This is a genomic window from Gallibacterium genomosp. 2, assembly GCF_000771895.1.
Lineage (GTDB): Bacteria > Pseudomonadota > Gammaproteobacteria > Enterobacterales > Pasteurellaceae > Gallibacterium.
On the sequence record NZ_JPXY01000025.1, the window covers coordinates 1 to 40,491 of the forward strand.

The 40,491-nt window shown below is 38.9% G+C and carries 44 protein-coding genes, 2 tRNA genes and 1 pseudogene; 35 read left to right on the forward strand and 12 right to left on the reverse strand.

The window, feature by feature from the left end; translation table 11 throughout:
* Positions 1–268: 268 nt before the first annotated feature.
* The 3 genes from P375_RS06095 to secG form a co-directional block, all read right to left on the reverse strand.
* Complete coding sequence (locus P375_RS06095; protein WP_156962333.1) at positions 269–565, reverse strand: hypothetical protein; 297 nt, start codon at positions 563–565, stop codon at positions 269–271.
* 178 nt (positions 566–743) lie between these two features.
* A tRNA-Leu gene (locus P375_RS06100) sits at positions 744–829 on the reverse strand.
* Positions 830–836: 7 nt separating this feature from the next.
* Positions 837–1,193 carry a preprotein translocase subunit SecG gene (gene secG / locus P375_RS06105; protein WP_039135523.1) on the reverse strand — a complete coding sequence of 119 codons (357 nt, stop codon included), beginning with the start codon at positions 1,191–1,193 and terminating at the stop codon, positions 837–839.
* A gap of 247 nt (positions 1,194–1,440) precedes the next feature.
* On the opposite strand from secG, the gene P375_RS06110 reads away from it, so the two are divergent.
* A complete protein-coding gene (locus tag P375_RS06110; protein WP_039135525.1) occupies positions 1,441–2,499 on the forward strand; it encodes a 3-deoxy-7-phosphoheptulonate synthase in 1,059 nt (352 codons plus the stop codon).
* 19 nt (positions 2,500–2,518) lie between these two features.
* Positions 2,519–3,646 (forward strand): bifunctional chorismate mutase/prephenate dehydrogenase, encoded by a 1,128-nt coding sequence (gene tyrA, locus P375_RS06115; protein WP_039135527.1) that lies wholly within the window; start codon positions 2,519–2,521, stop codon positions 3,644–3,646.
* Between the two features lie 51 nt (positions 3,647–3,697).
* Here the strand turns inward: tyrA and P375_RS06120 are convergent, their stop codons facing one another.
* Positions 3,698–4,258, reverse strand: coding sequence for an NAD(P)H nitroreductase (locus P375_RS06120; RefSeq protein ID WP_039135529.1), 561 nt, complete (start codon positions 4,256–4,258; stop codon positions 3,698–3,700).
* Between the two features lie 131 nt (positions 4,259–4,389).
* Here P375_RS06120 and sppA point away from each other — a divergent pair, with 131 nt between their 5' ends.
* From sppA to P375_RS06135, 3 genes are read left to right on the forward strand one after another with little or no spacing between them, the layout of a single operon-like run.
* On the forward strand, positions 4,390–6,249 hold the full coding sequence (gene sppA / locus P375_RS06125; RefSeq protein ID WP_039135531.1) for a signal peptide peptidase SppA: 1,860 nt from the start codon (positions 4,390–4,392) through the stop codon (positions 6,247–6,249).
* A gap of 14 nt (positions 6,250–6,263) precedes the next feature.
* Positions 6,264–7,304: an outer membrane-stress sensor serine endopeptidase DegS gene (gene degS / locus P375_RS06130; protein ID WP_039135532.1), complete on the forward strand. Its 1,041-nt coding sequence runs from the start codon at positions 6,264–6,266 to the stop codon at positions 7,302–7,304.
* A gap of 13 nt (positions 7,305–7,317) precedes the next feature.
* A complete protein-coding gene (locus P375_RS06135) occupies positions 7,318–8,673 on the forward strand; it encodes an anti-phage deoxyguanosine triphosphatase (RefSeq protein ID WP_039135533.1) in 1,356 nt (451 codons plus the stop codon).
* 39 nt (positions 8,674–8,712) lie between these two features.
* On the opposite strand, the gene P375_RS06140 is transcribed toward P375_RS06135, so the two are convergent.
* Positions 8,713–9,576, reverse strand: coding sequence for a membrane protein (locus P375_RS06140; RefSeq protein WP_039135535.1), 864 nt, complete (start codon positions 9,574–9,576; stop codon positions 8,713–8,715).
* A gap of 85 nt (positions 9,577–9,661) precedes the next feature.
* Between P375_RS06140 and folC the strand changes: the two genes are divergently transcribed.
* Complete coding sequence (folC, locus tag P375_RS06145) at positions 9,662–10,990, forward strand: bifunctional tetrahydrofolate synthase/dihydrofolate synthase (protein ID WP_039135537.1); 1,329 nt, start codon at positions 9,662–9,664, stop codon at positions 10,988–10,990.
* Positions 10,991–11,316: 326 nt separating this feature from the next.
* Here the strand turns inward: folC and P375_RS12725 are convergent.
* Positions 11,317–11,483, reverse strand: a pseudogene (locus P375_RS12725) (CRISPR-associated endonuclease Cas2); the annotation flags it as partial.
* A 269-nt stretch (positions 11,484–11,752) separates the two neighbouring features.
* On the opposite strand from P375_RS12725, the gene P375_RS06150 reads away from it, so the two are divergent.
* On the forward strand, positions 11,753–14,260 hold the full coding sequence (locus P375_RS06150; protein WP_039135540.1) for a glycogen/starch/alpha-glucan phosphorylase: 2,508 nt from the start codon (positions 11,753–11,755) through the stop codon (positions 14,258–14,260).
* 217 nt (positions 14,261–14,477) lie between these two features.
* On the opposite strand, the gene xthA is transcribed toward P375_RS06150, so the two are convergent.
* Together xthA and hldE are read right to left on the reverse strand one after the other, a co-directional pair.
* Entirely contained in the window at positions 14,478–15,281 is an 804-nt protein-coding gene (gene xthA / locus P375_RS06155; RefSeq protein ID WP_039135543.1) for an exodeoxyribonuclease III, read from the reverse strand.
* 15 nt (positions 15,282–15,296) lie between these two features.
* On the reverse strand, positions 15,297–16,724 hold the full coding sequence (gene hldE / locus P375_RS06160) for a bifunctional D-glycero-beta-D-manno-heptose-7-phosphate kinase/D-glycero-beta-D-manno-heptose 1-phosphate adenylyltransferase HldE (RefSeq protein WP_039135545.1): 1,428 nt from the start codon (positions 16,722–16,724) through the stop codon (positions 15,297–15,299).
* A gap of 120 nt (positions 16,725–16,844) precedes the next feature.
* Here hldE and P375_RS06165 point away from each other — a divergent pair, with 120 nt between their 5' ends.
* The 23 genes from P375_RS06165 to P375_RS06270 all read left to right on the forward strand — a co-directional run bounded on the left by P375_RS06165 (position 16,845) and on the right by P375_RS06270 (position 32,988).
* Positions 16,845–17,771 carry a Kdo(2)-lipid IV(A) acyltransferase gene (locus tag P375_RS06165; protein ID WP_039135548.1) on the forward strand — a complete coding sequence of 309 codons (927 nt, stop codon included), beginning with the start codon at positions 16,845–16,847 and terminating at the stop codon, positions 17,769–17,771.
* A gap of 770 nt (positions 17,772–18,541) precedes the next feature.
* Positions 18,542–18,934: a phage tail terminator protein gene (gene gpU, locus P375_RS06170; RefSeq protein ID WP_039135551.1), complete on the forward strand. Its 393-nt coding sequence runs from the start codon at positions 18,542–18,544 to the stop codon at positions 18,932–18,934.
* A gap of 14 nt (positions 18,935–18,948) precedes the next feature.
* Positions 18,949–20,136 (forward strand): phage major capsid protein, encoded by a 1,188-nt coding sequence (locus P375_RS06175; protein WP_039135553.1) that lies wholly within the window; start codon positions 18,949–18,951, stop codon positions 20,134–20,136.
* A 45-nt stretch (positions 20,137–20,181) separates the two neighbouring features.
* Positions 20,182–20,742: an HK97 family phage prohead protease gene (locus P375_RS06180; protein ID WP_039135555.1), complete on the forward strand. Its 561-nt coding sequence runs from the start codon at positions 20,182–20,184 to the stop codon at positions 20,740–20,742.
* A 1-nt stretch (position 20,743) separates the two neighbouring features.
* Positions 20,744–21,958, forward strand: a complete 1,215-nt coding sequence (locus P375_RS06185; RefSeq protein ID WP_039135558.1) for a phage portal protein — start codon at positions 20,744–20,746, stop codon at positions 21,956–21,958.
* Positions 21,942–22,298, forward strand: coding sequence for a phage head closure protein (locus P375_RS06190; RefSeq protein ID WP_039135559.1), 357 nt, complete (start codon positions 21,942–21,944; stop codon positions 22,296–22,298). The genes P375_RS06185 and P375_RS06190 overlap by 17 nt, the downstream gene beginning before the upstream one ends.
* Positions 22,285–22,608, forward strand: coding sequence for a head-tail connector protein (locus tag P375_RS06195; protein ID WP_039135561.1), 324 nt, complete (start codon positions 22,285–22,287; stop codon positions 22,606–22,608). Before P375_RS06190 ends, P375_RS06195 begins: the two co-directional genes overlap by 14 nt.
* Positions 22,609–22,617: 9 nt before the next feature.
* Complete coding sequence (locus P375_RS06200) at positions 22,618–22,980, forward strand: HNH endonuclease (RefSeq protein WP_039135563.1); 363 nt, start codon at positions 22,618–22,620, stop codon at positions 22,978–22,980.
* 376 nt (positions 22,981–23,356) lie between these two features.
* Positions 23,357–23,725 carry a phage terminase small subunit P27 family gene (locus tag P375_RS06205; RefSeq protein WP_039083359.1) on the forward strand — a complete coding sequence of 123 codons (369 nt, stop codon included), beginning with the start codon at positions 23,357–23,359 and terminating at the stop codon, positions 23,723–23,725.
* The gene (locus P375_RS06210) at positions 23,726–25,390 is read left to right on the forward strand and encodes a terminase large subunit (protein WP_039135565.1); all 1,665 of its coding nucleotides are present in this window, start codon (positions 23,726–23,728) and stop codon (positions 25,388–25,390) included.
* Between the two features lie 67 nt (positions 25,391–25,457).
* Positions 25,458–25,979, forward strand: coding sequence for an HK97-gp10 family putative phage morphogenesis protein (locus P375_RS06215; RefSeq protein WP_245176431.1), 522 nt, complete (start codon positions 25,458–25,460; stop codon positions 25,977–25,979).
* A gap of 61 nt (positions 25,980–26,040) precedes the next feature.
* Entirely contained in the window at positions 26,041–26,694 is a 654-nt protein-coding gene (locus tag P375_RS06220) for a hypothetical protein (protein WP_039084490.1), read from the forward strand.
* Position 26,695: 1 nt separating this feature from the next.
* A complete protein-coding gene (locus P375_RS12385; protein WP_155274608.1) occupies positions 26,696–26,860 on the forward strand; it encodes a hypothetical protein in 165 nt (54 codons plus the stop codon).
* 96 nt (positions 26,861–26,956) lie between these two features.
* On the forward strand, positions 26,957–27,598 hold the full coding sequence (locus P375_RS06225; protein ID WP_039135571.1) for a hypothetical protein: 642 nt from the start codon (positions 26,957–26,959) through the stop codon (positions 27,596–27,598).
* A gap of 147 nt (positions 27,599–27,745) precedes the next feature.
* Positions 27,746–27,952, forward strand: a complete 207-nt coding sequence (locus P375_RS06230; RefSeq protein WP_039135572.1) for a helix-turn-helix transcriptional regulator — start codon at positions 27,746–27,748, stop codon at positions 27,950–27,952.
* Positions 27,952–28,734, forward strand: coding sequence for an antA/AntB antirepressor family protein (locus P375_RS06235; protein WP_084598494.1), 783 nt, complete (start codon positions 27,952–27,954; stop codon positions 28,732–28,734). Before P375_RS06230 ends, P375_RS06235 begins: the two co-directional genes overlap by 1 nt.
* A gap of 211 nt (positions 28,735–28,945) precedes the next feature.
* Complete coding sequence (locus P375_RS06240; RefSeq protein WP_052121805.1) at positions 28,946–29,479, forward strand: ash family protein; 534 nt, start codon at positions 28,946–28,948, stop codon at positions 29,477–29,479.
* A complete protein-coding gene (locus P375_RS06245; protein ID WP_039135574.1) occupies positions 29,472–29,855 on the forward strand; it encodes a hypothetical protein in 384 nt (127 codons plus the stop codon). Before P375_RS06240 ends, P375_RS06245 begins: the two co-directional genes overlap by 8 nt.
* On the forward strand, positions 29,845–30,069 hold the full coding sequence (locus P375_RS06250) for a hypothetical protein (RefSeq protein ID WP_039135577.1): 225 nt from the start codon (positions 29,845–29,847) through the stop codon (positions 30,067–30,069). The genes P375_RS06245 and P375_RS06250 overlap by 11 nt, the downstream gene beginning before the upstream one ends.
* Before the next feature lies 1 nt (position 30,070).
* Complete coding sequence (locus P375_RS06255) at positions 30,071–30,406, forward strand: hypothetical protein (RefSeq protein ID WP_039135579.1); 336 nt, start codon at positions 30,071–30,073, stop codon at positions 30,404–30,406.
* On the forward strand, positions 30,399–30,749 hold the full coding sequence (locus P375_RS06260; protein ID WP_052121806.1) for a hypothetical protein: 351 nt from the start codon (positions 30,399–30,401) through the stop codon (positions 30,747–30,749). The genes P375_RS06255 and P375_RS06260 overlap by 8 nt, the downstream gene beginning before the upstream one ends.
* On the forward strand, positions 30,746–31,168 hold the full coding sequence (locus tag P375_RS06265; protein WP_039135581.1) for a hypothetical protein: 423 nt from the start codon (positions 30,746–30,748) through the stop codon (positions 31,166–31,168). Before P375_RS06260 ends, P375_RS06265 begins: the two co-directional genes overlap by 4 nt.
* A 44-nt stretch (positions 31,169–31,212) precedes the next feature.
* A complete protein-coding gene (locus P375_RS06270; protein WP_039135584.1) occupies positions 31,213–32,988 on the forward strand; it encodes a DNA primase family protein in 1,776 nt (591 codons plus the stop codon).
* 181 nt (positions 32,989–33,169) lie between these two features.
* On the opposite strand, the gene P375_RS06275 is transcribed toward P375_RS06270, so the two are convergent.
* The 3 genes from P375_RS06275 to P375_RS06285 form a co-directional block, all read right to left on the reverse strand.
* Positions 33,170–34,372: a tyrosine-type recombinase/integrase gene (locus tag P375_RS06275; RefSeq protein WP_039135586.1), complete on the reverse strand. Its 1,203-nt coding sequence runs from the start codon at positions 34,370–34,372 to the stop codon at positions 33,170–33,172.
* A 191-nt stretch (positions 34,373–34,563) separates the two neighbouring features.
* A tRNA-Ile gene (locus tag P375_RS06280) sits at positions 34,564–34,640 on the reverse strand.
* Between the two features lie 352 nt (positions 34,641–34,992).
* A complete protein-coding gene (locus tag P375_RS06285; RefSeq protein WP_039135589.1) occupies positions 34,993–35,898 on the reverse strand; it encodes a LysR family transcriptional regulator in 906 nt (301 codons plus the stop codon).
* Positions 35,899–36,088: 190 nt separating this feature from the next.
* On the opposite strand from P375_RS06285, the gene dkgB reads away from it, so the two are divergent.
* Both dkgB and P375_RS06295 read left to right on the forward strand, forming a co-directional pair.
* The gene (dkgB, locus tag P375_RS06290) at positions 36,089–36,895 is read left to right on the forward strand and encodes a 2,5-didehydrogluconate reductase DkgB (protein WP_039135591.1); all 807 of its coding nucleotides are present in this window, start codon (positions 36,089–36,091) and stop codon (positions 36,893–36,895) included.
* 87 nt (positions 36,896–36,982) lie between these two features.
* Complete coding sequence (locus P375_RS06295) at positions 36,983–38,164, forward strand: MFS transporter (RefSeq protein ID WP_039135593.1); 1,182 nt, start codon at positions 36,983–36,985, stop codon at positions 38,162–38,164.
* 44 nt (positions 38,165–38,208) lie between these two features.
* On the opposite strand, the gene P375_RS06300 is transcribed toward P375_RS06295, so the two are convergent.
* Positions 38,209–39,102, reverse strand: a complete 894-nt coding sequence (locus P375_RS06300) for a LysR family transcriptional regulator (protein ID WP_039135595.1) — start codon at positions 39,100–39,102, stop codon at positions 38,209–38,211.
* A gap of 200 nt (positions 39,103–39,302) precedes the next feature.
* On the opposite strand from P375_RS06300, the gene P375_RS12730 reads away from it, so the two are divergent.
* The 3 genes from P375_RS12730 to P375_RS06310 are packed head-to-tail and all read left to right on the forward strand — an operon-like array spanning position 39,303 to position 40,159.
* The gene (locus P375_RS12730; protein WP_245176432.1) at positions 39,303–39,644 is read left to right on the forward strand and encodes an NAD(P)H-dependent oxidoreductase; all 342 of its coding nucleotides are present in this window, start codon (positions 39,303–39,305) and stop codon (positions 39,642–39,644) included.
* 18 nt (positions 39,645–39,662) lie between these two features.
* Positions 39,663–39,857, forward strand: coding sequence for a hypothetical protein (locus tag P375_RS12735; protein ID WP_245176433.1), 195 nt, complete (start codon positions 39,663–39,665; stop codon positions 39,855–39,857).
* A 53-nt stretch (positions 39,858–39,910) separates the two neighbouring features.
* On the forward strand, positions 39,911–40,159 hold the full coding sequence (locus P375_RS06310) for a YciI family protein (protein WP_245176434.1): 249 nt from the start codon (positions 39,911–39,913) through the stop codon (positions 40,157–40,159).
* Positions 40,160–40,491 lie beyond the last annotated feature (332 nt).

Below are 40,491 nucleotides of genomic sequence, written 5' to 3' on the forward strand. Positions count from 1 at the left end.
TACTTCTGAATTGAGGTGTTATGGCAGAAAGGGCAGTTTTTTATTCATATTTCAAAAAGAGGGCTTAAAGCCTTGTACTATAAGGCTTTAAGCCTATTTTTATCAACTATTTTGTCCTATATGCCTTTAATAAGAGTATCAACATAAAAGGAAAAGATGTCCGAATATTAGATCCACAGTATTAACTCAAGATGATAGATTTTGGTTTGAAGCTGCAATCACTAGGAAGATATAAGCTTTTAGTCGTCGTCAATTCTCAAAATCTCGCCTAATCCTTGATATATAAATTAGTAATAGGATGTTTTAATAGTCTATTTAACCTAATTCGTTCAGATAGCACCTCTTTTTTCCTTGTCACCTCTTCTTGATACTTTTTGATTAAAGCTGAAAATAAAATATCCTCTGGTATACCGTTTTTATAATTTTCTAGTTTTCGTTCTTCATCAACAACCCAAACGTTAGCTTCTGCCTTAGTTTTAAACGATTTTGACTTTCTAACGCCTAACTTAAAAATCTCGGCGCGCCACTTAACACCATTTTTTTCTAATAGAACCCATATCAACAATCTTTTTTACTAGTAATTTTATGCGTGATTAAATCACGTTATGTGACAACAGATAACGTAAAAAACTCAATATGAAGGATTTATTTAGATTTTTATATATAAGTTATTGAAACAACAATAGATAACGGCTAATAACAAATAAAAAACAGTAGGCATAAAGCCTACCGTTTTGGTGTCGTGGTGCTCTGGGCGAGACTTGAACTCGCACGTCCTACAGACACTACCCCCTCAAGATAGCGTGTCTACCAATTCCACCACCAGAGCGAAATTCTTATTTTGGAATATCCTGATTTACATCAGGTTTTGCAGGTAATTCAGTTACAGGTTTAACAGCTTCTTCTTTTTTAATCTGTTGAGCAACACCTGAAAGATCATCAAAATTGCCTTTTGGTTTGCTTGAATGTGCAGTTAAATTACCAAGTAATAAACTAATTGCAAAAAATATAATTGCTAAAATTGTTGTTGTGCGAGTTAAAAAATTACCTGCACCACTTGCACCAAATACAGTTCCAGACGCACCAGCTCCGAATGATGCTCCCATATCCGCACCTTTACCTTGTTGTACAAGGATAAAAGCTATTAATGCAATGGCGACTATAGGATAAATGATTAATAAGATTTGATACATTGTATAATTACACGCTTTAGTTAAACTTTTTTATTTGAGCATTTTGCCAAAATTAACGGGCTGCATATTATAAGATTGGCTTGGGTTGTGCAAGTCTTTTTCCATTACTAAGAGTTGATTGGCAAAAAAATGAGCGATAGAGATAAAAAATGAAAAAGTTATTGAAATAGTACTTGTTTATTATCAAAAAGAAGTGTAATTTTATCGTTACATTTTTTGTAATAAAAAATTTACAGGATAATTTAAGATGAAAAAAGATAGTATTCACAATGTTCATATTGTGGATGAAAGAGTATTAATTACGCCAGATGAGTTGAAGGCGAAACTTCCTTTGGAACAACCATTACGTCAAAAAATTGAACGTTTTCGGAAAGAAATTGCTGATATTGTACATCGCCGAGATAAACGTTTATTAGTGGTTTGTGGACCTTGTTCTATTCACGATATCCCTGCTGCAATTGAATATGCAAAAAAATTGCAAATATTGTCGGAGGAATTGAAAGATCAATTATATATTGTGATGCGTGTTTATTTTGAAAAACCACGTACAACAGTGGGGTGGAAAGGGTTGATTAATGATCCGAATTTGGACGGAACGTTTGATGTCGAAAAGGGGTTGCATTTAGCCAGAAAATTATTACTGGATTTGGGGCATATGGGGTTACCTTTAGCGACAGAAGCGTTAGATCCGATAACGCCGCAATATTTAGCAGATCTTTTTAGTTGGTCAGCAATCGGAGCAAGAACTACAGAATCACAAACTCACCGTGAATTAGCATCTGGTCTTTCGATGGCTGTTGGTTTTAAAAATGGTACTGATGGTAATTTAGCAACAGCTATTAATGCGCTTAAAGCGGCTTCTCAAGAACACAGTTTTATCGGTATTAATCAGCAAGGTCAAGTAAATTTGTTACATACTAGTGGCAATCCAGATGGGCATATTATTTTACGTGGTGGCAAAAAAACGAATTATCAGGCAGAATTTGTGAAACAGAGTGAAGAAGAGTTGGAAAAATCAGGCTTGGAAGCGTCAATTATGGTGGATTGTAGCCACGGCAACTCCAATAAAGATTATCGTCGCCAGCCAATTGTTGCGGAAGATGTGTTGCAACAAATTGTAGATGGAAACCGTTCTATTACTGGAATTATGTTAGAAAGTAACTTAAATGCTGGAAATCAAAGTGCAGAACAACCAAGAGAAGAGATGAAATATGGTGTATCTATTACCGACGCTTGCATTGATTGGCAGACAACAGAAACACTATTGCGTAAAATACACGATACTTTAGCTAAATTGGATCGTTAATTTATTGTGGAGAGAGTGTGTGGAAGTGTTACAAGAGTTACGTAAGCAAATTGATGAAACTGATCAGGCGTTGTTGGCATTGCTCGTCAAAAGGTTACAACTAGTAACTGAAGTAGGTAGAGTGAAACATCAGCACGGTTTGCCGATTTATGTACCCGAGCGTGAAGCTGCGATGTTATTAGAACGTCGTCAGGAAGCGGAAAAAATGGGACTCTCTCCTGATTTAATTGAAGATGTGTTAAGGCGTGTGATGAGAGAGTCTTACCATAGTGAAAACCAGTATGGTTTTAAGACAACTAACCCAAATATTAAAAAGATCGTAGTTGTTGGTGGGCGTGGTAAACTCGGTGGGTTATTTGCCCGTTATTTAATTAATTCTGGTTATAATGTAGAAATTTTAGATTGTGATGATTGGCAACAAGCAAAACAAATCATTGAGGGAGCAGATATGGTGCTGATTTCTGTGCCTATTACAGCGACAGAATCAGTGATTGAGAAATTACAACCTTATTTACATCCAGAAATGTTATTGGCGGATTTAACTTCTGTAAAAACGGCACCAGTGTCAAAAATGATGGAAATTCATCAAGGTGCAGTAGTTGGTTTACATCCTATGTTTGGTCCGGATATTGAGAGTATGGCTAAGCAAGTGATAGCTGTTTGTGAAGGACGTTATCCTGAATGCTATAAATGGTTGTTAGATCAATTTTATATTTGGGGAGCGAGATTGTATCAAGTTACGCCACAAGAACACGATCATAGTATGACTTACATTCAAGCATTACGTCATTTTTCAACTTTTGCCAATGGATTACATCTTTCGCGGCAGCCAGTGCAGTTGAAAAATTTATTGGCACTTTCTTCACCTATTTATCGTTTAGAATTGGCAATGATTGGGCGATTATTTGCACAAGATCCGGAGCTTTATGCCGATATTATTATGGATAAACCAGAAAATCTTGAAGTGATTAAAACCTTGCAAAAAAGTTATCAACAAGCATTACAGTTTTTTGAAACTGGCGATAAGCAAGGTTTTATCAATGCCTTTCAACAGGTTCATCATTGGTTCGGAGATTATTCAGAACAGTTTATGCAGGAGAGCCGACAGTTGTTACAACAGGCATATGATCATCGAAAACACGATTAAATAACGTTATCGGATAACACAATGGCGGGATTTTATTTCCCGCCAAATTTTTTAGAGGTAAGACACAAAGTTTTCTTTATCTTTATTGTATTTTTTCGTTGGACGGCTATTTGGGTTTTCAGCTGTTCCCACCATCACCAACGCCACAATTTTATCTTGCGGACGACAACCGAAAGCATTTCTTAATGCAGTGCCGTCAATCCAAGGACCGGTCACCCAAACATTGTCATAACCTAAAGCGTTAGCTGCTAGTTGAAAGGCGTAGGTTGCACAACCGGCACTTAACATTTGCTCCCAAGCAGGAACTTTTTTGATTTCTTTATTAATTTCTGCGATAACAGCGACAAACATTGGAGCACGCTGAGGAAATTTCTCTGCTTTTGCTAATCTTTCTTCCCCGAGATCAAATTCAATAGCGGCCTCTTTTAAAAGATTACCCAACTTTTGTAAACCTTCATTTTCAATAATAACAAAACGATAAGGTGTTAATTTACCGTGATCGGGAACGTGGCGGGCAGCTTGCAATAACGTTTCCAATTCTTGTTTATTTGGTGCCGGTGCGACTAAATTTTTTTCGGAATGTCTATTTAATAACAAATCTAATGCTTGCATAGTTTCTTCTCCTTAAAGAATTTGAAAAGGTATTGTAGCACGCAACAAGATTGTTCTGCGAAAAAGATCGTTTATTGATGAGCATTTTATGTTATTTTAATTGCTATAAAAAATTAATAATTAAGGTATAAATGGTGTTTAAAATTCTTCGTTTTTTTTGGAATTGTTTAAATGTTTTACGTCGAGTATTAATGAACCTAGTTTTTCTTTTTGTTGCAGGAATATTGTTATTTAGTAGTACTTTATTTGTGGAAGAGCAAAGAAAACAACCAGTACCTCAGGGTGCGTTACGTTTAAATTTAGATGGTTTTTTGGCGGATAATCGCGATCAAAATAGTAGCTTAAAAGCATTACTCAATAATGTCCAGAAACAAGTAATATCAGAAAAAATATCAGTATTTGATGTGGTTTTTGCTATTACCCAAGCAGAAAAAGACGAGCGTATTAAAGGTATTGTGCTAGATCTTAATCATTTTAAAGGCGGTGATTTTCCCTCTCTAACTTTTATTGGGGAAGCATTAAATGAGTTTAAACAGAGTGGTAAGCCGGTTATTGCTGTGTCGGATAACTATTCACAAAAACAATATATCTTGGCCAGTTATGCCGATAAAATTTACTTACATCGTCAAGGTCAAGTAGAGTTAACTGGCTTAGATAGTGAACAATTCTATTATAAATCGCTGATAGATAAGATTGATGCTCAACCACATATTTTTCGAGTTGGAACTTATAAATCCGCAGTTGAGCCTTTGTTGAGAGATGATATGTCGGAAGTGGCTCGTCAAAATGCAAGCCAATGGTTGAATGCAATGTGGAATAATATTAAGACAACAGTGAGTAATAACCGTCATCTTAAACAAGAACAAATTTTCCCCTCAACAAATGACTTTTTGCAACAAGTGAAAAATTTGAAAGGTGATCTGACACAATATGCATTAACTAATAAGTTAGTGACAGAAGTGGCGACACGCTATCAGATAAGTGCAGCATTAAAACAACAGTTTGGTGCAGATCGAGAAAATAATACTTATCAATATATTGATTTTTCAAATTATTTATATAGTTTACCGGATTATGAAACAGCTAATGCTACTAGTAATAATATAGCTGTTCTTCGTGTAGAAGGTGCAATTATTGATGGTGAGAGCGATGATGAAAATGTTGGTGGGGACACTATTGCTCGTTTACTTCGACAAGCAGCTGAGAATACAGCAGTAAAAGCAGTAGTGTTACGTATTAATAGTCCGGGAGGAAGTGCATTTGCATCTGAAGTTATTCGTGAAGAAGTTGAACACTTACAACAGATTGGTAAGCCTGTTGTTGTTTCAATGGGGGGAATGGCAGCATCAGGCGGTTATTGGATTGCTAGCACTGCAGATTATATTATTGCAGATAAAAATACCATCACAGGTTCAATCGGTATTTTTGCTGCATTCGTTACATTAGAGAAAAGTTTGGCTAATCTAGGTATTCATTCTGACGGAGTGAAGACTTCACCTTTAGCTTCAATGTCGCCGTTTACGGCATTAAGTCAAGAATACAGTGATGTTATTCAGATGTCGATTGAGCACGGCTATGATCAATTCATCAGTTTAGTAGCTAAAGGGCGTAAATTGGATAAATCACAAGTGGATAAGATAGCTCAAGGGCGTGTTTGGCTTGGTGAAGATGCATTAAAATATAAGTTAGTAGATGAGTTGGGTGATTTTAATACGGCGATTGCAGTAGCTTCAGAAAAAATCAGAGAAAAAGAGAAAGGATTAACCGATGATCAAATTGGTTTTTTATGGCTTTCTGAAGATCAAAGTAAAGGATTGTTATCATTATTGGGACAAAAAAAGAGCAGTATGCTGCAAGATTTGTTGCGTTCAATTGGTATTGTCGATTTTACTCAAATCAAACAAATGCACCAACAATTAGGATTGCTAACGCAATTCACCGATCCTAAGGGTCAATATTTATACTGTTTGAATTGTCAATCTACTTATTAATATAAAGGCATAAAATGATTAAAAAATTATTGCAGGCGATTGTTATCGGTTTAGCAGCGGCAATGTTGATAGTATTAATCTTATCTGGTACTGGTAGCAATCACTTTTTAAGCAAATTTTTCAGTCCACAAGTTGCATCTTATAATGATGCGGTTCGTATTGCAGCACCTGCAGTAGTGAATGTTTATACAAGATCATTACAAGATTCGAACCGCAATGATTTCGGTGTTAATAATTTAGGTTCCGGTGTGATTATGCGTAGTAACGGTTATATTCTAACCAATAAACACGTTATTCAAAATGCTGATCAAATTATTGTGGCACTACAATCAGGTAAGATTTATCAGGCAACTATTATTGGTAGTGATTGGTTAACGGATTTAGCAGTATTAAAGATTAATGCCAATGATTTACCGACAATTCCGCAAAACCCAGAACGAGCCGTGAAGGTCGGTGATGTTGCTTTAGCTATCGGTAATCCCTATAACTTAGGGCAGAGTGTTTCTCAAGGCATTATTAGCGCCACCGGACGCAATACTATAAGTGAGTTTAAACAACAGGACTTTATCCAGACCGATGCTTCCATCAATCAAGGTAATTCCGGTGGCGCGTTAATCAATTCGTTAGGTGAGTTAATCGGCATTAATACTTTAAGTATCGGGCGTTCAGAAAATGAAGTGGTGGCTGAAGGTTTAGGGTTTGCGATACCGATTAAGTTGGCAAACACCGTGATGAGTAAGATTATTCAGGATGGACGGGTTATTCGCGGTTTCTTTGGGGTGGAAAGTCAAATGTTTTCCAGTGCGCCGATAGAAGACAACTCACAAAAAGGAGTGTTAGTAACCAATCTTAGTCAGAATGGACCGGCACAGCGCGCCGGTATTGAAATTGGCGATATCATTGTAAAATTTGGCAATACGGAAGTGCAATCACCTTCACAAATGGTCAATATGGTTGGAAATATGAAACCCGGCGCTGTAGTTACCGTACAAGTGTTGCGGAAAAATAAACTTTATAATATTCCGGTTGAGATAGGGGAGTATCCGATCAATTAAATAGGAGCAGGAGATGATGTTTGAAATTGCAAAATGTTGGACGGAAAGGCAACAAAATGATCCTCGCAGAGAACACGATCACCGTTCACCCTATCAACGCGATCGTGGACGAATCCTGCATTCTGCCGCATTTCGCTGTTTACAAGCGAAAAAACAGATTCATTCTATTGGTGAAAATGATTTTTATCGCACACGTTTAACGCACTCGTTAGAGGTTGCTCAAATCGGTGGCAGTTTGACTTCACAACTAAAATTGGAAGATGCTTTTATTCATTTACGTCAACAGAAAGGCAATGATTATGTTGAGCAAATCAAGCCGTCATTGATTAAAAAATTGCTGCCTGCAAATAGTTTAATTGAAACGCTTTGTTTGGCTCACGATATTGGTCATCCGCCTTTTGGTCACGGTGGTGAAGTCGCGCTGAATTATATGATGAGCGATTGCGGTGGTTTTGAAGGAAACGGGCAGTCGTTTCGGATTTTAACTAAATTGGAGCCTTATACGCCACAATGGGGAATGAATTTAACTCGCCGTACTTTACTTGGAATTTTGAAATATCCTGTCATTCTGGATCAGGTATCCCCACAATATCAACAGCTAGATTTGCCACGTAGTGAAGATCCTCGCTATGTTAAAATGGAAAATTGGCGACCGGGTAAAGGAATTTTTCGTGATGATTTAAGTGTATTTAACTGGGTATTATCGCCACTTTCTTCCGAAGATTATGAGCTGTTTACCTCACTTCCTCAACGTATTTCAGCAGAACAAACGTTAAAAAGTCTTTATAAATCATTAGATTGTAGCATTATGGAGTTGGCAGATGATATTGCCTATGCGGTACACGATTTTGAAGATGCGATTGTGGTTGGCTTGGTTCATCGAGAGCAGTGGCAGTCAACATTGCAACAGTTGCAGCAGTGTCGAGCGGATTGGATCAGAGGTAATATTGTCGACTTAACTGATGCACTATTTTCCGATCAACATTATTTGCGTAAAAATGCGATAGGTTCATTGGTCAATTATTTTATTACTCATATTCGCTGGCGTGAAAATGAACAATTTAATGAGCCTTTACTGCGTTTTAATGCAGAATTACCACTCGAAATAATTGAAGTATTGAACCTATTTAAACAGTTCGTCAGTCAATTTGTGATTCACGAGGTGAAAACACAACGCATAGAATATCGGGGACAACGCATTTTGACAGAAATGTTCCAAATTTTTGTTACCGATCCGACCAGATTATTGCCGCCAAACACGGTGAAGCGTTGGCAGCAAGCAGAAGAAGCACACTGTAAACGCGTTATTTGTGATTATATTGCCGGAATGTCGGATGCTTATGCCTTGCGCTTGTATCAGCAGCTATAGATAAAAGATTCGCCTGCCCTCATCAGCAGGCGAAAGCCATTATTTAAAACTCAGCAACAAAATAATGGCGATAATACCTAAGCCGATACCCATAAAATTGATTTTATTAAGTTTTTCTTTAAATACAAATAGCCCGATTAGTGCGCCTAAAATGATTACTCCAATATTCATTCCGGCAAAAACCAACGAAGGATTTTGGCTAAGTTGTTGATGTGCTTTGATATAAAAGAGAATGTTTAGAAAATTCAGTACGCCAAGCAATAAACCGGCAAGCATACTTTTTGCTTGCCAACGTATTTTGGCGAAAATTAAATAAGCAAAAATAAAACAACCGGCAACGATAAATGAGGTGAAAAGCGCAAATGGAAAAGCGACACCGAATTTAGCAATCTGTTTAAATAAAATATCAATCACGCCGTAACCGAACCACACTAACAGCAATAGCACAAAACCCACTATGCCACCAGAAGTGCCGTCCGCTTTATGTTTGAAAATCAAAGCAAATAAGGCTAAGAATGCTAACAGAATAGCGATGGCTTTCTGTGAAGTCAGTGGCTCGCCAAAAAGTAAAAACGCGGCGAGAATCGGTAAAAAGAGCGATAAACGTTGCGCCGCATCAGCACGAGCGATGCCGTTATGTTCTATCGCTTTCGCCATTACCAAAAAAATAGAAGGCAATAACAAACCAAGTAAGAGAAAAATCCAGCTGTGTTCATTTTGGCGTAAAGCATCACTAAACGATAACCCTTGAAAATCGGGCTGTAACACGAAATAAGTTAAGGAACTTGCCATAATATAATTGCAGGCAATGGCTTGTGAAATAACGATCTGTTGTGAACGTGCGATTTTGAGAAAAACGCTCACAGCGACGCTACAGAAAATAGCGATAAATAGTGACAACATAATTATTCCTTGCAAAAAAATAAGATTGCTGGCGATTTTAGGCAATATTCACTATGATACGCAAGCACAAACTAAGGATAAGATAATGATGCAGCAAAAATTAGATCAGAATTCACCACTTGATGCGTGGTTAGCATATTTGGAGCATTTGCACAGTAAAAATATAGATATGGGGTTGGAACGGGTTAAATCCGTGGCACAACAATTAAATTTATTAAATCCGTCCGCATTTGTCATTACGGTCGCAGGTACAAATGGTAAAGGCACAACTTGTCGATTGCTGGAAACATTGTTGCTCAATGCCGGTTATCGTGTCGGCGTGTATTCTTCACCACATATTTTGCGCTATAACGAACGAGTTCGCATTCAAGGGGCGGAGTTGCCGGATCAGATGCACAGCCGAGCATTTTCAATTATTGAACAGCAAAGAAACCAATCCTTAACCTATTTTGAATTTAGCACTTTAGCGGCTTTATTATTGTTTCAACAAGCAGATTTAGATGTCATTATTCTTGAGGTTGGCTTAGGTGGGCGTTTGGATGCGACCAATATTATCGACACTGATTTAGCCATTATTACCTCTATTGATATTGATCATATTGCATTTCTCGGCGATAACCGTGAGCAAATTGGTTTTGAAAAAGCGGGAATTTGTCGTGAAAATACACCATTGGTTGTCGGCGAGCCGGATTGCCCAATCTCAATTAAACAGGTGGCAGAAAAATTGCACTGTCCGAGCTTGTATCGTGAAAAGGATTTTTCAGTGCAACAGACCGATCAGGATTGGGCTTTTCAAATAGGAACGGAGCAGTGGCAACATTTACCATTTTGTCACATTCCATTGCAAAATGCCGCAACTGCGTTGGCAGCACTAAAGTTTCTACCATTCAAGATTACCTTGTCACAAATTAAACAGAGTTTGCAAAATGTTGAATTGGCTGGGCGCTTCCAATTTTTAAGTCAAGAACAGTACCAAAACTTGGCTCAACGATTTAATGTAGAAAGCAAAAATTTACCGCAAATTGTACTGGATGTTGGACACAATCCACACGCAGCACGTTATTTAGCAACACAATTAGCACAGAAGAAAGCAAATTACCGTCATATTTATGCTATTTGTGGTATTTTGCAGGATAAAGATGCCGCAGGTGTATTAGCACCATTGTTACCTTTTATTACCGCGTGGATTTGTGTTCCTTTGACTGGCGAAAGAGGACAAAGTGCGACAGAATTACAACACAAATTACAGTTAGTAGCGAAAAATAGTAATTATTTATTGAAAAGTCAATCAGTTAACTCAATGCCACAGGCAGTGGATATTGCTTTAAATAAGGCACAAAAAGAGGATTTGTTGTTGATTTTTGGTTCATTTCATACAGTAGCGGATTTTTTGAATGTGTTAGGTAATTATTAATGAAGACATTTTTAGTGGATCTTAATTGTTTAAAAGAGATGTATGCCAAATAAGATGACTTAGTATTGGCTTAAATCAAGAACGGTTAGCCTATGAGCAGATGTTTCAATTCACTGTCGCACATAAGGCGACCGACCATATGATAAAAAATCAGCAAAAATAAAGACTTATGTTATCTATTTCGCCAATCTTTTTATTTATATGCGGTGGACGCATATATCATAAAATAAAAATGGGATATTTTAAGTTATTAACTTATTGATTTTTAAAGAATAATAATGAATTGCTAATCTTACACTATTTTAGTGGGAACTATAGGTTGGCGATCATAAAATAATCGTATCTTGGAAAATATCAAATGCTGGTTTAGCGCTATGATGTTCAACTTTTTTCGTCATTTACTACCTAGATGGTAAAAGCGTAAACTGTCACATTCCGGTTGATAAATATCTAATAATTTTGTTTTTAGTTTAACCCATTGATCTGGAATAATTACCAAGAATCAATGGAATCAATATACAAAAAAACCTTTATAAATTAATGATAACTTTGATCAAAAACAGAAAAGATATTCAAAATAGCAGTAATTTTTTGTGATAGATTAATTATTTCAAATTTAAGTTATTTAGTTTTTTTGCAGTGATTATCAAAGTAAGTGTTTTTTAAACGGTTTTAGTGTAAAGAATAAGCATAAATCATTGAAAAAATCGACAAAATGACATAGGATAGCCGCCGCAAAAATTTGCGTATCGGAGATAAAAAATGTCATCAAACACAATAAAATTTTCTTATCATGCACCAGCAAGAGATGTTGAATCTCTTAAAGCAACTATCGTTTCAAAATTAATTTATAACCTCTGCTGTGAGCCTTCTGAAGCAAAATTGACAAACTGGTTGAATGCTGCACTTTATACTGTTCGAGACTTAAGCGCACAATCTCGTTTACATACTCGTCGTGCTATTAAACACGAGAAATCACGCCGTGTTTACTATCTTTCAATGGAATTTCTAATGGGTCGTGCATTTAGCAATGCAATGATTGCAGAAGATGTGTACGAAGCGATGAAACAAGCCTTTAAAGAATTAGGTTTGGATTTAGAAGATATCTTGAATCAGGAAGAAGATCCTGGTTTAGGTAATGGTGGTTTAGGACGTTTAGCCGCTTGTTTCTTGGATAGTTTGGCGACATTGCGTATTCCTGCTACCGGCTATGGTATTCGGTATGATTATGGAATGTTTAAACAGGAAATTGAAAATGGTCGTCAAGTGGAAAAGCCGGATGGTTGGTTGGCACAGAATATTGCTTGGGAATTTAATCGTCCAAGTAAAAAAATTCCTATCCGTTTTGGAGGCCAAATTTATTATGAAAACAACAAATGTATTTGGAAACCTTCTGATGAAGTAATTGCTCTTGGTTATGACCAATTAGTTCCGGGGTATGACAACGATGTTGCCAACACATTGCGTTTGTGGTCGGCACAATCCAGTGATGCGTTTAGCCTAAACGATTTTAATCGTGGTGATTATTTCGCAGCAATGGAAAAACAGAACTTTTCTGAAAATGTATCACGTGTACTATATCCTGATGACTCCACTACAGCGGGTCGTGAATTACGTTTAAGACAAGAACATTTCTTAACGTCTGCTTCTGTACAAGATATTTTACGTCGTCATTTAGATATTTTTGATAGTTTGGATAATTTGGCAGAAAAAGTAGCAATTCACCTAAATGATACCCATCCAGTATTGGCAATTCCTGAATTAATGCGTCTGTTAATTGATGAGCACGGTTATGAGTGGAAAAAAGCTTGGGAAATGTGCTGTAACATTTTCTCTTATACTAATCATACATTGATGAGTGAAGCATTGGAAACTTGGCCAATTGAAATGCTAGGCTCAATCTTGCCTCGCCATTTACAGCTTATCCTTGAAATTAACGAAAACTTCTTGAATGATTTGCGTGCTAAAGGCTACGGTGAAGATTTTATTCGTCGTGTATCTATCATTGATGAGGATAATGGTCGACGTGTTAGAATGGCGTGGTTGGCAGTGATTGGTTCCTATAAGATTAATGGCGTTGCCAAAATCCACTCCGATTTAATGGTGAAATCTATTTTTGCTGATTTTGCGAAAATTTATCCTGAACGTTTTACCAATGTAACAAACGGCGTAACGCCTCGTCGTTGGATCGCGATTGCTAACCCTGAGTTGGCGAAATTGATTGATAGTAAGATTGGTAAAAATTGGCGTAAAGAGTTGGATGAATTAAGTCAATTAAACCAATTTGTTGATGATGAAACATTTTTATCTGATTTCCAACGCGTTAAATTCAGCAATAAACAACGTTTAGCGGAGTACATCAAATATCATCTTGGTATTGAAGTGAATCCGAACGCATTATTTGATGTGCAGGTAAAACGTATTCACGAATATAAACGTCAATTATTGAATGTACTTCACATTATCTATCGCTACAACCAGATTTTGAAAAATCCAGATGCAGACTGGACACCACGTGTTTTTATCTTTGCCGGTAAAGCTGCAAGTGCTTATCACACAGCGAAGAAAATTATTAACTTGATTAATGATGTAGCAGAAGTGATTAATAATGATGGACGTATTAAAGATTTAATTAAAGTAGTCTTTATTCCGAATTACGGTGTTAGCCTTGCACAAATCATTATTCCGGCTGCGGATGTTTCTGAACAAATTTCTTTGGCGGGAACCGAGGCTTCTGGCACAAGTAATATGAAATTTGCATTGAATGGCGCATTAACTGTGGGAACATTAGACGGCGCTAATGTTGAAATTCTCAATATGGTGGGTCAAGAAAATATCTTTATTTTTGGTAATACGGTTGAGCAGGTTGAAGCATTACGGGCGAAAGGCTATTCTCCTTTTGAATTTTTTGAACGTGAACCAGAATTAAATACGGTTATTCAGCAAATTACTTCTGGACACTTCTCACCGCAAGATCCGATGCGTTATCAAAATGAACTGAATTTGTTCAGTGATTATTACCAAGTAATGGCTGATTTTCGTGCTTATGTTGAGATTCAAAAACAAGTGGATCAACATTATAAACAACCGCAGGCGTGGGCAAAATCTGCATTGATTAATACCGCTAATATGGGGTATTTTTCCTCTGATCGTTCGATCATTGATTATGCTGAGAATATCTGGAAAGTTGAACCGTTATTAAGCTATGATAAAGAGGTTTATGAAGCGGAAAACTGTGTCATTGAGGATGAACTTCCTGAACAGTTATAACTGTTAACGGATTAACGTTATTGAAACGTGCATAAAGTGATTTATGCACGTTTTTTTATTTTTAAGGATTGAAACGGATCAACCTTTCTTTTCCAAGTTTAAGCAATTCAACGAGTTGATTTAAAACAGTAGACATTGGATTTCCTTTGATTAAATAGAAAAGTCGAAAAATTTTGCTATTCCAATGCATTTTAAGGAATAGCAAAATTATAAGAAGTTATTTAAATTCCGCCCAAATCGGTGCGTGATCGGATGGCTTTTCCATTGCACGAATATCTTTAGCGATGCCGGCAGAGATACAGCGCTGTGCCAAAGTTTGATTAGCTAAAATTAAATCAATACGTAAGCCACGATTATCATCAAAACCTTTGGAGCGATAATCGAACCAAGAGAATTGGTCATTTACTTGTGGATGTAAAGCTCGGAAAGTATCAACCAACCCATATTGATATAAGTTTTGTAACCATTCTCGCTCTTCAGGCAAAAAAGAACATTTCCCTGTGCGTAACCAACGTTTTCGATTTTCTTCACCGATACCGATATCCAAATCGGTTGGACTGATATTCATATCACCCATCACTAAAACAGGATTTTCAGCATTATGCTCATTGATTAAATAGTGTTGCAAATCACGATAGAATTTTTCTTTTGCTGGAAATTTGGTTTCGTGGCTGCGATTTTCTCCTTGTGGAAAATAGCCGTTAATTACTGTTAGTTGACCAAAAGGTGTTGCCAAATCTGCCATAATAATACGGCGTTGTGCATCTTCTGCATCAGTAGAGAAGCCTTTTCGTACCGCTAACGGTTGTTGCTTTGTTAATAGTGCGACACCATAATGGCTTTTTTGTCCGTAATAAAAAACGTGGTATCCAAAATCGGCAACAATTTCGTGTGGAAAGGCTTCATCAGCAACTTTAATCTCTTGTAGCCCTAAAACATCCGGTTGATATTGCTCAATTAGCTGATGTAATTGATGGGGTCTGGCGCGTAATCCATTAATATTAAAAGAGATAAATTTCATAACTTCGTATAATCCTTATTTAAGCGACTGAATTTTTTTAATCATATTGCTGGTTGAGTAACCATTTTCAAAGTTAAGTACTTTGACATCCCCACCGTTTGCCCAAACCTCTTTACTACCAGCGATCTCTTCCGGTTTGTAATCACCACCTTTAACTAATAAATCAGGCAAAATTTCGCCGATTAAGCGTTGTGGGGTTTCTTCTTCAAACGCTACTAACCAATCAACTGATGCTAAACCAGCGAGTACCGCCATTCTAGTTTCAAGATTATTAATTGGGCGTTGTTCGCCTTTTAAGCGTTTTACTGAGGCATCTGAATTGACTGCAACGATCAAACGATCGCCCAATTTACGCGCATTGGCTAAATAGGAAACGTGTCCCGGATGTAAAATATCGAAACAACCGTTGGTCATCACAATTTTTTCACCACGTGCTTTGGCTTTTGCTACTGCTTGTTTCAACTCCTGTTCGCTCATAATACCGAAGCCGTTTTCGCTGCGGCGATGAATTGCATTTTCCAATTCTACGGTAGAAACAGTGGAAGTACCCAATTTACCAACCACAATACCGGCAGCAACATTGGCTAAATAACAAGCCTCTTCCAAGCTGCGACCATCAGCAATTGCTGTACCAAGAATACTGATCACAGTATCTCCGGCACCGGTTACATCAAATACTTCCTGTGCTTGCGTTGGTAGATGAAATGCCTCTTGCTCTGGACGAATTAAGGTCATTCCTTTTTCAGAGCGAGTAACTAACAATGCTGTCAAATCCAATTGTTTGATCAATGCTAATCCTTTATCAACAATTTCCTGTTCACTGTGACAAGCGCCGACTACTGCTTCAAATTCTGACATATTAGGCGTTAATAAAGTTGCACCACGATAACGCTCAAAATCTGTACCTTTTGGATCAATTAACACAGGCACATTAGCTTGGCGTGCAATTTGAATCATCTGTTGTACTTGTGATAAGGTACCTTTACCGTAATCAGATAGAATTAATGCACCATATTCTGCAATATAATGTTGCAAACGAGAAAGTAACTCATTAGATTGAATATCGTGAAAGTTCTCTTCAAAATCAAGGCGCAACAACTGTTGATGGCGAGAAAGGATTCGTAATTTGGTAATGGTCGGATGAGAATTTAAACGCACAAAATCACAATCAATTTTCTGATCTGTCAACAGTTTCACTAATGCCTGTGCTGCTTCGTCCTGACCAGTCATTCCCAACAATTTAATCGGCACATTTAAACTGGCGATATTCATCGCAACATTAGCTGCACCGCCAGCACGTTCCTCGTTTTGTTGTACTTTTACCACAGGAACAGGTGCTTCAGGGGAAATACGATTAGTTGCACCAAACCAATAACGGTCTAACATCACATCGCCAAGGACTAAGACTTTAGCGTGATTAAATTGAGTGGAATATTGAACCATAGTTTTCTCCATAAACAAATTTTGCTGGCGATTTTACCACAGCTCCGTCTTGAATAATGCTATTTCCGGTACTTTCCGTTAAAATAGTTAATATTTGAATTATTTAGTTTGCAGTAATCAATGAAAAATCAACAGTTACCACAATTTCAATTTTCTTTTTTCCTACCTAAATATTGGATTCTTTGGCTTGGAATTATCTTGTTTCGTCTGATTTTATTCTTGCCGTACCCTTGTTTAGTGAAAATAGGACACGGTTTGGGTAAATTATTCAGCAAATTTAAATTCGGTAAACGTCGTTTAGCGATAGCTCGTCGTAATCTAGAACTTTGTTTTCCTGAAATGAGTGAATTACAACGACAAGAACTGTTAAAACAGAATATCCAAGCCGTTGGAATGGCTATTATTGAAACTGGAATGGCGTGGTTTTGGTCAGATAACAGGATTAAAAAATGGTCTAAAATTGAAGGGCTGGATTACTTGACTAAAGCAGATAGCGGTATTATTTTGGTTGGTATTCATTTTCTGACGCTAGAATTAGGCGCAAGAATACTCGGGCTTTATCATCAAGGTATCGGTGTTTATCGTCCGAACGACAATCCGTTGTTTGATTGGCTACAAACAAAAGGGCGTATACGCTCCAATAAATCGATGCTCGATCGCCATAATTTACGTGGGATGATTAGAGCATTGCGTCAAGGGGAAACTATTTGGTATGCACCGGATCACGATTATGGACGAAAAAGTGCAGTATTCGTGCCGTTTTTTGCAGTAAAAAATGCTGCGACTACCACTGGTACTGCATTTTTAAAACGCAGTGTTCCGCAAAGTTTAGTTATCCCTTTTACACCATTACGCAATAAAGATGGCTCTGGTTACACTATTTCTATTTCTGCTCCGATTGATTTTAGTGATTGTGAAGATGATGTTGCTATTGTTACTCGAGTGAATCAAGCAATTGAGCGAGAAATAAAAAAAGATCCGTCGCTTTATATGTGGCTTCACCGCCGATTTAAAACTCGTCCGGAAGGAGAAGAAGTGTTTTATTAGTTTTGATAATAAGCTATTGAAATAAAAAGTATAAAGCTCAAAAGACCAACTATTTTGTCCTATATGTCAATTTGTAACCCTTGGCATATCTAAGAGACTCATTTTAGTAACTATGAAAAAGCGGTTAGTAACTACATTCCGCATATGGTTACTATCATAGTTACTAAAATCAGCGTTTTAAATCAATTAGCTATGATGAGATGCGATAAGCAAAATACGACAAACCCTTGAAATTACAGATATTTAAAAAGCATTTTGAGGCGTTATGAAAGGCTTTGTTTAGCTAGTTGGTGCCCCAACAGGACTTGAAAACAATTTTATGTGATTGTTTTTAAATAACATTATTATAATAAAATAATATCTTGTTACTAACCTTGTTACCAAAATTAAAAATCACGCCAAATTCATTTGTTATGCCTCGCTATTCTATTCTTACTTTTTATTAAATCAAATATATTTTTTTATAACTGTGTTCACCGTGTTCACCTTTTAAAATTTTAAAGAAAAAATAGTTATATATTAATATCTTATATTCTATTTTTAGGGTGAACACTAGTGTTCACCAGTGTTAACCGGTGTTCACCCTTTAAAATCCTATTTTCTTTCCTTTCTTTGATTAAAAAATAATCGCTTGAACTTTATTAACTTTTCATAACTTACCGTATCTAATCGCCTAAAAAATAAGCTATTTACTTTCCTAAATATCTGTTTATCTTGTGATATGGGCTAATTGTAGCCTTCTTAATTAAGAAGAAATTTGAGGCAAAAAAATGAATATTCATAGTGAAATTAGAAAACAGGTTTTAGCTAATCTTCAAGGACAGATTAAAGGGATTAACTATTTTATTAATGGTCGCCCGGTTTTTGCTGATATTGAAAAAGAATTGCCGGCGATTGCGGTTTTTATTGATGAAGTGATGCTAGAAGAAATGACAATGTGCGGAAATCAAGGCGATGGTGTTTTAACGGTTGGGATTTATTTGCCGTTTTATATGACTGAAGACGCCTTAGATGAGGTTGCCGAAATAGTAACAGATATGCTTGCTGGTGCTGATATTTCCGTATTAGAAACGTTCAGATTGGCAAAATTTAGTTATAGCTATGATGAAAATCAAGCGGCTTGGATTTCTGCTAATTTGCACTATGAATTTCAATATCAATAATAAGGATCTAATTTATGTTTAAAAAATTATTAGAACTTCGCCAACAAAAGGCGAAAACGGTCGAAGAAATGCGCAATCTTTTAAATAAAGCTGATGGGGAAAAGCGTAGTTTAACAGAGGAAGAAAGCGCAGATTTTGCAAAATTAAAAAATTCAGTAACGCAGTTGAATGATGAAATTGCTCGCTATGAAGCGGTAGCAGATGAAGAACGAAGTCAAAAAGGAGAGCCAGTAGAAACCAGCAACAAAGCCCAATTTAGTAATGAAGAGTTACGCCATTACATTAAAACGGGTGAATTGCGTTCTAATCTTTCCACTACAGCAAATGATGATGGCGGCTATTCCGTAATCCCTCAATTAGATAAGCAAGTGATGAAACGCTTAACAGATGATAGCGTAATGCGTCAAATTGCTAATGTGGTGCGTTTGCCTGTTGGTGCGAAAGAATATAAGAAATTGGTTTCTGCTGGCGGTGCGATTGTGAAACACGGTGAGGAAGGTCAAGTACGTTCTGGCACTAACACACCAAAATTAAATGAAGTCACCATTGCATTAAATCCAATCTATGCTTACCCGAAAACAACCCAAGAGATTTTGGATTTTTCTTCTATTGATGTGTTGGGCTGGCTTACCGAAGAAATTAGCGAGAGCTTCACGGAAACCGAAGAAGTAGATTTAACTTCAGGTGATGGCGATAAAAAAGCAAAAGGGCTATTGGCTTACACTCGTTCAACGGCGAACGATAAAACCCGTACTTTTGGCGAGTTGCAAAAATTAGAAGTAACCAGTGCGGATAAAATCACGGCGGACACGTTGATCGATTTATTCTACACCTTGCATAGTAAATACCGTAAAAATGCGGTTTGGGTGATGAGTTCAAGCATTGCCGCTACTTTGCAGAAATTGAAAAATAAAAACGGTGATTTTATTTGGCGTGATGGTTTAACGGTTGATGCGCCAAGCACGTTATTAGGTCGCCCAGTTTATTATTTGGAAACAATGCCAATAGGTGGCGCTGGAAAGGCAGTGCTTGCTTTTGGTGATTTTAAACGAGGTTATTACATTGTGGATCACGAAACTGGCGTGCGTACTCGCCCAGACAATATCACCGAACCTGGCTTTTATAAAGTTCATACGGATAAATATTTAGGCGGTGGCGTGGTGGATAGTAACGCCATTAAGTTTATTGAAACAACCGCATAACCAATCAGAGGGGCATTCAGCCCCTTTTTTGTCAGTAGGTAGAATATGAATAAAGATTTTGAAATCCGTTCATCAGATATTCAAGCGCAAGATAAAAAACTGGTGGGCTATGTGGTGCGATGGAATAGTTCAAGTGAATTGATTTGGGGAGATTTTGTTGAACAGTTTGCTACAAATGCTTTTGCTGAGAGTTTAGCCAGTGGGCAAGATGTGCGAGCGTTATTTGAACACGATCACACTAAGCTACTTGGGCGAACCAGTGCGGGAACGTTGAAATTAGAGGAAGATAGCATAGGGTTACGTTTTGAGCTTACCCCACCAGACACTACATTAGGGCGTGATTTATTAGTCAGTGTAGAACGTGGCGATATTTCTGGAATGTCTTTTGGCTTTTATGCCAAGGCGGAAGCGTGGGATTTTGAGGCAGAGCCGTGTTTGAGAACAGTCAATAATGCGGAATTGGTAGAAATTACTGTAACCAGTCTTCCCGCTTATCCTGAAAGTAATGTGCAGATTGCTCAACGTTCAATGGCGCAAGCCAAAGCAAAAATGCAGCAAAAAAACACTGCACTTTTGTCTTATTGGGCTGATTTAGCGGAGTTGTAAAATGTGGCCATTTAAACGCAAGACAGAACAACGTAGCCAGCCGCTAAGCGTTGATGAGTTAATTTCTTATTTAGGCGTGGCAAATACATCAGCAGGTGAATTTGTTAGTCCACAGACAGCGGAAGCCTTGCCTGCAGTAATGAATGCCGTTACCGTGATTGCGGAAGCGGTGGCGTCTATGCCGTGCTATTTGTATCAATTAAAGCAAGATGGGCGTGAGCGTGTTTTTGATCACCCTGTTGATTATTTATTGAATGAAATGCCGAACCGTAATCAAACACCGTATCAATTTAAATATACCCTGATGCGCCATTGCTTACTAAATGGGAATGCGTATGCGGTGATTGAGTGGAATAAGCAAGGTGAGCCAGTCAGCCTTACGCCTTATCAGCCTAGCGCGGTGAATATTCTACGCACGCCAAAAGGTGAGCATATTTATCAAATCACCGATTTAGACGGCAAAACAAAGAATTATTTGCAAGATGAAGTGTTGCACTTGCGTCATTCTTCACTTGATGGCTTTATGGGACGTTCACCGATTGCAATTTGTCGCGAAACCGTAGGCTTAGGAATGGCACAGCAAAAACACGGCGCAGCAGTGATGAAGAATGGCTTGATGGCCAGCGGACTAATTACAACGGCAGAATGGTTAGACGAAGCCAAAGGCAAGAAAGCATTGAAAGCCTTGGAACGTTACAAAGGGGCAAAAAATGCAGGTAAAACGCCAGTGCTTGAAGGCTCAATGGAATATAAGCAGTTAGGAATGACAAACCAAGATGCGGAATGGTTAGCAAGCCGCACGTTTACGATTTCCGATATTGCGCGCATTTACAATATCAGCCCGATCTTTTTGCAAGATTATTCCAATAGTAGCTATTCCAATTTTAGCGAAGCAAGCCGTGCTTTTTTATCGCAAACCTTGCGCCCGTGGCTGACTAACTTTGAACAGCAGTTAAAAGATGCGCTGATGGTGGACGTTAGCCGCCAAAGCAAGCAGCGTTATTTAATTGAATTTGATACCAGTGATTTATTGCGAACCAGTCAAAACGATCGCTTCAATAGTTACGACACGGCAATTAAAGCCGGCATTATGAACCCTAATGAAGTGCGCAGACGTGAAGGGCTTTCGCCTTATGTTGGTGGTGATGAATTTAGCCAAGCGTGGAAACAGACCGTAGAAGTGAAAAAAGGTGGTAACAATGGCGAGAACGATTAGAGCCGGAAAATATAACAAAGTGATCACCTTGCAAGCGCGCAATCACGAGAAAGAAAAGCAGCTCAATCCTTATGGTGGCAATAAAACATTTTGGGAAGATGTGGCAACGGTGCGGGCAAGTATTGAACCCTTGCAAGGGCGCGAATATTTTAGTGGGCCATTTCAATTAGGTGAAAATATTATCCGCGTGCGCATTCGTTATTTGCCCAATGTAACAAGAAAAATGCGGGTGAAATATGGTGATCAACATTGGGATATTTATTCAGTAATCGACAGCAAGGACGAACACAGAGAACTTCAGTTAATGTGTAAGGAAGGGGAAGCTTATGGCGAACGTTGATCTTGTTATTTCGCTAGAGGAAATCAAAGCACACTTGAACATAATGGAAGATTTTGATCTTGATGATGACTTGTTAGAACGTTATGCCGTGGTATCAATCGAAGTGGCGCAATGTCATATAGGGAAAACTTTTGCGGAAGAAGAAACCGCAACCACAATCCCTTTTTATCCCACAATCAAAGTGGGCTGCTTGATGTATATTGCGCACCTTTACACTAACAGGGAAATCACCACGGACATTAATCAAACGATTGTGCCGATGACAATCAAATCCCTGTGGGAAGTGTACCGCGAACCCTGTATCTATTAAGGTGATGTTATGCCTTATCAACCTTTAAAGCGTTGTTCTTTCCCTGGTTGTCGTAATCGCGTGAAATCTGGCAGATGTGAAGAACACCAGACCAAACCAAAGGACAACCGCCCAAGTAGTAGTGCAAGAGGCTACGATCACAAATGGAGTAAATACCGCACGCAATACTTAAAGCATAATCCGTTATGCGTGATGTGTTTAGCAAAGGGATTACATACGCCAGCAACAGTGATAGACCACATCAAGCCCGTAGAGAATGGGCAAGCTGATCCGCTCTTTTGGGTAGTAAGTAATCATCAGGCCTTATGCCGTGATTGCCACAGCTACAAGACAAGGGTGATAGATAAGCGCGGATTTGGGGCGAAGAAGTAAGTTGTGGTGATATAACCATCACTACTTCAACCGTTGGCATATGTCCACAGTTCATTCAGTTGTGTACATATGTACACGGTTGCAAGCCAACTGTTTCGATATCGAAACACTTCAACCGTTGCGATATCGAAACAACTGAACCAGCCCCAAATTGGGCGCGTTGATTAGACAAAATCCAAAAATTGATTTTGCAAACCTCAATTTTGAGGTTTGTTTTAAAATCAATGAGATAGGTGAACGCAATTTTGCGTTTTGCTTTAAAAACAATGAGATAGACAGGGTGGGGGGAGTTTTGAAAAGAAAAGCTGAAAGCCTTAGAACCGCCCGCCCCCTCAAATTTTTATGCACAGTGATTTTTTTGAAAATAAGGAAAACAATGAATAAACGAAAAAGCTATAAAGCACCTGAATTTTTAGATGAGATTGCTAAATCGCAATGGAAAGCACGCATTAAGCAACTTTCAGAACGTGGCGATATTAAACCTGAAGATTTAACAAACCTTGAAATTTATTGCGAAAACTACGCAATTTGGCGTCATTCTGTGGCAGATTTAGCAAAAAATGGCTTTATTATTGTCAATTCTCAAGGAACACAATCGCGCAATCCCGCATTGTCTGCGAAATCAGATGCGGAAAAAGTGATGATTAAAATGTCTTCCTTGCTAGGTTTCGATCCTGTTAGCCGTCGTAAAAATCCCGTAGAAACGGAAGAAACGGATGCAATTGATGAAATCTTGGTGATGTAAATGCCGTGGAATCTTTACGCTGAACAGGTACAAAATGGGGAAATTATCGCTTGCCAAAAAATAAAACAAGCCGTAGCCCGTTATTTTTCGGATTTAAGCAACCCTGATTATTTCTTTGATGAAAGTGCGGTGCGAAAATTCCTCGCTTTTTCTCGCTTATGTCCGCACGTCAAAGGGCATTTAAGAGGGCAGCCGATAGAATTATCTGATTGGCAAATTTTTCTTTTTGCTAATTTGCTTGGCTTCAAGCGTAAAGATACAGGCTTGCGGAAATACCGATCTGCCTATGTGCAAGTTGCAAGGAAGAACGCAAAATCCACAGTGGCGGCAGTACTGGCGAATTGGTTTCTGATTATGGAAAAAGGGCAACAAGACATTTACACTGCAGCCGTAAGCCGTGATCAGGCGCGTATTGTTTTTGATGATGCGCGCCAAATGTGCTTGCTTTCTGCACCATTGAAAAAGCGGATCAGCATTCAACAGCATAAACTGATCAACCCTAAAAATAACAGCTTAATGCGTCCACTGGCGGCGAAATCTAGCACCATTGAAGGAACTAACCCAAGCCTTGCTATTGTTGATGAATATCACCTACACGCAGACAACAGCGTTTACAGTGCGTTAGAACTTGGACAAGGTGCAAGACCAGAGGGGCTATTATTTGCCATCACAACCGCAGGCAGTAACACCATTTCAGCGTGCAAACAGCATTATGACTATTGCGCCCAAATTCTGGTAGGCAATGAACAGAATGATAGCTTGTTTATTCTGATTTTTGAATTAGATGATGAAAGCGAAATTGACCAGCCTGAAAACTGGATCAAAGCCAATCCAAATATTAACAAATCTATCCCGCAACTTGATTTTGAAAACACCATCAAAAAAGCCCGTGGCATACCGTCCGAATGGGTAGAAATGCTCACTAAACGCTTTAATGTATGGTGTCAAGGTCAAACGCCGTGGCTAAGTGAGGGTAGTTGGGTGCAGTGCAAACGAGATTATACAGAGCAAGATTTACTACACCAAGATTGCTATATGGGCTTGGATCTCTCTTCAACCAACGATTTAACCAGTATTTGCTACACCTTCCCACAAGAAAAGAAAGTGCGGTTGATCACTCGCCATTATTTGCCTGAATATCAGCTTAACAATGTAGCCAACAAAAACCGCGCTATCTATCGCCAATGGGTGCGCCAAGGTTGGCTAAGAGTAACAGAGGGGGATTGTATCGATTATGACAAAATCCGCGATGATATTTTGAAAGATGCCGAACAATTCAACATTAAAATGATTGGCTTTGATGTATGGAATGCCACACACCTAAGAACCCAGCTACAAGCAGCAGGGCTAGAAGTAGAGCCATTCCCACAAACCTATCAACGCTTTAGCCCCGTGGCAAAATCAACAGAAGTGCTAATTAATCGCCAAATGATAGAACATAATGGCGATCCCGTGCTTGCGTGGGCATTGTCTAACGTCGTAATGGAAACGGACGCAAACGCCAATATTAAGCCGAACAAGAAAAAGGCAGCCAATAAGATTGACCCAGCGATCGCCTTTTTAATGTCTTTTGGCACTTATCAGCTTGAATATGGTGATGTGATTTTTGAACTATCTAACGAACATCAACAAGCATTAGAACAATTTAACGGAATAGATTTATAACCGATGTGCAAATTTGCATATCAAAGGAAGTTTATGAACAATGAATTAATTTATTTACTGATTTACAGTGGCATACTTTATTCTATTTTTTATTATTGGAGCAAATAAAATGAGCGTATCAGTAAAAATAACAGGATTGAAAGAAATAGAGCGCAATATAAACAAGACGATAAAAGATATTGCAAAAAATGCGAGAAAACCAATTAGGAAAGCCTTAAATGCAGGGGCAAGAGAATTAGAAAAAGCCATTAAGCCAACCGTACCAATTTTAAAAGCAAGTACAAATTTCAGACAAAAAGGAACGGTAAAAAATAATATCAGGCACAAAACAAGGGTGGCAAAAAATGGATTAAGCGGGATAACTAATGTCAGAGTAATGCGAACTAAAGGGCGAAAAATGGCGAGAGTTGGGCAAGTGGTAAAAGATAGAACCGATCCATTTTATTGGTGGATGGTTGAATATGGCACGGCAAAGATGAAAGGACGTCACTTTATGGAAAAAGGCGCAGAACGTGGCAAGGCTCAAGCATTGAAAGTAACAAGAGAAATCTTTGAGAAAGAGTATAAAAATGGGTTAAAATACAAATGAATTGAAAGTAGGTTAAATTTTGCACGTTGATTTTCAGGTAGGCACTTATTAAGGGGTTATTGTGGATGAGTTAAGTATAAAAATGATAATGATCCTTTTTCCTGGAATTATCACAACAATGCTTCTAGATAAAATTATAGAACATAAACCTTGGAGCAGTTTTAAATACTCTTTGTTTATTGTTTTTAACGGCGTGATGTCTTATGCCATTCTTCAATTCTATTATATGGCTGAGTTATTAATAGAAGTTGGACGGATAAACTTTTCTATTGAAAATGTCAAAATATTAAGCGTTTGGGATTTTAATAGTGATAAAGCTCAAATACCTTATCAAGAGGTAATAAAAGCTGGAGTGGCTTCTTTAATTTGGGGGTTATTACTATCTTTTATTGAGCATAAGGAATGGTTATCATCAATCTTATTAAAATTCAATATATCAAGTAAATATGGAAATTATAGTACAAACTATCAACTACTAAAATTAAAAAGAAATGATTGGATAGACATAACAATATGGGATAAAGATTTATTTATTAGAGGTATTGTTATTTCTATAAATGAATTGAATGGATTATGTGAGCTTTGTATATATCAAGCAGAAGTATTTTCAATGTCACAAAATATGAAAAGTTTGTATAAGGCTGAATATATCAGTATATCCGAACCACCTAATAATTTAATAATTTCAACAACTCAAAATCCAACAGGAGGGTAAAATGACAAATAAAAATGAAAATTTTGTTACACTAAATATAGAAGAAAGAAATACGCAATCTTCTGTTCCATTAACTCAACAAATTGCTGAAGGATTTAATCTAAAAGTATCTAATAAAACACCACCACCAAGACCTACAACGCCACCAGTTAATCAAAAGAAATAACAACTAAACAAAACGCCCCTAGGCTGATCACCGAAAGCAAGCACCTTACTTGTTGGGGCGTTTCCATTCATAAGGGCAAATGCTAAAGGGGCATTTATGCAAGCATCACAAGATACAACCACAAACATAATAAGTTTAATTAAAGATTTAACCAAGGCAGTTGATGAGGCCTATAAATCAGCCCCACAAGGAAAAGAATTCACGCAGTTTATTATATCTAGAATAGAAAACGGGAAAGATATTGAACGTTCTGAAAAAATCTTTGAAGATTTAGAGGGTATATTAAACATCATAAAAACAACTAATCAAGCAAAGAGCAATTTAATTGTAAAAGCATTATTTAATCTTGGTGGAACTCAAGAGCAAGTAAACAATTTTGTGGAGATATTAAATAAATTTGATGAACTTTGTAATTGTGGAATAAAAGCTATAATTGATACAAAAATAAAACACGAGATCGATTATATCCATAAATTAAATGAATCAGCCCCTTCTATTCAAGGTTACATCAACGCAAAAAAACCAAGAAAGAAATCACAAGATCAACTCAATGCAGAAGAAAAAGCAACTGAAATATGGTCTAAAAATAATATGCTATCTATTGAGTATGTAGCAAAAGAAGTTATTTTTATGCTTGATCTAACACAAACTTTATATACTGTGAAATCTTGGATAAAGACAGTCGATCCTCTCGTAGGTACAGGAATAAAGCGAAAAAGGCAAAGTAAGAAAAAATAATTACAACAAAAAGACCCTTTTTATATCTAATAAGGGCATTAGTACAATTACTCTATTTTAGAAAAAATTATTAAATACCTCTCGTCTAGACAACTCAACGAACCCTAACAAGGTTTCACAAAGTTAAACTAACGAGAGGTATTTTTTATGAACCAATCACAAACCCAATCTAAAAAATTGATTTCAGGCAAAGAAGTTACTGCCGTTGTTGGCTTTGGCCGCACAAAATTAAATGAGCTAGTTAAAGCAAATCAATTCCCGCAGCCAATCCGCTTTTCACAAAACTTTATCCGCTGGGATTTAGAGGAAGTGAATGCTTGGATTGAAGAACAGAAAGCGACAAGGGGGCAATAATGAATAACGCATTGAAATTACTTTTAGAGCCAATAACGCACAAATTCCACCACAAGGAAATAAATGGCGTAAATGCGCGTAATTTGCATAAAGCTTTGCAAATTGGGCGAGATTTTTCAACGTGGATAAAAAACCGTATTGAAGAATGTTCATTTATTAAAGACAGTGATTTTATTATTGTTGAAAATTTGAGTTCCCCAAAACGGGGGAGCGCAAATAGTGAACAATTTACGCCCGAAATAGAGAATATAAATAAACAATTATCAAAAGCACGCCCGCAAAAGTTGATTGATTACATCATTACTTTCGATATGGCGAAACACCTTTGCTTATTGGAAAAAAACGAAGTGGGCCACGCAATCCGCCAGCACTTTATCGAAGCAGAAAAGCAATTAGCACAGGTTGCGCCAAATATTCACCGCAATACTTTAGAACGAACTAAAGCAAGGCTTGCCACGATTGACCACAATCGCGCAATGACAGACGCCATCAAAGACTATTACCAACGCCAAGGCAAAGAATTGAAGCCCTATCACTTTAGCAATGAACAAGTAATGTTAGATAGCTTGCTTTTAGGCGAAAACGTCCACCACTGGAAAGAAAGAACAGGCGTGGCAAATGTGCGAGATAGCTTTACGACAAATCAACTTAATTTGCTCAAATTACTGCAGCAGACAAATACCACGTTATTTGTATTGGATATGCCGTTTAAACAACGCAAAGCGAACCTTGAAGCATTGTTACAGCGAATGAACCGAACCAATTTTGGTTTGGTTGAATAGCAGATATAGCAAAGGCTACTGAAACCAGTAGCCCCGCTATTAAAGGATTTTACTAATACGCCTTATTGAATAATTAATTAGTTTCCTATTGATATGTTACAGCAATGCTATTTAACAGGGTATCACTAAACAAGATGCCAATATCAATGTTATGGAGCTTCTAGTTAAGTTAAACAAATAAAACGAATGAACTAAACCCAAAGGATTAACTATGAATTTAATTCAAAATAATTATATCAAATATGAAAACAATTCACAACCAACCCCCTTTACAAAGTGCGGTGATTTTTTTAGTATTTTTACCGCTACAGCAAATTCTGTAGCCGAGCCTGAGAACTCGAACGATATATCACTGGCGGATAAATGCACGCCTCTTAATGCGTGTTTTTTTATGCGTAGCACAAACACACCTAAAGAACGCCTAAAAATGGCGTGTTCTTCTATGGTAGCGTGTTATGGGAAAGGTTTCGCCCTTTGCTGTGTTCCAGTGATCGCAGTTTCTCAGCCCGTAACACGTTACCGCCCAAGCCTGAGAACTTTCGCGGTAACTTCTCAAAATTTATTCACTGGAGTTACAGCAATGCTTTATCTATTCAAAGCCGTAAGCCGTTCAGACTTACGCAATACCAAAAAACATTTTTCCTTATTCCCACGCTATACCGTTCGCATAAATGCCGACAGTATCAAGCAAGCCACCGCACAAGTTGCCCCGTATTTTGTGATTTTGGAGGTGAAAAATGCGTAATTTAGCCTTGATTAAAAATACCGTTGGCGGTAGTATTGCAAGCACTATCACAATTGACGCAGACCGCAAGCGTTATTCAAGCGGTATTTTTTTATCTCAAATTTACCCTTCACAGGGCGAACACCGCCCGAGAAGTATCGATTTTGCGATACGGTCTATACGGGGAAATAAGGCGAGTAATCGCACGAATAACCCGAGCCGATCAATTGCGGTAGTTGAAGCCGTATCGCACCCACTTAATGGCGATACATCAAAATTACTAACACAATTGAGAATATCCACAATGAAAACTATCACAAAAAACACCGCACTTATGGCGGGCGTTTGCCCTATTGCGTTCACTTCAGCTATGGCGGAGGTGCGCAATGAACGCTAATACCAAAGATAAAACACTACAACTTGAGGTTTTAGAAAGAGACATTAGCGCGTTACACCAACCGATCACGCTATTAAATATTCTAGCCGGACGCACCGATATTGAAGCGTTAGAGCCTTGTGAAATTCAAGATGCCTTAAAGGGCATTGAAACCTTGTTATATGCACAGCTTGAAATGATCGAAGACAGAATCGCAATGTTAAAGGAGGATTAAAATGTATAAAATCACAAGAACCGTTGATATTGGTAATGGATTGGGATTAAACCTTATTCAAAGATTAGCCACCAGCGAAAAACTGGCAAAAGCCTATCAAGCGGAATATTACCGAAAATATGGGCAACTTTTGCAAATTTCAAAGACGTTTAAAGCAGGTTTAGCGATTTTTGAAATGAAATCATCAATGATTTTAGGCATTGTTGAGAATGAGAAAGAGGCGAGAACGGCAATCAGAGATTTCCGGGTAATATTTCCATTATTTGAATTTAATACATTGCCTTTAACTGATTTGAGGCTAGCCCCTTTTTTCTTAAAGGAGGCGAACAATGGCTAAACCTACTTCAACAATAAGTCATTTTCCACAATGGAAACGGCAAGGCGAGCTAATCAAGCTGGCTAACCGCAAATGTTTTGAGCAATTCCCCGATGACTTCCACCACAAGAAGCAAATGAAAAAAGAAAGTCAAATGCTGGCGGAGGGATTAATTCAGGGGCGTGAATTGTTGCTTGAGCTTATCAACAGCCAAGAACTTAACCCAACCCAGCAAGCGAAGAATAAAGCTTTTAAGCGAAGCAGTAAGTTTTTAATCGGGCTACTAATGGGCGTGGTTGCTGATGTAGAAGCCCTTGAATTGGAACGAATAGAAGCCGAGAAACTGGCGGAGGTAACGCAATGAAAATCGATAAAAAAATCAATTGGGATAGCTTTAGCGAGACAGAACAGCAAGCTATAGGCATTGGCAACAGTAATTCTATCAATGGCACAAATAACCCAGAATTTCCCTATATTGCCGCCGTGTTTGAAGCCGTGGCGGAAGAGTTGGAGAATATCGCACAAGTTGCACCAAATGCGGCGATCCAATTTGTCAAAGAAGCGAATGTTATTGTAAGAAAATTGATTGAACTATCACCCATTCCACCAACAACAGACATTGAGGAATTGGCGGAGCAATACAGCGGGGAGGAAATCGCCCGCCGTTTACTTGGTTGCGCAGTTTGTCATTTTCTTTCATCACAGCTTACAAGAATGGAAGCACACATAATTGCCCAATTAGAAACACAAATGCACGGGGGTGAGAATGGCAAAATTCACTAAAAATGCACCGCACTTAAAAGAGCCGTGGAACAGGAGAATAGAAAATGAATAGATTGAAGAACGCCCCTAATATGAAATATAACAAAACTGGTACACCTTACCATTCATTAGATATTTTAGCTGGATCGGAAGCGTGGATTGCGTGGAATGGAGGAAATGGCACAGCGTGGCAACTGCTGGCAGATGCCGACCCGGAAAGAAGAAAAACAACACCTATTATTTTAGGGGAAGAACAGTTAAAAAGTATTCATTCTTTACGGTTAGCCCCTGAAGATAAAAAGATTATTAATATTTTTCAGTTTGGCGAGCTAACGAGTGATCAAATAACTTTAATTGCCCTAAATATCGCTAAAAACACTAAAGCCGAAGTAATCGCCCTATTAAATAATGTTGGCGAACGACTAGAAAATTTAAGCGATTATGTTGCACGACTTAGAAAAGATAGTGAAATAGCCGAACTTATCGCACAGACGGGCGAAAGCGAAGAACCTACCATAAAAGACCGCTCACCCACTAACGAAAAAGCCCGAGCTTTTAAGCAATGGTTAGGGCTAGATTTAGCGTTACAACGTGGAAGCGGTGAAATTTACGCTTACGGTGGGGTAACTTGGCAACGGTTAGACAGTGACACGCTAGAAGATAACGCCGTGTTATTCTTTGAAGAAAATCACCTTGCTTATAGTGATATTGGCGTTTTGAGACTGATCAACACCTTAAAAATGCAATTGCCGAAAATGCCCGGGCCGTCTTCTGCGTTGATTTATTTTAAAAATGGCACGTTAAACCGCAATGATTTAACCTTCACCCCAATTAAACGGGAAGATTTTATCATTTCTTATCTTGATTGCGACTACACGGGCAAGCCTGAACCCACACCGCACTTTGATAGCTGGCTGAACTTTGTCGCCAACGGCAACGAACAGAAGAAAACCAACATTCTAGCGGGGCTTTATGCCGTGCTAACTAACCGCTATGACTGGCAATTATTTCTTGAAATAACCGGCGATGGCGGCAGTGGTAAATCGGTTTTTGCGAAGATTGCCACAATGCTAGTAGGCAACAACAGCACCACACAAGCACGGCTGGAAGATATGGATACCCCAAGAGGACGGGCAAATTTAGCAAATAAGAATTTGATTATTTGTTCAGAGCAGTCACGCTATGGCGGCGATGGGGCAGGCTTGAAAAGTATTACAGGGGGCGACACCGTAAATATTGATCCGAAATACCGAGACGAATTTATCGCCGTGATTCAAGCAATGGTAATGATTGTGAATAACGAAGCAACCCGATTTACAGAACGTTGCGGAGGCATTGACCGCCGTCGCGTAATCTATCACTTTGATCGCGTTGTACCTGATGAAAAGCGAGATCCGCGATTACTGGCAAAGATTGAACAGGAAATTGGCGGCATTGTGTTTCAGCTTATGCAACGCTTTAAAGACCCAATGGATGCAAAACGGGCTTTATACAATCAGCAGGGAAGTGAAGAAGCGTTAGAAGTAAAATCACAAACCGACCATATCACCGAATTTTGTGGCTATTTCTTCACAAGTGAGCAATGCAACGGGCTATTTGTGGGCAATGCCGGAATGTTTAGGGCAGAACGCACACACCTTTATCCGGCATATCTTGCTTTCACCAGAGCTGGCGGCATAAAAAGCGAATTAAGCCTAAATAATTTTGCTATATCACTGAAACAAGGGCTTAAACAGCACGGAAATAAGCCTGACTATGCCAAAAAAAGAACAAAATCAGGCTTTCGCACTAACGTGCATTTTAAGGATGTGGAAGAGTTTATAAAATCCTTTATAAAATAAATAGTTAGGTTTAAAAATAGGGCAGAAATGCCCTTTTTTATTGCCTAAAACAGCCTAAAAGGGTGCACCCCTAAAGTGAACACTCTACACCCTATTTTTTACATTTAACATATTGAAATATAAATAAAAAATATTGCTAATGCGCAGGGTGAACACCTTTTAGCAAAAAAAATTTATTGGACTAGATAGTCTTTTCGCACTTTTCCACATAATCGCCCCAAATTTGCATAACTATGCGGCGTTGTTCTAAATAATCTGAACGATTATAAGCTAGGCTCGTTTGACTTCCTGTTGAGTGCGAAAGACACATTTCAGCAACTGCATAATCTATTCCTTGTTCTTCTAAATAAGTTCTGCCGATACTTCTCAATCCGTGTGCTGTTTGTTTATTTTTGAAACCTAAATCTACAAGCATTTTATTTATCGTTTGACTGCTCAGCGGTTGATTAGGCTTTATCCAGCTTTCAAAAACATAATGATCATTAACATTCATTGCCTTCATTTTCTCTAAAATGTCAATCGATTGAGAAGAAAGCGGAATAGTAAAATCTTTTCTTTTTTTCATTCTGATAGCAGGAATAGTCCATAACGCTTTCGCTAAATCCATTTCTTTCCATATTGCACCGCTTGCTTCAGAGGGTCTAGTCATTGTCAAAAGCTGAAATTTGAACAACATTTTAGTTTGGATAGCACAACTAGACCACATTACCGCTTTCATTAAAGTAGCAAGTTCACTAGGATTAATCGCAGGGTTATTAGTAACTTTACCAAAACTAAAAACCTCATTAAGTTTTAAGCAAGGATTAAAAGAAATTAAGCCATAGTTCACGGCAAAATTAAGCACTTCATTTAATAATCGGATTGTACGTCTTAATGTATCGCCTTTCTGTTGATTAGATAGCGGTTGCAGCGCCTGAATAACAATACTAGGTGAAATCTTCTCTACTGCTATATGTTGGATTGCTGGTAATAAAAACATTTCTAGGCGACGCCAATTTTTCTTTAACGTCAGCGCCTCAACTTCTTGAGCTTTTTTCTCTTTCCACTTTTGAGCAACAGATAAAAAACTATGCTCTAATTGCTCACTAATAGCTTGCTCTTCCTTTTTTGCTTTTTCTTGAGGGTCAATATCCTGTGCAAGTAAAGCTCTAAATTCCTCTCGTTTTATGCGCGCTTGTGCGAGAGTAACACTAGGATATGTGCCTATCGTTAAACTAGTTCTTTTTTTAGTGGTTGGGTGATAGTAATTAAAAAGCCACGTTTTGGCGCCTGTAGGCTTAATTCTCAAAATAAGCCCCTGACCGTCAGTTAAATTATATTCTTTATCTTTGATTTTAGCTTTATCAACTTCAGTATTAGTTAGCGGCTTAATGACCTTTGGCATAAGCATTCCCTTAATTTTGGTAACAAGATTTTTTAGAGTTTAGCATCTTGTTACCAAACTTGTTACTAAAAAACGCGGTTAAAGGTGATTAAGCTCGAAAGGTTGCGAGGGGGTAAAATACAATAAAAGCTTGTATTTACTGGCTTTATTTAGTTTTTTTGATGAGTAATGAAAGGCTATGAAAGGTTTTTTGGTGCCCCCAACAGGACTTGAACCTGTGACCAATCGATTATGAGTCGACTGCTCTGACCGACTGAGCTATGGGGGCAGTAGGTAAGACGGCAGAGATTATAGTCAAAGACAGAAATGAAGTCCAGCATTGTATCCAAGCTTATGTTTTTTTGCGTAATTTTCACGCATTGAAGGGGGTGAATGGCTATGCGTGTTGCTTTTTTAGTCAAAATGCCTAAGTAATTAGAATCTTGCCTAATTCTGAATGCAAGCTGTTCTTTTGGAACAAGTTGCTCAAGGCTTACCATCTTAAGCCCATACTGGGGAAAAGGATTTTAACATTCAGGTATCTTCTTTTATATTGATATGGTTGTTAGATCAAAGATTTCGCTTTTTGTTTAGATTTTTGTCAAAATCCTTACCAGCTTGCTAAGCTGCATCTTTTCTTCTCACTTTTCACACCACGTCTGTTGCGGCAAATATTCACTTAAAAAATCGATCAATAGAGCGATTCGAGCGGTAAGTTGGTGATGACGATAATAAACGGCATAAATCGGTTGTAAGATTTTTTGTCGCAGATCTGGCAAAATTTCCACCAAATCGCCATTTTTTCGTGCCTGTTCAGTCATCATATCGGATAAACAGACCACGCCGACGTGATTAAGCGCCAGTGCCAATAAACTTTCTCCACTGGAAGCGATCACGTTAGGTGTAATCGTGAGTAAATGACCAGAATTGTCTAACAATGGCCATTGGTTAAGGTGCGCCGGTTGGCTGAACCCCAACAGGCGATGTTGCAATAACTGATGTACGCTATCAATTTTCCCTTGTTTTGCCAAATATTGCGGTGTCGCCAAAATACGAATGGCGGTTTTACCGAGCAAACGAGCGTGCATTGAGGAATCTTGCAATTCTCCGACCCGAATCGCCACATCAGTGCGCTCTTCCAATAAATCGATCAGGCTATCATTGCTGTTCAGTTCTATTTGAATTCGGGAATAGCGTTGTAAAAATTCTGCCATAGCTGGAATCAAAACGTGTCGCATCACTGGTGCTGATGTGTTGATACGTAATAATCCGCCAGCATCCGTATGGCGAGCAAGCAATTTTTCTTCAGCAATTTGGACACTATCTAAAATTTGTCGCGCTTGTTGTAATAGCAGTTCACCTTCGGCAGTGAGATACATTCGTCTTGTGCTGCGTTGCAACAGCGTAGTTTCTAAATCGTTTTCTAGCCTTGATAGACTGCGACTTACGGCAGAAATTGGCAGATTTAAGCTTTGTGCAGCAGCACTAATTGATTTTTTTTCGACAATTTGTACAAAAATATTAAGTGCTTCAAGATTGAGTTTCACATTTATTCCTTCCGATTAAAGGCGTTGATGGGGTGGAGATTATCTTAATAGCTAACCGAATACAAGATTATTTTTGCAAAATTTGCAAATATTATTTGCAAATTCCCCTATTTTTCTAAAGTAATCACTTCCCTATAATGCGCGCCATCAACGAAACAGAAATTAAACCATTAAGATGAAGGAGAAAAAAATGACAATTCCAAATTTCGGGGTAGGAACTTTCCGTTTACAAGGTCAAACCGTGATTGATTCGGTGAAAAATGCGTTGGATGTGGGTTATCGTGCGATTGATACCGCGCAAATTTACGGTAATGAGGCGGAAGTCGGGCAGGCGATTGCTGAAAGTGGCGTAAGTCGTGATCAGCTGTTTTTGACCACAAAAATCTGGGTGGATAATTACAGTGCCAACAAATTGGCAGACAGTTTAAAAGAGAGTTTGCGTAAATTGCGGACTGATGTGGTGGATTTAACCTTGATTCACTGGCCGGCACCGAATAACGGTGTAGCGTTGCCGGAATATATGAATGCGTTGCTTGAGGCGAAAAAATCAGGATTAACGCGTCAAATCGGGGTTTCCAATTTTAATATTGAATTGACTAAGCAGGCGATGGCGGTTGTCGGTAAGGAAAATATTGCTACCAATCAAATTGAGTTAAGCCCTTATCTGCAAAATCCGAAATTGGTGCGCTTTTTGCAAGAACAAGGCATAAAAATCACCTCTTATATGACCTTAGCTTATGGCAAAGTATTGAACGATCCGGTTTTAACACAAATTGCACAAGCACATAATGCGACTACTGCACAAGTGGCGTTAGCGTGGGCATTGGCGCGCGGTTTTGCGGTGATTCCGTCTTCAACCAAACGAGAAAATTTAATTTCCAACTTAAAAGCGTTAGAACTCAAACTCAGCGATCAAGAAATTGAAATGATCAACGCACTAGACCGTGGCAGCCGTGAAGTCAGTCCGGAAGGGTTGGCAGCACAATGGGATGATTAATATTTGCTTTTGCCTGTGAAAGCGTGGGATTTCTGCGCTTTCGTTCAGTACATAACACAATCGTTTTTAAATTAAGAGAGGAATTTAATGCCAGTTGCTTTATTTGCCCTAATGATTGGGGCTTTTGCTATCGGAACAACCGAATTTGTGATTGTCGGATTAGTGTCGACTATTGCGCAAAGTTTAGCTATCAGCGTGCCGTCTGCCGGCTTATTGGTCAGTTTGTATGCGTTGTCGGTTGCTGTCAGCGCACCTTTGCTTACCGCAATGACAGCACGTTGGCAACGCCGTAATGTGTTGCTGTTTTTAATGGCTATTTTTGTGGTGGGAAATTTCTTGGCGTGGCAAGCAACCAATTTTTCTACACTGATTGGCGCAAGAATTGTGACGGGGTTGGCTCACGGTGTATTTTTCTCAATCGGATCAACCATTGCAACGCAATTAGTGACAAAAGAGAAAGCCGCCGCTGCGATTGCAATGATGTTTACCGGGCTTACGGTAGCGTTGGTCACCGGCGTGCCGTTGGGGGCTTATATCGGGCAGCATTTCGGTTGGCAAACCACCTTTTTAGCGGTGATGTCTTTGGGCGTAATCGCCTTTATCGGTGCGTTATTATTTGTGCCGAAAAATTTACAGCAACCTGAGCCGGTGAAATTGATGCAACAATTGGATGTGATCCGTTCACCTCGTTTACTGCTGGTTTATGCGATGACCGCATTGGGTTACGGTGGAACGTTCGTGCTATTCACTTTTTTATCGCCGATGTTGCAGCAATTAAGCGGTTTTAACGGCAATGATGTTAGCTTAATTTTGGTCGGTTACGGTATCGCGGTCGCTTTAGGAAATACGTTGGGCGGTAAATTGGCGGATAAACTGAGAACCATTCGCTCACTAAAATATATTTTTAGCGTGCAAATGTTGGTGTTGTTCTCCTTTTATTTCACGGCACAAAGTGCGTGGGCAGTGTTAATCAGCACGATGTTATTGGGTTTAACCAGTTTCGCCAATGTACCACCGTTACAATTATTAGTGGTTGAACAGGCAAAAATTGATGCTCCGCAGTCAGTGGATGTCGCTTCCGGTTTGAACATTGCCGCCTTTAATTTAGGCATTACCATTGGTGCCGGTATCGGCGGTCAAGTGGTGGCGGAAATCGGACTGTTGGATACCGCTTGGGTAGGCGCGGTGATTCTAGCGGTAACGCTGCTATTGGTCGCTTTATTCAATCGAATGCAACAAGCGAAATGTTCAGAGCAAGTTTTCGCCTAATTGAAGTCAATAACAGAAACCTGTGAGCGATCACAGGTTTTTTCTTATAGAAATTTTTCCAGTAAAAAGTTAATCACCGCCGCCACACGCTTTATTTTTTGGCTGGCTTGTGGGTAATACACATACACAGGTGGATAGGTTCGCCAATAGTCTTGCAAAACGGGGATAAAGTCAGCTTTATCGGCTAGTTGTTGATAAATCGGGGTGAATAAACGCCCAATGCCTAAGCCCGCACGCACGCCGTCTGCGATGGTGTCGATGTCGTTACAAATCATCGGCGTGGGCATTTCCACACTCACGCTTTCGCCCTCGTGTTCCAAAATCAGCGGCAAAATCTGCCCAGTGGTGATAAAACGATAGCCGATTAAGCGGTGTTGGTGCAGATTTTCACGGCTGGGTGTGCCGTATTGTTTCAGATAGCCGTCTGAAACATATAGCCCCTCTTGAAAGGCAGGCAGAAGCTGGCGTGCTACCATATTTTCATCGATTTTATCGCCAAAGCGAATACCTAAATCAAAGCCTTGTGCCACCAAATCCACCGTGCCGTCATACACAGAAATATCCAAGCAAATATGCGGATAACGGCGGTGAAATTCTGCCAAATGATCTTGCAAAATCAATCGGTAAGCAAAGCGAGAAAGGGTAATCCGTACCAACCCCGATGGCGCGTGTTCCTCGCCAAGAAACTGTTCCAAACGGCAATCCAATTCCCGCATTAACGGCTCGGTTTGTGTGAGCAACCTCGCTCCAGCCTCCGTGAGCTGAACCCGCCTTGTGCTACGCCAAAACAGCGGCATATCCATTGATTGCTCCAACAGCTTCAAGGCTTGGCTTACGGAAGGGCTGGTAATCCCCAGTTTCCTCGCCGCCGCATTAATACTCCCCTCTTGGGCAATGGCGTGGAAAATTTGTAGTTGGTGATATGTGGTGCTGTTCATTCTTCGGCTTTCCCTGTTTTAGTTATTATTAGTCTAGTAAAGACAATTCACCTTGTCTATACTGTGCAACCTATTCATTTATTGTCGTTTCAGTTCAAAATAAGACAAGGCAATGAGCCGAAGATAGTACAGATAGTACGGCAAGGCGAAATAACGCCGTATTATTTTGAAATCAAACGACAACACATAAGGAAAAAACAATGTCTATTCTCATCATCTCCAGCCACCCCAATTTAACCCAATCGGTGGCGAATCAAACCATTTTGGAACACTTAAAAACCCTTTTGCCAACGGCAGAATTTGTGCATTTGGATAGCCAATATCCTGATTTCCGTATTGACGTAGCGGCGGAGCAAAACCGTTTAGTCCAAGCGAATACCATCGTGTTGCAATTCCCGTTTTATTGGTACAGCTACCCTGCCTTGCTGAAAAAATGGGTGGACGAGGTGTTTGTGTATGGCTTCGCGCACGGTTCAACGGGTGATAAAGTGAAAGGCAAAAAACTGGTGATGTCGTTCACCACGGGCGCGGCGGCGGAGTAGTATCAGCCAGAGGGCGCGATGCGCCACACCGTTGAGCAGTTTTTGCCAGCGTTTCAACAGCTTGCCTTTTTGTGCCAAATGGAATGGCAACCACCTGTGTATTCCAACGGAATGATGACCATTCCCAACGTCAGCACGCCCGAGCAAATCGCTGAGGTGCAAGCCAAAGCGGTGGCACACGCCGAGCGTTTAGCGGCACAGTTGCAAAAATAAGGAAGTGCGGTATGTTTTTAGTACAAATTTCATTAGCTCCCAGCGACGGGGGGGTGAGCGCTTTATTAGACGGACACCGTGCGTGGCTGAAACAATACGCCGAGGAGGGCAATTTCTTGCTGTTTGGTCCATATGACAACCACCAAGGCGGCTTAATCCTCTCCCAAGCCGACAGCGAAGAGACCTTGCAAGCGATCTTGTCAGAAGATGTGTTTTACCATAACGGTTTAGCGGATTATCAAGTTACCGCCTTTAGCCCAAGATGGATCAACGCCGAAGGCTTACAGGCACAAATTATTTAGTCACTCTGGCAAAGTAGGCTAAAGCGTTGCTATTGTTGAGAGCTTGAAAAGCACATTTACCTATTTAATCGGTGATGCTTTGGTGGAATTGGGCTTAGTTATGATCGCTGACGGCAAGTTAAGCTTCGGCTTAACAAACGGATAGCATATTGGTCGTTTATATAGCATTAGTCGTTTTATCGATTTTACGAAGAGAAAACGCTATATGCAAAAAGCGAAATTAGGCATTAAGATTTCTTCAACTTTATTTATCAATAAGAACAAGCTTAGACTTGTCCTTATTTTTCTATTCAATATTTCTTCTGTATAAAGAAAAGGCATAGTAGACAAAA

Excerpts from the sequence above, each read along its gene's own strand:
- secG (WP_039135523.1), bottom strand. The coding sequence starts at position 1,193 with ATGTATCAAATCTTATTAATCATTTATCCTATAGTCGCCATTGCATTA.
- P375_RS06110 (WP_039135525.1), top strand. The coding sequence starts at position 1,441 with ATGAAAAAAGATAGTATTCACAATGTTCATATTGTGGATGAAAGAGTA.
- P375_RS06120 (WP_039135529.1), bottom strand. The coding sequence starts at position 4,258 with ATGCAAGCATTAGATTTGTTATTAAATAGACATTCCGAAAAAAATTTA.
- sppA (WP_039135531.1), top strand. The coding sequence starts at position 4,390 with ATGGTGTTTAAAATTCTTCGTTTTTTTTGGAATTGTTTAAATGTTTTA.
- degS (WP_039135532.1), top strand. The coding sequence starts at position 6,264 with ATGATTAAAAAATTATTGCAGGCGATTGTTATCGGTTTAGCAGCGGCA.
- P375_RS06135 (WP_039135533.1), top strand. The coding sequence starts at position 7,318 with ATGATGTTTGAAATTGCAAAATGTTGGACGGAAAGGCAACAAAATGAT.
- P375_RS06140 (WP_039135535.1), bottom strand. The coding sequence starts at position 9,576 with ATGTTGTCACTATTTATCGCTATTTTCTGTAGCGTCGCTGTGAGCGTT.
- folC (WP_039135537.1), top strand. The coding sequence starts at position 9,662 with ATGATGCAGCAAAAATTAGATCAGAATTCACCACTTGATGCGTGGTTA.
- P375_RS06150 (WP_039135540.1), top strand. The coding sequence starts at position 11,753 with ATGTCATCAAACACAATAAAATTTTCTTATCATGCACCAGCAAGAGAT.
- xthA (WP_039135543.1), bottom strand. The coding sequence starts at position 15,281 with ATGAAATTTATCTCTTTTAATATTAATGGATTACGCGCCAGACCCCAT.
- hldE (WP_039135545.1), bottom strand. The coding sequence starts at position 16,724 with ATGGTTCAATATTCCACTCAATTTAATCACGCTAAAGTCTTAGTCCTT.
- P375_RS06165 (WP_039135548.1), top strand. The coding sequence starts at position 16,845 with ATGAAAAATCAACAGTTACCACAATTTCAATTTTCTTTTTTCCTACCT.
- gpU (WP_039135551.1), top strand. The coding sequence starts at position 18,542 with ATGAATATTCATAGTGAAATTAGAAAACAGGTTTTAGCTAATCTTCAA.
- P375_RS06175 (WP_039135553.1), top strand. The coding sequence starts at position 18,949 with ATGTTTAAAAAATTATTAGAACTTCGCCAACAAAAGGCGAAAACGGTC.
- P375_RS06180 (WP_039135555.1), top strand. The coding sequence starts at position 20,182 with ATGAATAAAGATTTTGAAATCCGTTCATCAGATATTCAAGCGCAAGAT.
- P375_RS06185 (WP_039135558.1), top strand. The coding sequence starts at position 20,744 with ATGTGGCCATTTAAACGCAAGACAGAACAACGTAGCCAGCCGCTAAGC.
- P375_RS06190 (WP_039135559.1), top strand. The coding sequence starts at position 21,942 with ATGGCGAGAACGATTAGAGCCGGAAAATATAACAAAGTGATCACCTTG.
- P375_RS06195 (WP_039135561.1), top strand. The coding sequence starts at position 22,285 with ATGGCGAACGTTGATCTTGTTATTTCGCTAGAGGAAATCAAAGCACAC.
- P375_RS06200 (WP_039135563.1), top strand. The coding sequence starts at position 22,618 with ATGCCTTATCAACCTTTAAAGCGTTGTTCTTTCCCTGGTTGTCGTAAT.
- P375_RS06205 (WP_039083359.1), top strand. The coding sequence starts at position 23,357 with ATGAATAAACGAAAAAGCTATAAAGCACCTGAATTTTTAGATGAGATT.
- P375_RS06210 (WP_039135565.1), top strand. The coding sequence starts at position 23,726 with ATGCCGTGGAATCTTTACGCTGAACAGGTACAAAATGGGGAAATTATC.
- P375_RS12385 (WP_155274608.1), top strand. The coding sequence starts at position 26,696 with ATGACAAATAAAAATGAAAATTTTGTTACACTAAATATAGAAGAAAGA.
- P375_RS06225 (WP_039135571.1), top strand. The coding sequence starts at position 26,957 with ATGCAAGCATCACAAGATACAACCACAAACATAATAAGTTTAATTAAA.
- P375_RS06230 (WP_039135572.1), top strand. The coding sequence starts at position 27,746 with ATGAACCAATCACAAACCCAATCTAAAAAATTGATTTCAGGCAAAGAA.
- P375_RS06235 (WP_084598494.1), top strand. The coding sequence starts at position 27,952 with ATGAATAACGCATTGAAATTACTTTTAGAGCCAATAACGCACAAATTC.
- P375_RS06240 (WP_052121805.1), top strand. The coding sequence starts at position 28,946 with ATGAATTTAATTCAAAATAATTATATCAAATATGAAAACAATTCACAA.
- P375_RS06245 (WP_039135574.1), top strand. The coding sequence starts at position 29,472 with ATGCGTAATTTAGCCTTGATTAAAAATACCGTTGGCGGTAGTATTGCA.
- P375_RS06250 (WP_039135577.1), top strand. The coding sequence starts at position 29,845 with ATGAACGCTAATACCAAAGATAAAACACTACAACTTGAGGTTTTAGAA.
- P375_RS06255 (WP_039135579.1), top strand. The coding sequence starts at position 30,071 with ATGTATAAAATCACAAGAACCGTTGATATTGGTAATGGATTGGGATTA.
- P375_RS06260 (WP_052121806.1), top strand. The coding sequence starts at position 30,399 with ATGGCTAAACCTACTTCAACAATAAGTCATTTTCCACAATGGAAACGG.
- P375_RS06265 (WP_039135581.1), top strand. The coding sequence starts at position 30,746 with ATGAAAATCGATAAAAAAATCAATTGGGATAGCTTTAGCGAGACAGAA.
- P375_RS06270 (WP_039135584.1), top strand. The coding sequence starts at position 31,213 with ATGAATAGATTGAAGAACGCCCCTAATATGAAATATAACAAAACTGGT.
- P375_RS06275 (WP_039135586.1), bottom strand. The coding sequence starts at position 34,372 with ATGCCAAAGGTCATTAAGCCGCTAACTAATACTGAAGTTGATAAAGCT.
- dkgB (WP_039135591.1), top strand. The coding sequence starts at position 36,089 with ATGACAATTCCAAATTTCGGGGTAGGAACTTTCCGTTTACAAGGTCAA.
- P375_RS06295 (WP_039135593.1), top strand. The coding sequence starts at position 36,983 with ATGCCAGTTGCTTTATTTGCCCTAATGATTGGGGCTTTTGCTATCGGA.
- P375_RS06300 (WP_039135595.1), bottom strand. The coding sequence starts at position 39,102 with ATGAACAGCACCACATATCACCAACTACAAATTTTCCACGCCATTGCC.
- P375_RS12730 (WP_245176432.1), top strand. The coding sequence starts at position 39,303 with ATGTCTATTCTCATCATCTCCAGCCACCCCAATTTAACCCAATCGGTG.
- P375_RS12735 (WP_245176433.1), top strand. The coding sequence starts at position 39,663 with ATGCGCCACACCGTTGAGCAGTTTTTGCCAGCGTTTCAACAGCTTGCC.